The following is a 57671-nucleotide window of genomic DNA, read 5'->3' as shown; positions in this document are numbered from 1 at the left end:
GCCGTCGCAAGCTCGTCCGCCGCTTTGCGCCACTGCCAGAAGGTGATGGTGGGGGTTTTCACGTCGAATTACCGGACAATCCAGCCCGTTCGGGCGATTCGGAATGATACTCGCGCTGAAGACGACGCCTGCAACGCGGACCCACCTGTGGACGCGTCGTATCGACGGAACACGCCAGCTCTGGCGGGTGGCAGCGGAATGAACAGGATGCTCACCCTGAAGAGCTACGAGGACCGGAAGCACTGCATCACTGTGCTTTGCGGCATTCCGCTCACCCGGACCTATGTCGAACAACGTCTCGCGGCGCTTCGCGACCCTGCTGACCACAGCACGCAGAGGTTCATTGCGACCTGGGGTGAAGCCCATCTTGCACGTGTAACCGGCTGGTTCGAGCAGGCTCAGCGTGGACTGCGATACTCCTCAAACAGCCCGGTCGCCATCACTATAGTCTGATCTGGTCGACCGCATTACGAATGGCCCGGTGGCAATCGGTCATGCGCAGTCCTCATCTCAATCGAATTCGCTCTTCGGCCGGCACCCCGGCTTCTGGTTTGATGAACTTAGCTACACCTTGATCCCTTGTGGCACCTATGCGGTACCCGGACGCAGAAAACCCGCCTGGTAACAGCCAGGCTGCAGTGTGCATTGTATTTGTTGATCCGGCCAAGTGCTCCTTCGACGAACTTCAGCCCGGTTCGACCCGGAAAGCGCCCAACCCCTCCACGGCTTGCCCTGACCAAAAGAGCGCGTCAGCCTGCAAGGTCGGGCGTGACGGGCACCCGCCCGCAACGTGGGCACCGCATTCAACCAGGACCGGCGGATCCTCACCGGAAGAACCCGCATCAAGAAGTTGAGCAAAAAAAGTCGGAATTCGGCTTTTCGACTGGCCCAACTTCTGAGACGTTACGTTATAACACCACGTGGAGAATCATCATGTTGCGATCCCTGGCCGTAGCCGCGCTCGCGGCGCTCACCTTGCCTTTCGCGCAGCCAAGCGCGGCGCAGGAGGGCAGTTTGACCATCGCCTACCATTCCGGGCCGGCGAACGAGGCGCCCGACCCGCGGGCGCGGCAATACGGCTGGCTCTCCAACCAGTCTGGCGTCACCGAGACGCTGATGGGGCTCGACCGCGGCTTGCAGCTCTATCCGCGCCTGGCGGCGAGCATCGAGCAGGCGGACCCTACGACGTGGCGCGTCATACTGCGCGAAGGCATTACCTTCCATGACGGCAGCCCCGTCACGGCGCAATCGGTCATCGACAGCCTGACGCCCATCGCGGAAGAGGGGCATCCAGCACACAACCTGCGGCTCGTCGGCCTGCTCGACCTTGCCGGAATGGAGACGGACGGCGAGCTGGTCGTTGTCTTCCGGACCAACAGCCCGAATGCAGCCTTCCCCTGGACGCTGTCCGAGCCCGGCGTTGCCATTCTCGGGGAGGCCTCCGAGGACTTCCCGATCAACGCCACCGGGCCTTTCATCTTTCGAGAGGCGATCCCGGACCAGCTCTACCGGGTCGAGGCGAACCCGAACTACCGCGATGGAGCACCGGCCCTGGCAGAGGTCCGCGTCGTCAAGGCGGCCGATCCCGCCGCCGCCGCGCTGGCCTTCGAGGCGGGCGAGGTCGACCTGGTCATCAACTACCCTGAGACCGATTACGAACGCATCCTGTCCACCGGCGCCCAGGGCTTTGCCGCGCCCACGACGCGCCTGTTCTTCTATGGGCTGAACGCGTCCAACGGCCCGCTGGAGAACCCGCTTATCCGCCGCGCCGTCTCTCTGGCCATCGACCGTCAGGGCATCGTCGATGCGGCGCTTTCGGGCGTCGGAGGGGTGCCGGCCGGTGCGATCTTTCCGCAGGTGATGGGCTGGGCCGCCGATATCGCGCCCGTCTACGATCCAGCGGAGGCCGAGCGCCTTCTCGCAGAGGCGGGCGCCGTCAAGGAGGGCGGCCGCTGGATGCTGGACGGGGAGCCCCTGACCATCGACATCGTCACCTATGCCTCCCGTGCCGCCCTGCCGCCGACCGCGGAACTGACGCAGGCCTATCTCGAGGCCATCGGCGTGGCGGCCACGGTCTCGATCGGCGAGTTCGGGGCCAACAACGACGCGATCAAGAACGGCACAGCCGACATGCACCTGCAGGCCTGGGGGACGGCGCCCCAAGGGGATCCGAGCTATTTCCCGGAAACGCTGCTCGCCGGACCCGGCTTTAAGGTCGGGGGGAATGTCGGTGGATACGCCAATCCGGAGCTCGATGCACTGCTGGCCAAAGGACGCCAGACCTTCGATGAGGCCGAACGCCGCGCGACCTACGCCCGCGTGCAGGAGATCATCGCGGCAGAAGCGGCGCTGATCCCGGTTTTCCACGCCAGCGCGGTCACCGTCGGGCGCGCCGGACTCAACAACTTCGCTGTGCACCCGGCAGAGACCTACTGGATCGACACGCAGGTCAGCCTCTCGGAATGAGCCTCCGCGTCAAGGGCCTGTCCGCCGAACGGGCGGGCCGTACCATCCTTCATCAGACCGATCTGACCATCGGGGGCGGCGAGCGCATCGCGCTCGTCGGTCCGTCCGGGTCGGGCAAGTCGACTTTGGGCCATGCGCTCACGGACCGTCTCGGCGGCCAGAGCGGAGTCGTGGCCCTTGTGCCGCAAAGCCCCGACGAGGCTCTGGACCCGCTCAGAACGCTGAGCTTTCACTGGCGCGAGGCCGAACGGGCGCTCGGACTTCCCGCTGATTCGGAGCGTCAGTTGGAGCTGCTCTCGGCGCTCGGCCTTTCGAACGCCGCGTTGAAGACCAGGCCCTGGGGCTGGAGCCGCGGGATGCAACAGCGCTTCGTCATCGCCATGGCCCTCCTTGGGGCGCCGAAGCTCTTGATTCTCGATGAACCGACCTCGGCACTGGACCCGGTGATCGCCGCGGCGACCATGGAGCTTGTCGATCGCCACCTTGCGGCCAGCAGCACGGCGTTGCTGCTGATCACCCATGATCTCGGGCTGGCGGCGAAGCGGGCAGAGCGTATCTGGGTGCTGGAGGCAGGGCGCATCGTCGAGGACGCGCCGACTGCGAAGCTGATTGCCCAGCCTGCGTCGTCTGCTGCACAGGCGCTCGTCGCCCATCGCAACTGGGCGGTCTTGCCGTGTTGAGGGTCGAGGCGTTGAGCGTGGTGCGCGGTGGAAGGCGCGTTCTCGACAGCGTGGACCTGGCCCTTGCGCCCGGTCGAACGCTGGCCGTGATCGGCGAAAGCGGTGCTGGGAAGTCGACGCTCATCGGCGCGATCCTCGGCCTTCTGCGTCCTCAGTCCGGACGTGTCGCCTGGAACGGCGAGGACTTGCGCGCCGTGAATCCATCCCTCGTCATGCAGGAACCGCGCGCGGCCTTCAATCCAGCCCTGAGCCTGCGGCGGTCGGTCATGGAGCCGGTCAAGGCGCGCAGGCTCACGCTGCCCGAAGGCCGGCTTGACCGCCTCTGCACCGGACTGGAACTCGACCCCGACCTGCTCGACCGCAGGCCGCATGAGGTCTCCATCGGCCAGGCGCAGCGCCTCGGCATCCTGCGGGCGCTGATCGCCGGATCGCCGCTGGTCCTCTTCGACGAGCCACTCTCCGCGCTCGATGCCGTGACCCAGAAACACACGGCCAACCTGATCGCCGCCCTTCAGAGCGAAGAAGGCTTCGCCGGCCTCGTGGTCACCCATGATCTCGGCTATGCAGCCGCCCACGCCGATGAGGTGGTGATCCTGCGCGACGGGCGCATCGCGGAAGCGGCGTCGGCCGAGACCTTCTTCCGCGCGCCCCAGAGCGATTACGGCTGCGCGCTCTGCGAGGCCGCGCTCGCCCTTGGCGCGTTGGAGCGGGCGGCATGACGGCGTTCGCCGAGGTCGTCCTCCGTGCGGTTGTGGTACTGGCGGGGACCGCACTCGCCACCTTCGCGCTCCTGTGGCACGCCCCAGGGGATCCGGCAGCCGCGATCGCCGTGACGCGTTTCGACTCCGTCGTGTCCGAGGAGGTCGTTGCGCAGATCCGGGCCGAGGCGGGCCTCGATGCGGGCTTCTGGCCCGCTTTCGGGCACTGGATCACGCCGATCCTTGCCGGTGATCTCGGGAACTCGTCCGTCAGCGGGCGGCCGATCTGGCCCGAGCTGCGGGACGCCATCGCCCTGACCGTGCCACTGGCTCTCGCCGGCCTTGCCATCGGTCTCGCCGTGTCGGTGCCGCTTGCCATCTTCGCCACGCGCCGCCCCGGCGGCTGGCTCGACCGCGGCGCTGTCGCGGTGGCCTCGCTCGGTGCGGCAATGCCCGCCTACTGGCTGGGGCTTCTCCTGATCCTGCTCTTTGCGGTGCACCTGGGTTGGCTGCCTGCGATGGGAGCGCGGACGCCCGCGCACATGATCCTCCCCGCCCTGACGCTCGGCCTCGGCGTGGCGGCGTCGCTAACGCGCATTCTGCGCTCCGGCCTGCTCGAGGCACGGGGGCAACCCTTCCTGCCGGCGCTCGCCCGCCGCGGTGTGCCGCGAGGCCGGATCGGGCGCGACCACGTCGCCCCGCACGCCGCGATCCCCGTCGTTACGGTGCTGGGGCTGGAGTTGGCCTTCCTGCTCGAAGGCGCAGTGATCGTCGAGGTGATCTTCGCCCGGCCGGGGCTCGGGAGCTTTCTGGTGCAGGCCATCACCGCGCGGGACTTCCCGAAAATCCAGGCGGTCGTGATCCTGACCGCGCTTCTGTTCGTGACGGTCAACCTGCTAATCGATCTGGCCTATCGGCTGATCGATCCCAGGACCGGAGACCGCGATGCGTAGTGTCGTCATCCTGACCGTCATTCTGGGGCTGCTGGCGGTATTCGGGCCGGCGCTCGCGCCGCACGCCCCGAACGCCATCGACATCCCGAACCGACTTGCGCCGCCCGGCGATCCATACCCGCTCGGCACCGATGCGATGGGGCGCTGCGTGCTCTCACGCCTGCTGCATGGGGCAAGCTGGTCGCTCGGGCTGGCGTTCCTCGTCTCGGTGATCGGACTGATCGTCGGCAGCGTGATCGGGCTCGTCGCCGCGATGGGCGGGCGCCTCGTCGATTGGATCGTCATGCGGGCGACCGACAGCTTCCTTGCCTTTCCCGACCTCGTCGCTGCGGTGGTGATCGCCGGTGTTCTCGGCGCAGGCACCGGCAGCCTGGTTTTCGCGCTGACCGTCACCGGATGGATGCGCTATGCCCGCGTCGCGCGCGGCATCGGGCTGTCGCTCGGGAACCGCGGCCATGTGATCCAGGCCCGCCTGGCCGGTCTGTCGCCAGCCGCCATCGCGCGCTGGCATTACCTTCCGGCGCTGGCCCCCTCTCTCGTGGTGGTCTGGACCGGCATGTTCGCCCGCGCGATCCTCGGCATCTCGGCGCTCGGGTTCCTCGGCTTCGGGGTGCAGCCACCGACGCCGGAATGGGGCACGATGCTGCTCGACGCGCGCGTGCACATGCGGTCGACCCCGCTTCTGATGATCTGGCCGGGGCTGGCCATCGTGGCGACGGTCCTGGCCATCAACCTCACCGGCGACGCACTGCGCGACAGCCTCGCGCCTCAGGAGCGCCCGGCGTGACTCTCGCGACACCGCATCCGGCTGAACGGCCCGCACTCGGGATCGCGCTGCGCATCCTGTCGGGCCTTCTCTTCGCGGCGATGGTCGTCTGTATCAAGGCGGTCAGCCTCGACGTTCCCCTCGGGCAGGTCGTCTTCTTTCGCTCCTTTTTCGCACTCATCCCGCTCGTCATTTTCCTGTGGCTCCGGAAGGAGTTTCCGGGTGGATTGAAGACAAAAAGGCCTTTCGGTCATCTGGCTCGCTCGGGGTTCGGCGCACTCGCCATGTTCGCGTCGTTTGCTTCCATCGCGCGTCTTCCTGTGGCCGAAGCGTCGCTCATCGGCCACCTTACTCCTGTCTTCACGGCGCTCGCCGCAGCGATACTGCTGTCCGAACGCCTGACGCTCTGGCGCATCGGGGGAGTGGCCCTGGGCCTCGCCGGGGTCCTTGTCCTCGTCTGGCCCGAGCTTGGACAGGGCGAGACCGACGAGACCGACATGCGCAGGCTCGCAGGCTACGGCTATGGCCTCGCAATGGCGGTGCTGACCGCCTTCGCGCTCATCATGGTGCGGTCGCTCAACCGCACCGAAAGCCCCGGCGCCATCGCATTTTACTTCGTCGTCGTGTCCATGCTTGGCGGCATCGCCACGCTGCCCTGGGGCTGGGAGGTGCCAGACGGCACGACGCTCGCCTTGCTGGTCCTCTCGGGCCTGTTCGGCGGCATGGCGCATATCGCCATGACCCTGGCCTTCCGCAACGCCGAAGCCTCGCGCCTCGCGCCCTTTGAGTACATTGCCCTGATCTGGCCGGTCCTCGCCGACCTGCTGATTTTCCGTCTCGCCATTGCGCCCGCCTTCGTGCTGGCTCTGCCGCTGGTGCTCGCCGGGGCCGCCCTTGCGGCGATGGAGGGCTTGCCACGACGAAAGAAAGCCGCATGACGCTCCGGAACTTCGACCTGAAGGAACAGGTGCGGGCCTACTGGACGGCCCAGGTCGAAGGCTTCGACACCTCACCCGGCCACCGCATCGATGGCCTGGTTAGCTCCAGCCCCATGAGCGAATCCAAGACCTCATCTCCAGCAACCAATGAAAACCCGGCGCGGGACTGTGCTGGATTGGTTTCGTTGTCAGGATCCTCCTACGCCAGGGCTTCGGAGGACAGGATTAGACCCTTGCGCAGACTGCGCTCCGGCTGTTCGCCGGTGCTCGCCCTTCGAGCTAAAAGCGCTCCCCCGGAGCGCTTTCTTTACGCTCTCAGCCTTCAAGTTATGAGGGGGCTCATAGCCCATCGGAGATCACCGGTCCAAAACCCCATCTCCAGCAACCAACGAAAAACCCGGTGCGAGGCCGGGTGTTTTGTTGGTTGCGGGGGAGCGCAACCGTCGATATCAGCAGGGCCTTTTCCAAGCAGCGGCATAGAGAGCCAGGCTGATTCAAGAGATGCCTTCAACGGCGGCCTTCGGCTTTGGCGCAGTCGTTCGTGCGTCGCGCAGCGAATGGCCGGATAGAGCCCAAACCTACCACGTGCAGCAAATTCAGCGAATGTCGGCTTCGCCAAACACTTAGTCGGTAAGCGCATCAAAACGATCAGCCACCGGAGCAGGCCCCTAACAGGCACCACCGGTACCGCACCAGAGCGCCTTTACCTGATACCCGTATTGCAGTCATTTGCCGTGCCGATCTCTCAAATCGGCGAAGCGCACCTTGCCGTCATTGTCTGGGTGGCAGGATCGCGGTCAAAAGCTGCCGCTCATCAGGGTTTGTTTTCGGTCACCGCCGCTTCGCGTTTTCTGGCGCGGAAAGCAGCCGTCTTGGTACGGTTCTGACAGGCTGACGAGCAAAACCGTCGGGTGGCGTTTTTTGATGTGTCTGCAAAAACCCGGTCGCAGTTATCCGCCATACAGATGCCAAGACGATTCGCATTCTGCGTGCCGATCATCCGGGCAAGCCCCTCGGCACAAATCGCGGTCCACATTGGCAGAACGGCAGCATTCGCAGGATGGTGGTGGAGGTGCCAGAGCCCCTCTTCCTTTGCCAGATAGGGGGTCGCTGGATGCTCCGACAGGATATTGTTCAGCAGTTCTGCCGCCTCATCGATGTCACCTCCGTCAACACCGACGAATATCGCGCGCAGTCGTTGCGCCAACGCCACGAAACCGTCTGCGTCATTCTCCGACACGGCTGCGACAGAGGGAGGGTCTACCGCAACAACCTGCCGGACGGCTTGTAGCACATCGATCTCGGCGACCGGCTTTCCGCAGGCATAGCCGGGCGTGAGCTTGTTTGCGAATCCAACGGAAGCGAGAATACCGGCATCTATGTAACTGTCTAATTTCATTTGACCAGTAACTCGTGGCTATGTATCCTGTGTCTATCAAAGCGCATAATGACAGTAACCACTCCACAACACAACGTGGTCGAAACGACCGTGGAGGAGAACAAGACATGGAAAAGCCCCTGAGAAACAAAATTGCCTTGGTGGCAGGCGGAACACGCGGCGCAGGCAGAGGGATCGCGACAGAGTTGGGGCGTGCCGGGGCCACGGTCTATGTAACGGGACGTTCGACAACCGAAAGCCGATCCGAGATGGACCGGCCCGAAACCATCGAGGAGACCGCCGCGCTTGTCGATCAGGCTGGTGGCGTTGGCATTGCCGTCAGGGTCGATCATCTCATCCCCTCGGAGGTAAAGGTACTGGTCGGCAGGCTCCGGTCAGAGCAGGGCCAACTGGACATTCTGGTGAACGATATCTGGGGGGCGACCCGGATGGAATGGAACAAGACGCTTTGGGAGAGTGATCTCGACTATGGTTTGCGAACCCTGCGGCTGGCCGTCGATACCCACGCTATTACCGGGCATTTTGCGTTGCCGTTGCTGATCGAACGGCCGGGTGCTCTGGTTGTCGAAGTGACCGACGGAACCGACGAGTACAACGCTGCCAACTATCGCGTGTCGTTCTTCTTCGATCTTGCCAAGGCAGCAGTGAACCGCATGGCATTTTCTCTGGCCCACGAACTGAAACCCCATGGTGGGACGGCGGTTGCATTGACGCCGGGCTGGCTTCGCTCCGAAGCCATGCTGGATGCTTTCGATGTGACGGAGGCGACTTGGCGAGATGCAACTGACAAGGTGCCGCATTTTGCGATTTCCGAAAGCCCGGCGTACGTCGGTCGGGCCGTTGCAGCTTTGGCAGCCGACCCGGAGCGCGCGCGGTGGAACGGCCAGTCGCTTTCGAGCGGCGGTCTGGCGCAGATTTACGGCTTCACCGACACGGATGGCAGCCAGCCGGATGCTTGGCGATACGTCCCGGAAGTGCAGGATGCAGGCAAACCTGCCGACACGACCGGGTATCGGTAGGAGTGGCAAGGATGGCACCCGTCGGGTCGGCGATTTCCGGTCAACCAGTGAAGGGCATCGCACTCATGGCTCTTGCGATGCTTTTGATTCCAATCGTGGACGGGATCGCCAAATATCTCAGTGCCGAGTACTCGCCGCTCTTCCTTTCCTGGGCACGCTACACGGTCGCCAGCGCAATCGTTCTTCCGGCTGCCGCGATCTTGCGAGGTCGGCATTTCCTCCCGAGGGAACGCCGAAAGTCGCATGTAGCGCGAACGGTCTGTCTTGTCGCGGCGATGACGCTCTACTTTCTTTCGATAGCGCGCATTCCGCTGGCGACGACGGTCAGTGCCTACTTTGTTGGGCCGATCATTGCGGTCGCCCTTTCCGTTGTCATTTTGAAGGAACGCTTGACGCGCCGGAGATTTGTCAGCCTTGTCCTCGGCTTCGCCGGGGCGATCATCATCCTGCAACCCGGAACCGTGATCGAGCCGGGCATTCTCCTGGCACTCGGCGCCGGTCTGTTCTTTGCGCTCTATCTCGTTGCCACACGGCATGCGTCAACAGCCAGCGATCTGATCGAAACGCTGGCGTTTCAATGTGTCGTAGGGACGATATTGCTGACACCACAAGCCCTCCTGTCCTGGTCCACACCGACATGGGAAGATCTGACGTTTTTTCTTGGCCTAGGTGGACTCTCTGCGGCCAGTCACGTCCTCGCGACCGCCGCCTTTCGATTTGCCGATGTGTCATCCTTGTCGCCACTGGTCTACTTGGAACTGATTGGCGCTGTTTTTATCGGCTACTTTGTGTTCAACGAAGTGCCACAAGGATTCTCAATCGTCGGTGCCGCTTTGATTGTGTTTGCTGGGTATCTTTTGCTTAACAGTCAGACGCGAATGTGCAAAAGGCCCGAGAAACCACTGGAGCCGTTGCCCTTGGGGTCGCACACCAAACCACTTTGCGCTCCCGACTCTTTGCAAGGTACGTTACGAGGGCGAAAGCCGACCTCAGGAAACCCTGTGGCAGGCCACGAGGCTTTATTGGTTGCGGGTTCAGGATTGAACTCTTGCGCAGCCTGCGCGCGGCCTGTTTGCCGTGCTCGACCTTCGGCCTAGAAAGGCTCCTCCGGAGCGCTTTCTTTACGCTCTCAGCCTTCACGTTGTTCGCGCTCCCGTTGGTCGCAGCTCTGGCCTTCATGGGCGTAGGTTCAAAGCCGGCCACCTCATCCAGAAACCAGCACAGCCCCGTCCTGGGGACGGGGCTGTGCTGGATTGGTTACGGGGGCCCGCAACCACCGAGACCGACACTCGCTTGCGCTTGCTCTGTCGATATAGGTCTCGTCAGAGGCCCAGATGGCGTGGAGAGGAGCGACTCTGCAACAACACGATCTCTGTACGGGGCATTCGGATTCCTACGGAGCCAGCTGTTCAATGCGTTTACGTATTGCTGTGCCTTTTGAGAATGCCAAGTACCCGCGGTTGGCCTTCCCGTTGCCAACTCATTCCTGACGGCGGCAGCCGTAGTTCCATCCCCGACCCGAGATGGATTTGTGGTTCCCTTGTACAGATCATTTAAGGTATGGCTGAACTGAGGCCAGAAACGGCCGGTCCGGCTTCGTACAATTTGGCCGCTCAGACGAGGATAGCTCTGCCAAGAAATCGTCCTGGCAATCAGGTATGACAAGTGCAACGGAACTCGGAGTGAGCAATCCGTTGAATTCCTTCGGCTCAGCAGCACTCATGACTCGGACTTGGTTAACCTTCGTTGATCGAATGTCTTGCCACACCCATAGTCACCGTATCACAAAGGGATTGGCCGTCTGACCCAGTGCGTCGATCCACACAGTTTTGGTTTGCAGATAGGCATTGATCGCCTCCTGCCCACTTTCGCGGCCGACACCGCTCCGCTTGTACCCGCCGAAAGGCGCCATATAGCTGACGGCGCGGTAAGTGTTGACCCATACAGTACCTGCCTGCATAGCCTCGGACCCGCGCAGGGCGCGCCCAATGCTCTGCGTCCAGATACCAGCGGCAAGTCCATAAGGGCTGTCATTGGCCATGGCGAAAGCCTCGTCTTCCTCATCGAATGGAATGACCGCCAGAACGGGTCCGAAGACCTCCTCTCGCGCAAGCCGCATCTTATTGTCGACGCCTGTGAAAATCGTCGGCTCCACAAACCAACCGTCTCTCAACCCGGACGTGTCTGGTGTGCCACCACCTAAGACGACCTCGGCACCTTCGGCACAGGCGATCCGCAGGTAATCAAGAACCTTTGTACGTTGCTTAAGTGTGGTGACAGGACCAACCTGTGTCGTCGTTTCAGCCGGGTTCCCGATACGGGCAGTTTTGGCAAGCTCCACGAGCCCTTCAACGACACGATCATGCACGCCGCGTTGAACCAGTAGCCGTGATCCGGCGATGCAGGTTTGACCGGAGGCTGCAAAGATACCGGAGATCACGCCCTTGACGGCGTTGTCGAGATCGGCGTCATCAAACACGATGTTGGCGGACTTGCCGCCCAGTTCCAAGGTGACGGTCTTTAACTGGTCCGCTGCAGCACGATAGACAGCAAGACCGCCAGGCTCGCCACCCGTAAATGCGATTTTGGCCACGTCGGGGTGAGAAACCAAGGGCGCGCCGACTTCCATCGGCATACCGGTCACGGTGTTAACAACGCCCGGCGGAAAACCGGCCTCGTCGAAGAGCTTAACGAATTCCAAGGTCGAGGCTGCGGCATGCTCCGATGGCTTTACAACCACGGTATTCCCGGCGGCCAACAAGGGAGCAAGCTTCCAAGTCAGCAACAACAATGGAGAGTTCCACGGCACAATTGCTGCGACCACGCCCAAAGGCTCACGGCGCGTGTAGGCCAACATATTCGGTTTGTCGATCGGCAAGACCGCGCCTTCTATCTTGTCGGCCAGTCCACCGAAATAGCGATACCACTCAGCGAGGTATCCGACTTGCGCGCGCATCTCGACAATCAGCTTGCCGTTGTCCTTGGTTTCGAGATCCGCAAGCCGGTCTGCATGTTGGCCTATTAGATCGGCAAGCTTGTTCATAAGCTTGCCACGCGCCGTCGCGTTCAAGCCGCGCCACGCCCTGGAACGGAATGCCTCCTTCGCGGCCGCCACAGCGGCACCCACCTCGTCCGCTCCGTCTGCTGGAATCAACGCCCAGGGCTTGCCTGTGTAAGGATCAAAGGATTCAAATGTCGCCGTTGCTTCGACTTGCCGCCCGCCTACAGTGTTTTGAAAGCTCCTCATGCCGCTGGCCTCAACAGGGACCGAGACCCAAATGGGCCCGGAACCTGGTCTTGATATAGGTCGCATCGCGCGACGGTAGCGAGCGTGGCAGGTTCTCCGCCTCGATCTTGAGCACGAAGAGACGTGGCCCCCGCGCAGGCATCTGCAATTCAGAAGCAAGCTTCTCCGCGTCATCCAGACAGGTGATCGTACGGGTCCGTTCGAAGCCGCAGGCGGCCGCGACACTCGCAAGACAGATTCCTTTACCGGTATGACTGTCCTGCATTCCGGTTTCCCCGTAGTGCTCGTTGTCTAGCACGATGATATCGAGGTTCTTGGGCTTGGCGACGGCGATAGTGGCCAACGCGCCAAAGGCCATGAGCATCTCACCGTCACCCGTAATAACCATGACGCGTTTCTCTGGCTGCGCCTGAGCCAAGCCAAGCCCGGTCAAGGCGGCGGCGCCCATCGCTCCCCAAAGGTAGTAGTTGTCATCGGCGTCCCCATACGCGTGGACGTCATAGCTGGGCGAGCCGAGGCCGCTCACGACAAGCGCTCCGTCACGTGCCTTAAGCAGCTTCGCCACAGCAGCCCGGCGGTCCATCTTTTCTCTATTCATTTCGTTTACCACTTCTTCTTGCCCAGGAGGCGCTGACTGATCAAAATCGCGATCTGGCCGTCTGCGTCATAGGCCATGGCCGCGGCCTGTTCCGTAATCTCGACCAGATCACGACCAGTATCTGCGCGGAGAACATTCACACCGATGGCTTCAAGCGCAGCCTGCGTGGCCTGCCCCATCGGCACCTGCCATGGGTTGAACTCGTTCCACTCGCCACGCATCGTTACCAGCATAAAAAGCGGCGTACGGGTCTGGATTGGCAAAGACAGCATGTTGATGCAGTTGCCGACACCCGAGGACTGCATCAGCACGACACTACGCATGCCCCCGAGCCAGGCACCGGAGGCGATCGCGATCCCTTCTTCTTCGGTGGTTAGAACATTGGTTGTGACATCGGGGTCTGCGTTTAGAAGATTGATCAGAGTGGTATGTCCCGCGTCCGGCACATAAGACATGTGTGCCACATTTGCGGACTTCAGTGTTTCGTAGAGGGCGTCCGGCCAATCAAGGCTCAGGTCGCGCTGGGTTGCGGTATTCACGTCGCGGTTCTCCGGTGCGTGTCTCAGCCTTCACCTTAATCGCGCAACTTCTAGACAACACACATCCTTTTCTTTGATCAGCTATGCCGATATTATATAGCTATGGAACTTTCACAATTACGCACCATCATTCACGTGGCCGAGCTGGGTAGCCTATCGAAAGCTGCCGACCGGCTGCATATCGCACAGCCAGCACTTAGTCGTCAGGTCCGCATGCTCGAAGACGAACTGGGCACACGTCTATTCGAGCGGCACGGCCGCGGCATGGTAGTTACAGAGATCGGGCAAGAAGTGTTGCGTCATGCCTACAGGGTCATGGGCGAAGTTCAGGAGATCCGCGCAAGCGTGGTTGACGGTGATGTTGCTTTGCGCGGGCATGTATCCATCGGGATGCCTCCGACGGTTTCGGATATCCTGACCGTGCCACTGGTATCGGCCATTCGAGGCCGTCACCCCGAGGCAACCGTGCGGATTGTCAGTGCCTATTCCGGCTACGTGCTGGATTGGTTACATCGTGGCGAAATTGACGTCGCCATTCTGTTTGAGAGCAAAGGGGCGAAATCACTGCGCTCAACGCTTCTGCTGGAAGAGAACCTGCATCTTATTGGTTCAAAGGACGCAAAGCTGTCTCCGGACACGCCTGTGAATTTCGAGACGCTCGCAACCGAGAAATTGCTGTTGCCAAGTGCCGGTCACAGTCTTCGGGCGCTGCTAGATGAGTGCACAAGAGGTCTCGGTTTCAATCTGAATGTCCAGGTTGAAGCCGACAGCTTTTCCGTACTCAAAAACCTGGTACGCTCCAAGCACGGCATGACAATCCTGCCGCTCGCCCCGATCTACGATGAAATCTCCTCCGGGGTTCTGACCCACGCTCCACTGACCAACCCGCTCCCGAAGCGTCGGCTGATGATGTCGTTTCCCTCTGACAAGCCCGCTACCCGCCTTGCGAAATTCGCGGGCCAAGCCCTGGTGGCCACAGTGTCCGATCTGGTGGAGCGACAGATCTGGCCGGGCCGACTGGTATCTTAGCGGCCAAAGCAACGACCAATGAATCCCCTTTATATAGATATTTGGCATATCTGATCTAGAAGACTTATCGTTGTTGTATGCCACTTGTCGGCCTAACCATGCGCGTGTCCACAAGGAGAAACGCATGGCCGAAGGGCACGAAGCATACGATGACATCCGCGATGCCGTAGCAAAGCTCTGCGCACAGTTCCCCGGAGAATACTGGCGCAAGCTGGATAGGGACATGGCCTATCCCACGGACTTCGTAAACGCCCTGACCGAAGCCGGATGGCTTGCCGCGCTGGTCCCCGAAGAGTTTGGCGGCGCTGGACTTCCCTTGTCGGCGGGGGCGGCGATTCTGGAAGAAATTCAGAAATCGGGAGGCAATGCCGGAGCGTGCCATGCGCAGATGTACACAATGGGCACGCTGCTGAGACATGGCTCGGAAACGCAGAAGCAGCGGTATCTGCCAAAAATCGCAGACGGATCGTTGCGCTTACAGGCCTTTGGCGTCACCGAACCGAGTTCGGGTACGGACACAGGCGCCTTGAAGACGACGGCCAAACTTGACGGCGATCACTACATCGTTAACGGCCAGAAGGTCTGGACCAGCCGCGCGGAGCATTCCGACCTGATGATCCTGCTGGCCCGGACGACGCCGTTGAGTGCCGGCAAGAAGAAAACACAAGGCTTATCGGTGTTATTGGTCGACATGCGCGAAGCGGTTGGGAGCGGTCTGACCATCCGTCCGATCCGCACGATGATGAACCATGCGACGACAGAGGTGTTTTTTGAAGATCTGCGCGTCCCCACCGAAAACCTGATCGGCGAGGAAGGCAACGGTTTCCGCTACATTCTTTCAGGCATGAATGCCGAGCGCATCCTGATTGCAGCAGAGTGTATTGGTGATGCAAAATGGTTGATTGAGCGGTCGGTGGGTTATGCCAACGAACGCGCTGTCTTTGGCCGCCCAATAGGTCAAAACCAAGGCATCCAATTCCCTATCGCCAAAGCCTACGCCAACATGCGCGCAGCCGAGCTGATGGTGCGTGAAGCACTCCGGCTCTATGAGGCAGGAGAAAATCCTGGCGCCGAGGCGAACATGGCCAAGATGCTCGCCGCCGACGCTTCCTCCGAGGCGGCAAACGCCTGTGTACAGACACATGGCGGCTTCGGATTTGCCGAAGAATACGATGTCGAACGCAAATTTCGCGAAACTCGGCTTTACCAAGTTGCGCCGATTTCCACCAACCTGATCCTATCCTATCTTTCCGAGCATGTGCTCGGCCTGCCCAGGTCCTTTTGATGGGTGCGTTGGACGGACTTCTTGTCGTAGCCATCGAGCAGGCTGTAGCGGCGCCGATGTGCACTGTGCGCCTGGCCGATGCCGGCGCGCGCGTGATAAAGGTCGAGCGCCCTGAAGGCGAGACCGCCCGCAACTACGACAGCACTGTCAAGGGGACGTCGGCCTATTTCACGTGGCTGAACCGCGGCAAGGAAAGCGCGGTGCTGGACCTCAAGGATGCCGGAGATTTCGGCACCCTGCGCGAGATGCTTTCTAGGGCGGATGTCCTTATTCAGAATCTTGTTCCCGGCGCTTTGGACCGAATGGGGCTTAGCCGCGACGTCCTGGAATGCGAGTTCCCGAGGCTGATCACGGTGTCGATCGTCGGTTACGGCCAGGACACGCCATATGCACAAATGCGCGCCTACGACATGCTGGTTCAAGCGGAAAGTGGGCTGTGTTCGGTCACGGGCACGCCAGACAGTCCGGTCAAAGTCGGGGTGTCCGTCGCCGACGTTGTCACAGGTATGAACGCCTACGCCGCGATCCTTGAGGCGCTCATTGAACGTCGCCAGACAGCTAGGGGCAAACAGATCGAGATTTCCATGTTCGACGGTCTGGCGGACTGGATGTCCGTGCCGTTGCTCCACTACGAGCACACCGGCAAGGAGAGCGGGCGCCACGGCCTGTCACATGCCTCGATCTATCCCTACCGGCCTTTTGCGTGCGCGGACGGGACGGTGATCGTCGCGGTCCAGAACAATGCTGAATGGCTGCGCTTGTGCGAAACAGCGCTCGGCCGACCCGAGTTGGGTCAACGAAATGACTTCGCCACCAATGCTTTGCGAGTTGCCAACCGTACAGCTCTCGATGCCGAGGTCGAGCCGCTTTTCAAAACCATGACGACGGCGCATGCAATTGCGCGATTGGAGAAGGCATCCATCGCCTATGGACGTTACACGGAACTTCGGAACCTCGGCACGCATCCTGCGTTAAGACGCACCGAAGTGACGCTGCCGAATGGGCAGACTACCACGTTGCCCCGTCCACCCGGTAGAACCGAAGCGTTCCAGGCCGGTCCGATCCCCGCTCTCGGACAGCATACGAGTCCTGTCCGCGCAGAGTTCACGGCGCCGCGATGAACCCGGCACCCAGTTTTGAAAGTTGGATCGGACGCCGCGAGGCCTTTGAGCCTGACACAGTCACGCCCCGGCTTTGCCGGCAATATGCGGCGACCTTCGGCGAGCTTCTTGCTCTGGTTCCGGGGACTGCTCCGGGTTTGCATTGGTGCTTGGCGCCTGCAATCGCCAATGCGGATGAGCTCGGCCCCGATGGGCATCCAGAAAAGGGCGGCTTTCTGCCGCCAATCCCTCTTCCCCGACGCATGTGGGCAAGCGGTTCGGTAGAGTTTCTAGAACCACTGCTACCCGGTCACACGGTCCACAAGACCTCCATGATCAAGGACATTGCTTGGAAGACCGGCCGGTCAGGAAAACTGTGCTTCGTCACCGTGGCAACCGACTATACGACCGGTAAACGCACCGCGATCCGCGAGCGACAGCATATCGTTTATCGCGACGCGGCCAAGAGGGCTACCGTGACCGGCATTCCAGACACCGCCGAACTGGTATTCGACGTGGAGAAGCGAACGGACATTACATCGACCTTGTTGTTTCGATACTCAGCCCTGACTTTCAACAGCCATCGCATCCACTACGACCTGCCGTATGCGCAACAAGAGGAGGAATACCCCGATCTAGTGGTTCATGGCCCTTTGCAGGCAACGCTCCTCTTGAACCTCGCCTCCTCTATAAAGTCAGCATTGCCGAGACATTTCGAGTTCCGGGCGGTGGTGCCTGCGACTGGTCTCCAATCCTTGAAGGCCGGCGCAATTGTCGGGGGAAATCACTGTGATCTGAAGGTGGTGTCAGAAGACAACGTCGTCACCATGACCGCCTCTGCGCGATGGTAAATCTTATCCTGAACGATCCATTTGGCGATCGTTCCGTGAGGGCCGTCAACGCTACGGTTCTTTGGAAAACGAGACAAGCTGAACACAAGAACGATTTCACCAACACTGGATTAGGAGCCTAGTTCATGCCCCAAATCATCGATCTTACCCAAACATTCGAAACCGGCATGCCAGGGTTCCGCATGAGGGACAAAACTGGACAGATGACGGAATTCACGGCGAAGATACGGCCATTCCTGACCCATGAGGAGTCCAAACCGAACTATCAAGGACAAGCCTCTTTCGAGATTTCAGAGGTCAGCTTCCAAACATCAATCGGTACTTACCTCGATGCCCCTCGGCATCGCCACGAGGGCATGGGTGACATCGCATCACTTGAGATATCGACGCTGATTTCCACAGGCATCGTAGTCGACGCTCGCCACTGCACACCGAGTAAGCCGCTTTCGGCCAAAGATTTACCGAAGGCCGGGCAACTTGCGGGGCGCGCTGTCTTGATAAACTTCGGTTGGGACAAGCATTGGGGCACCGAGAAGTACCACGAGTTCCCCTATGTCGATCGGCAAGGTCTACAACACTTACTCGAAGCAAAGATTTCACTTTTCGGTGTCGATACACTCAATGCCGATTGGTCTCAAGATCTTGAGCGCCCAGCCCACACTTGGTTTCTGAAAAACAACATTCATATCGTCGAAAATCTAACTGGACTTGCGCAACTTCATCGAAAGGTTTTTCGGTTTTTTGCCATTCCTCTAAAAGTCCGTGACGCAGCGGCTTTTCCTGTTCGCGCTTTTGCAGAAATAAATTCGCCGGCAGAGGAAGTGTGAGCGTCTTTGGCAACGATCAAGGTTGCTGACAAAGTCGTCGGACGAATGGCGTGCAAACAGCCGATGAAAACCCTTGCAGGAGACCGATCTATGGCGCCCGAAGTACGACCTGAGGCACCACATTGAGTTTGTGGCCAAACTGCATGCAGCGCGCGCCTTCTTCGCAGTGAAAGGCATCGCCGGCCTGCTGAAGCCGACGGCCGTCCGAACGCTCTTTAACGTCCTCCGCGACAGCGCAGATATCACGGTCCATTTCCACACTCATGACACTTCGGGCACTGCAACTGAGACCGTGCTTGCGGCGATTAAGAACGGCGTGGGCGCGGTCGACGCAGCGATGGACGCCTTTTCCGCAAACACCTCGCAACCGTGCCTCGGATCGATTGTCGAGGCGCTGAAAGGGGTGATCGCGAGACCGGACTCGACAGGGACCGGATACGGGAGATCTCATTCTACTGGGACGCGGTGAGGAACCAGTGCGCCGCATTCGAGAGTGACCTGAAAGGGTCGGCGTCGGAGGTATATCTTCATGAGATGCCAGGTGGCCAGTTCACCGATCTCAAAGAACAGGCCCACTTGCTCGGCCCACAGGCACGCTGACACGAGGTGACCCAGACCGAAGAGTGTGGCACCTCATGTTGGTCTCTGCGTTGGTTTGCACTGCAAGCCTGCGACTGCGGCCACTCCACGCATGACTGTCAACCGTCGTTCTCTTGGCTGACGCCCCTGTTGCTGAGTGATTTTGAAAGATGCGGGCAATTTCCAGGAACCCAACCCGAGATGTGCCGCTCGACCCAAGATCCAACTGCAATCAGTTGTTCTTCATGGTTCTTCTTGCCAATGATCTGAATACCGATAGGTAGCCCTTTCGCAGACAGTCCGATCGGCAGCGCCAGCGCTGGATGCCCCGTCACGTTACAGATCATGCGAAGCGATGCCGCGGCGAGATCAGCCATGGCAGCGCTGTCTTCCAGTTCGCAAGGCGGCACTGCACTGACGGGCAATACGATGCCGTCCGCTTCCCTTAGACAGTCGTCGATAGACTTGCTTAGCTCTCTTCTTAGATGCTGCGCACTTATGTAATCGTCCACTTGCACGTGTGCGCCACACAGGAGCATTTCGCGCGTGAGCCGCCCGTATCGATCGGGATGCAATGACAGAACGTTCTTATGTATGTGGAAGGCCTCTGCAAACAAGGTGAGCCAGCCGACTGTGTTGAAAGATGTCAGCGGTACCGACCGGCGGTTGGTGACTGTGGATCCTGCAGTGATTAAATCCTGCATCGCGGCATCGAAGAGTGTCGTAATCTCCTCTGAAGGGTTGAGTTCCTCTCTCCAAAGGTGATCTAGCCGCACTAGCTTTGGAACTCTTCCCGGCCTAACTTTCGCTTCGGTTGGATTGCCCACTAAGCCATCGAAAGCGAGCCCGATATCCTCGACAGTTCTGGCGATCGGGCCTACGGTGTCCATACTCGGTGCGAGGGGGAATAACCCTCGCACTGGAAGCCTGTCGAAAGTGGGTTTCAGACCAACGACCCCGTTCATCATCGCAGGGCTACGGATCGACCCCCCCGTATCGCTTCCAAGAGCAAGCGGAGCGAATTTCGCTGCCACTGCCGCGCCGCTTCCACTCGAACTGGATCCGGGTGTGAATTTCGAGTTCCATGGATTCCGCACGGGTGGCCAAGGCGCATCGAAGTGCGGCCCACCCAAGGCGAATTCGTACAATGACGCCTTGCCCAGATATATTCCTCCGGCCTCGACTAGACGCTGTACGCAGTCCGCGCTCCTCCGCGCTGGAACACATGCATGCGCGCGCGATTGACACGTCGTGACGGATCCTTCGACATCCATGATGTCCTTCACCAGAAACGGAATGCCAAACAGGGGCAGACTGTGATCGTGCGGCCTGCTCTTCAGCGACTTGGCGCTGGCGAGTGCGCTCTCAACCGACAGCTCAAGAACCGCGTGAAACCGACTGTCGAACACCTCAATCCGGGAAATGAGAGCCTCGACATATTCGACAGGACATAAGTCGCGCTCGGCGAACATGCGTCGTGCTTCCGCCAAAGTGAGATCGGCGGGTGCAGTCATGACGCGTAGTCCGAAATCTTTTCATGAAGACCGGACAAAACCAGACAGTCTTTCAGAGCCTGTCGCAGCGCCTGCGCGCGTTCGAATGCATCAACGCAATCCCATTGGAAATCTTGATAAACCCTGCCAAGCTCGAGGTGCTTGTAGAGTTCGCTCAAGTCGCGGTTCACGCTGTCGGTCCCGCCGCACATGTCAGTACGAGGACATCTCGCCGCCAGAAAGATTGTGCCGCTCGTCGCCTTTGATCGGTGGATTGAACACGCTGATGAGGCGCATGTCGGTCCATGCGCGCAGGTAGTGAGGATCGTGTTTGTCTAGCGCGTAAAGGGTTCCCGTCGTGATCGGGTAGGTGTCGCCGCTCTCGTTTTTGATTTCGCCCTCACCCTCGATGCAGTAGCACGCCTCCAGGTGGTTGCGGTATTGGATGAAGATGTCCGTTCCTGCGAGGATCAACGTCTCGGTGAAGGCAAAGCCCATACCATCGGCCTCGAGAAGAAACCGCCGGCTTTGACCATTCCCCCAGTTCACATCGCGTTCGGTCCCGGCGATCTCACGCAGCGTTCTTACGATCATGTTTCCTCCTGCAGGTGTTCGTCTCCTGCAATTGGACGCCGGTTCGCTGGGCAGAGCAAACGATTTGATTTTTCTGAACTTTTTAGTTTATCTAAACTATGGTTCGCCGCCCCACCTTTACGGCTTTGAAAGCGCTTGAATCACTGATTCGCTGCGGCAGCCTCCAGAAGGCCGCCGATGACCTTCACGTGTCCCCTGGTGCGGTCAGTCAACAAATCCGGCTCCTGGAGACGGAATTGGGGCTGAAGCTGTTCGACAGAAGCGGCCGCGCCATGAAGCCGGTGCAGGAAGCGACAGTACTGGCCGGCGTGATTTCTGGCGCCTTCGATACGATTTACCAAGCCGTTGATCGGCTTAGCGAAACAAAACGCAAGATACAGCTCAAGATCGCGACGCTTCCCTCGATAGCGACCAGGGTCGTGCTCCCCCGATTGGACGAACTCCGAAAATGCTTGCCAGACGTTCAACTCAATTTCACTTACGTCCACCGGCTTGAGGACATTCATTTTTGGGATGCCGACGTTCTGATATGTGCCGTCGACAAGGAATTCGCCGGCAAGGGCCACGCCCATCTTCTTTTCAGTGGTGCGGTCCGGCCTTTTGCCTCCGCGGACTATCTGGAACGCAACGGTCCGTTCGCCGCGCCATCTGACATAAAGCGGGCGAAGTTGCTCCATGACTTCGATGCCAAGGCCTGGCGATCATGGTATGAGCGGGCCCGGATCAATCCGCCGTATTCGACTGACGGAGATGTATTTGAGGACTTCGAGCTCCTGATCCACGCAGCGCTTGCTCATCAAGGCATAGCCCTCTGTCCTCCCACCCTCATTTCCCAGGAGATTGAAACTCGCAGACTCCTTCCCGTCTTCGATCTGTCTGTTCTGGAAAATCGAAACTATGTCGTTGTGGTTCCGGAACGAGGCAAAGAAGAAGCAGCCGTGTTCGCCAGTTGGCTGGTCAGCTCAACAAGCGGATCAGGCTCGGAGGTGTGATCCATTTCCAATAAATCGTGGACCTTCTCTACCACATCGCCTCCCAATCTGGATCGAGCTTGATTCCCGGCGGTACCCATTTGGTACCCGGTCATTTGGCCGTGGTGTGATGGGAGAATCAAAACGCCCTTAACTCGTTGAGTTAAGCGCTTTAATTTGGTTTCGGGTTGAGGATTTGCCCCTTGCGCAGCCTGCGCGCGGCCTGTTTGCCGTGCTCGCCCTTCGAGCTAAAAGCGCTCCATCCCGATAGGGATCCAGCGCAGCTGGAGCGCTTTCTTTACGCTCTCAGCCTTCATGGTATGGGCGCTCCCGCTGGTCGCAGTTCTGGCCTTCATGGGCGCGGGCTCGGAGCCTGACCCTGCAGGCCGAAACGCAAGAAAGCCGCCCATGGGGCGGCTTCTTTGCGTTTGGTTGCGGGGGCCCGCAACCACCGAAACCGACACATTCTGTCTCTGCCGATTTAGGCACCAAGCAAGTCCGAATCCAACATACCCAATCACTCGCTTCAGCTACCGCCGGCCCTCCAGCATTAGCGATCAGTGTGCGTCGCCGCCTTGGTGTCGTTCCGGCTCCAGCGCAAAACCGCGTTTTACGTAGGACATAGTCAGCAACTTCGCAGCGAGCGCCAGGCCTTAGTCTGACCGACTGTTCTATCCACTCTGAACCCAATGCTTATGATCGTTTGGCTTGCAGACCAATATGGGCAGCGACCTCCACCAATCCAACACTCCTGAGGTAAGTTTCCGCTGTTTCATCGAATTCATCTTTGAGTGTTGGGTCAGCCCCTGCGGAAAGCAGCAGATCTGCTACCTGCACTGATTCCACGCGAAACAGAGGGGTCTGCTTGTTATCGCCCTTCGCATTGACCTTGGCGCCAGCAACCAGCAGCGCCGTCACGGCCTCGACATCATCCCAACTGCATACCAGATGCAAAGGAGAATCGCCCAAGATGTTGGTATCGTTAACCCTCAAAGGACTTTCTTGGAGGAAAAGCCCTGTATCGTGGCATTCTTCCAGAATACTCTCTGTCAATTTGTTCGACATGCCACCATACAATTCCTCTGAATGGCCTTGTTCGCATTCTCAATCGCTCGGTCGATTTGCTCGATCTGGCCGGCATGTCCCCTTCCCGGCCCCCAACGCTTTTCCCAATCGAGGCGGGCGCTCTTGCAACGTTGAAGCTTGTTGTATTGCCAAATCGCTTTCTGACAGGGATCCAAGCCGGGCGGCGGACGCTCATCGCATAATCCATGGTACCTTCTGTGCTCAAATTTTCTCCAGAAATCCGCGGCTTGCTCGAGGTCCAATCATGCTTCCAACTCTATGCTGCCAAGTCGTGGGGTGCCGGAACGCACCACCAACACCAATGCGTCCGATATCGCCTGCTATCACATTTCCAGCAGCACTTCCGAACTGAACAGCCAAAGCAGCGGTGTCGGTTTTTGTTCGAGACAATGCCTATCGACCGCGCCGGTTGACTCTCCGTATTGATAGAACGATGGTCAAAAATCCAGCAAGGATAAGAACGTACGATATGTATGTGATAATCTCTCCAAAGGATCCGTAGCGGCTTGAAAGGTCTTCACTAAAGCCTGGTGCTACCGCTGCCCAGCCGTAGTAGATCCCAATCACAAGAAGTGCGATACCAGTTAGCAACGAACCAGCACCAATCAGAATACCTTTCATCGTTTCTCCAAACTCACATCAAGCTAGGGTCGGTATGAACGGCCTAGAGGTCCATGACTTTGCAATGTGGACTCTGGGAGCTCTGGGCCAAGTTGAGGCCCGTAGCGACATTGCCCGATTACATGAGCGGTGAAATTTCTACACTGGTTGTAAGGATGCCAAGCTCCCGTTGGTCGCCCAGGTCGAATTAGTTCGTTCACGCATTCTTCGCTCACATTTTGCATCGGCTCACAGGAAGCGTTGTCTGCTGCTGCTTGACCACTGTGGTCAACTGTCTGGGTCGGGTCATATGGCTTGTCGAAGTTCCCATCTTGGGCAGGCACCCCTCCTCGCATTCCGCCCATACCAGACTCATATCTGTCTGTCTTTATCCAATAGTGATCAAAATAACTGGCCGGGAAGGGTAAGTCAGCTGGCCGTCGACAAACTAGAACCTTTAGTCCAAGAGGGTCAATGAACCTCAGCGGGTTCCCCTCAACATACCCAAAGGTGTTGAGCCCACCCCTCAGCCCGATTGGGTCAGACTGGATGTATCTTCCCAGGGCCGGGTCGTAGTCGCGGAAATAGTTGTAGTGGAGGCCGCTTTCGGTGTCAGCGATCTGGCCGGTAAAGCGTAAGGGGTTCTGGCTGAAGCCGCCCGTCGCCACGGTCTGGCCGAAGGGCGTCTGGTCGCGCCACCAGAGGAGCTGCGCCCCGGCGTCGGTCATCGCCTGGGGCGTGCCCAGGTGGTCCGTGTGCAGGAAGGCGATGTCGGCCGTCCCTGCCGGGCCGCCGACGAAGCGGATCGCATCCGCCGCCACGCTGCCGTTGTCGTTGGCAGCAAGGGTGACCGTCGGGTTCAGCAGCGGATCGAACGAGTAGCTGCCCAGGTACTGCCAGAAGCCGCCGCCCACGCGCTGGTTGCGGGTGACCTCTGCCGTGCCGCCGTCGTGGACGATGCTGTAGCGCGCGTCCGTCGCCCGGGTCTCGTCCGAGGTCCATTTCGCGTAGACCTGATAGGCCTCCGCCGCCGGCAGCACCGGCGCCCAGGTGACGGCATCGGTGAGCGGCTCTGTCTTCACGATGTAAAGGGCATCGGCCACCACCACGCCGTTGGCGTCGTCCGACAGGGTAATGCCATAGGCGAGCCCGGCCTCCATGGCGAAGACGCCCAGCTCATTCCACTGCCGGCCGCGCTGGGCCTGGCTGACCGTCACCACCGTGGGGCCGCCGGTATGCTGGATGCTGTACTTGGCATCGGTGGCGTGGTCCGGCGCCTCCGGCCAGCGCGCGAAGACCCGGTAGTCCCCGCTCTCGGCCGGCGTGTAGGCCCAGGTGGCCGTGCGGACTTGGGAGGTGTCCGGCGTCAGGCGCACGGCGTCGGCCACCACGTTGCCGTTGGCCTGGTCGGTCAGCACGACCGAGCTGGACCCGTCGCCGGGAATAAGGTAGCTGCCCAGCGACGTCCAGACCCCGAGGCCGACCTGCTGATTCATGAAGACGGTGTCGCTGCCCAGCAGATGGTTCACGGTGAAGGGAGCGTCACTGGCGTTATTCGCATGGCTGATCCAGCGGGTCTCCAAGGTATAGAACTCGTCCTCCGGCACGTTCAGCGTCCAGGTGGCGCTGTTGGGCGGTGCATCTATCTTCTCAATGGCAATAGCATCAGCAACGACGAGGCCGTCTGCCTGGGTCGTCACCTCTATCTTGTGCCCGCTGTCGGGCGCAAACTCGAAGGTTCCTATGAAGTTCCAGGTACCGCTGGTTACCTGTTGGTTCACCTCCACCGTCGTGCTTCCGCCGTCATGATGGATGGTGAAGGGTGCGTTGGTCGCATGGTTCGACCAGGCGTGCCAGGTCCCATACACGTGGTACTGTCCCGCTTCGGGAATCTGGGGCGCCCAGGTTGCCACATGGGTGGGGGGCGGCGGTGGCGCGTCGACACTGACAAACTTCAGAGCATCGGCGACAACAAGGCCGTCGGCCTGGGTCGTCACCTCTACCCTGTGCCCGCTGTTGGGTGCGAACCCGAAGGTCCCTATGAAGTTCCAGGTTCCGCTCGTTGCCTGTTGGTTCACCTCCACCGTCGTACTGCCACCGGTGTGGTGAATGGTGAAGGGGGCATTGCTCGCATGGTTCGACCAAGCGTGCCAAGTTCCATAGACGTGGTATTGACCGCTTTCCGTGATCGTCGGCACCCATGTCGCAACATGGGTCGGCGCCGGCGGCGGATCAGCGGCATTGACGAACTTCACGGCATCCGCAACGACAACACCGTTTGCATTGTTGGTCAGCACAACCCTGTGATCGCTACCCGGATCCATTTGAAAGGTGCCGATCAGGTTCCAGCCGCCACTGGTGGTTCTCTGGTTGACTTCCACGAGCGTGCTGCCCCCAGCATGATGGATAGTAAAGGGCGCGTTGGTTGCGACGTTGAAGTATGACCGCCAAGTTGCATAGATGTGGTATTGGCCGCTTGCCGGAATAGTCGGCGTCCAAGTGGCGGTGCTGGTTTCAGGGGCTTCCGGCCACTGCCAATGATAATCTGAACCGAAGTAGCCACTGCCGTCGGAGGACGTGCCCCAGGGGCCGGTGAGCGTCATCGCAGTTGAGACGTTGTCGACCACCTCACCGTCGCCGGTCACATCCTGCGGCCACTGCCAGCGGACATCAGATCCCGTAAACCCGGTGCTGTTTGAGAAGAACCCCCAGTCGCCGATCACCGAGAATCCGGGATCGACATTGTCAATCACTTCACCGTCGCCGGTGGCGTTCTGCGGCCACTGCCAACGGACATCGGATCCCGTAAACCCAGTACTGTTTGAGAAGAACCCCCAGTCGCCGATCACGGAGAATCCGGGGTCGACATTGTCTGTAATGACGCTCTCAGGGGACAGTCCGTTTTCCTCTCTCCAGAGGTAGTTGGGTCCGCTGTGGCCGCCGAGGGTGCGGCTGGCGGTATTCCAATCTCCATACACAGTGACGTCGGGGTCGAGGTTGTCGACCTCCAGCGTCGGGGCGAAGGGCCCGCTGGCGCTGCGGCTCTGGTAGTTCGTGCCCTCGAAGCCCGGCAGGGCGCTGGCTTCCGGCCAGAGGCCGGTGGTGGAGAAGTCGGGCGAAGCGTTGTCCAGCACCGTCCCGCCGGCGGGCACCGGGTCGGCGCCCGGGTGGACAAGGTAGTCGGCGCCCTCGTGGCCCGGCAGAGTTGTCTCCGCCGACCAGTTGCCGAGGGCAATGGCGTCCGGGCTGTCGTTGTCCAGGCTCTGGTCGCTCTGGGCCCCGCCTCCGCCGCCCAGCGGCTCGATCTGCGCGATGGGCAGGCCGTCGAGGTAGATGTAGCTGCGCTGGAAGGCGCCGAGTTCGTCGCTCTCGCCCAGCAGTTGGCCGCCCTGGCCATAGTGGAAGTGGGTGATGGCGTTGGTCGCCAGCAGCTCCTTGGAGACACGCTCACCGAAGGCGTTGTGGCGGTAGTCGGTCTCCGCAAACCCGGCGACCTGGAGCTGCACCAGGCGGTCGCTGTCGTCGTAGACAAAGCCCAGGTCGTCGCTCAAGCCCCGGTCGTCGCCGGTGATCTGGCCACTGGCGCTATAGCCGAAGCCCTGGGTGGTCACCCCGTCGCTCAAGGTCAGCAGCCGGTTGCTGGCGGTGTCGTAGGTATAGGTCTCGGTCAGCAGGCCGGCCATATCGTCGATGGTCCGGCTGGTCCGGTTGCCGACGGCGTCATAGCCGTAGTCGATGGTGCCGTAGAGCCCGATCGCCTGGGTCAGGCGGTAGAGGTCGTCATACTGGAAACTCTGGCTGCGGCTGGCGTCCAGCGCATCGGTGATGGCGGTGATGTTGTCGGCGTTGTCGTAGGCGAGGGTCAGATCCTGCACCGAGGTGACGCCATCGCCGGCGACGATGCCGGTCAGGCGGTAGTCTTGGTCGTAGAGGTAGTCAAGGGCGACGCCGTTGCCGAAGGTGAGCCCCGAGACCGGCCCGAAGGGCTCGTAGACGATGTCCGAGGCGACGACCACCGGCGCCGCCGCCGCGCCGGCCTGGGCCAGGACCGAAGTGGCCCGGCCCAGTGCGTCGCGCCCGTAGCTGACGATGCGGCCGTCCGGATAGACGATCCGCAGGAGATTGCCGGCGACGTCATAGTCATAGCTTGTGACATAGGCCACCCCACCAATGGTGCGGCTTTCCTCCACCAGGTGGCCGTAGTCGTCGTAGGTGAGACTGGTCGAGCCGGTGCGATCAGTGACACCCGTCAGGCGGCCGATGCCGCGGTTGCCGAGGGTGGCGTCGTCGTAGCTGTAGGTGACGTCCTCCGCCGGGGCGGCCGGATAGCTGCGGGTCAGTGGCCGGTCCAGCGCATCGTAGGTGAAGGCCGTCACCACACCGCGGGCATCGGTCTGGGAGAGCACGTTGCCGGCCGGATCGAGGGTGAAGACCGTCGTCCCGGTGTCCGGGCTCTCCAGCTGAATGACCTCGCCGAAACCGTTGTAGGTGTAGGTGGTCACCAGTCCACGCGGGTCGGTGACGGTGACCAGGTTGTCCTGGGCGTCGTAGCCGTAGCCGGTGATGCCGTTCAGCGGATCGGTCATCTGGACCAGCCGGTCCAGGGAGTCGAAGGCCTGGGTCGTCGGGCCGTTCAGCGGATCGGTGATCGATGTCAGGTTGCTGTTGAGGTCGTAGCCGAAGGTGGTCGTCTGGGTAGCGGCGCCGACCTGTTGCAGCAGGCGCCCGAGCTCATCGAAGACCCGGGTCTGGCTGCGCACGATGGCCCCGGTATCGGAGCGCAGAACCTCGCCCGTCACATTGCCCATGGCATCCAGCGTGTACTCGATGCGCTCACCCTGCGCGTTGGTGATGGCGGTCAGGCGCTGGGCGGCATCGTACTCGTAAAGGAGCTGCTGGCCGTCCGGCTGGGTGACTGAGGTCATCAGGCCAGCGGCGTCGTAGACGAAGGTGGTGACGGCATCGCCGGCCGCCCCCTTGACCCGGCTGCTCACGAGGCGCCCGCGCGGATCGTAGGCCAGTTCGGTCTCGATGCCGTTCTCATTGAGCAGGGTCAGCGGCAGGCCGCGGCCGTCCCGCGCGGTGATGCTGGAGGCATGACCCAGTGCGTTGGTGACCGTCTCCAGTTCACCCACCGCGTCGTAGGTGAAGCCGACCGTATCGACCACGTCACCGCGCGGTCCGTCGAGGGACACAAGCTGGCGCGGGAGCGGCAGTTGGGGGATATCCGCAAAGCCGAGGCTCGCGGACACGTAGTCGAAGTAAGCACGGAACCCGCGAAGCTTGACCCTCACACTTCTCGTTCCAGCCGGCAGCATCGCCGTCAGACGGCGCTCCATCCAAGTCGTTGGTGCAAGGAGTGTCGACTCGACCGGGGCGCCGATAACGTAGCCTGATGCATCAACAAACTCGAGGATCGCCTGGCCCGTGTGCGTGCCGGCGGCGGCCCCCTGCCACCAGGAGACATCAACCCAACGATCACCGCTGTCTACAGCAGCCAATTGGTCGCCTGGAACAGGCAGATCCTGATACAGGCTTCCCGAGTTACTCGCCCCGGGCCAGAAAAAGTGGTCACCCTGGGCCGGCCCGGGCGAACAAGCGCAGGCTTCGAAGTTGCCGGACTCGACTGTCCAGCCCGACAGGTCCCCGGTCTCTGCATCCCAGTTCAGAACGGACAGATTGAGCTTCGAGGGCGGGCGCGCAATCAGGTCAAGCGACAGCTCATCAAAGTACGCGTCGTTGCTGGTGCCCCCATTGCGAATGGCCCGAAGCTCGACTTGCACCGCACGGGTCGATGGCGGGGCCTCGAGCACAAGGCTCCTCGAAGCCCAAGCGGCCCCGCGGAACCGCAGGTACTCATAGCTGCTGCCGATGACCTGATCCGCGGCATCGAGAAACCGCACGACAACGGCTCCTTGGTCATTGCCGTTATAGGACCGCTGCGTCCACGTGAGCCGGATAGCCCTCTGATCGCTGTCGACCTCGCTCCAATTGCCCGAGGGAATGGCCACATCCTGGTGCATACGGCTGGCAGGCACAGCCTCGCCGCCATAGAAGTAGTAGCTGCCCTGGCTTGGCGAGGGATCTGCGGAGCGCACGGTGAACGCACCCTCCGTGACCGTCCAGCCGGTTGTATCGCCGGTCTCCGCGTCCGCGTTGACCAGCGTCAGCAGCACGTCCGGCAAGGGCGGTGGCGTGCCGGGCGCCGCACCGCCGTCGCTGTAGGTGAAATCCCAGGTCCGGGTCTGGCCATTGGTCGAGTAAGGCACGACGTGGCTCGTGGTGTCCGTCACCGTCCGTTCGGTCAGCAGGCCGTCGTTGTCGTACGTGAGATCTGTCGTCTGGCGCGGCGCGACGATCTGGGTCGGCAGCCGGAAGTCGTTGTGCCAGATCGTGGTGGTGGTCCGCTCCTCCGGCATTCCCACCGCCTCGGTCAGGCTGGTGAGCAGCCCGCGGTCATTGTGGACATAGTCCGTGACGTTGCCTTCCCAGTCCGTCGTGCTGGCAAGAAAGCCGTTGGCGTCGTAGGCGTAGTCTGCATTGGCCGCCAGGCAGTTGGCGCTGGCATGCCCCTCGACCTGGGAGACCTTCGGGCCCCCGTTGATGGTGGTGAAATGGTAGGTTGTCTGCTTGCCGAGCGGGTTGGTGACGGTCCGCGACCCATCGGGGTTGTAGGCAACATCGAAGGCATCGACGCCCCCGGCATGGACGCTGGAGATCGCCCGGCCTTCGTTGTCGTAGGCCCAGCTCGCATAGCGCTCGCCGGTTTCGTCGATCAGGCCGGTCAGCGCAACCGGAAAAGCCGGGTCCTCATAGAGGTATTGGACGCGCGGGTTGTCGTCCTCATCCAGCGGCGTGCCGTCCGGGTAGGTGACTTCTTCCAGAAGGGTCTTGGGCTGGGCGATGTAGTCGAACAGCTTCCTGTAGCGATAGACGGTCTTCCGGCCTTCACTGTCCGTCACCGACACCAGCATGCCTTGCGCGTTGTAGGCAAAGCTTAGCCGGCGCCCATGGGAATCGTGGACCAGTGAGAGCCTGCTTCCAGGCCCGAAGTGCTCCAGGGCCTGCTGGTACCCGTCTCTTTCGGTGATGCTGAGGAGACGGCCACTGCTGTCGTAGGTCTCGCTGCGGTCGCGCTTGTCCTTGAGTTCCCAGTGATCGCCCACCTGCGTGAGGGTAAAGAGGACGTCGCTGGCCGGCAGCCACTCGGAGCCGACCTTGTTGAAGGTCAGGATCTTGCCGTCCTTGGCGTGATAGACGATCTGCGCGTTGCCGATGAAGAACAGCCTCCGGTCGAAGCTGTGACGCCAGCCTGGCCCGAGCGAGGTCGTCACCTTGCTTTGGCTGTTGTAGTAGCGCGTGAACGTCAGGCTGTGGGCGCTTGCGGTCTCGAAGTCCGTGACCGCCTGGAACTTGTTGCCCGAGATTACCGATATGGGGTTGCCGGCCGACGGCAGAGCGTCGTTGGACCCATTGCTGCAGGACTGTCCAATCAGACGTTCCGGTGAACTCAGCTGACAGCCTGACCCAGTATTCCCATTGACTTCATAGCCGGGGGGGCAGCTGGGGGTCGTCAAATCCTGATAGTAGAGCAGGACGTTAGTAAACTTGATGTGGCAGTCGTACCGATAGGTGTTTCCCTGGCCGTCATACTTGGGCTCGATCATGTAAACGTAGGCATACTCAGGGCTGCGGAAATGCCGCCGGTCCTCGCAAGCTTCTTCTACGGTTGGGTACGTGTCATACCAACCCGACCAGCCCGCCGTCGCCGCTTTGCTGCCGGCGCAAAGCGCCAGGACGACAACGAAAAAAGCCGCGAGCGCAACGCCTAGCTGCCGGACTCTCCGTGTTCTGCCGTGCAGATCAAGCATTTCCAGCCCCCCAATTGAGCCCCGAAGTCCAGGCAGACGTCTCCCGTTCCGGCCCGTCAGGCCGGCGTCAGAACGCGATGATGATGATCAGGTGGAGTGTCCCGTCAGGGTCCGCGTGTACGCCGCATCGTGTTTCCCCCACTACTGCGCGTCCTCGCAGGAAAAGGAAAATCGCTTCCGACAGGCGAATACGCGCTAAGGGTATAAAGCCTACGGGTATTCCCGCAGAGGTTCAATTGGCAGATTGATTATTTACCCGCGGCCACCAGCATGAAGTGCAGGCGCCGGCACAGCGCCGGCCAGCAAACACCGTGCCTGCAACACACCAGCGGCTGCCATGCGCAGCTCCCCGGCCGCAAGAGAAGACTGCTGGTATCGAGCGCGCCGCTCCAGAACTCTTCCAGACCGGGATCGCTGCACCCGATTTGAACCTCACAATGTGCAGACGGAAGAAGGCTCATAGCACCGCTTGCCGTAAGCGCTCTACAAGGCCGGTTTTGCTGATGTCTGAGCGGTCATTCCATGTTTACTCAGACTGGCGCGAACCGGATTGACTTGGACCGAATTGGCTGTGGTTGCGGGGGCCCGCAACCACCGAGACCGACATTCGCTTGCTGCTCCGATCTAGAGCATTTTCCGGTCATTCGGGTTGATAGCCAGTAGCGGTGAAGAAGTTCCGGCATTCGTCGGGTTTGAAGACATCGACGGCTTGAGTGATCGCGGCCCAGAGATCGTCGACGGTTCGGGCGGCGATGCGCTTGAGGAAGGCCTTGAACTTGGCAAAGGCCATTTCGATGGGGTTGAAGTCTGGACTGTAGGGGGGGCAGGAAGCGCAGCTCGGCGCCAGCCTTCTCGATGGCGTTGCGGACCGCAACCGGTTTGTCGGCGGGCAGATTGTCCATGATGACGATGTCGCCGGGCTTGAGGGTCGGGACCAGATCCTGCTCCACATAGGCGAGGAAGGCCGCGCCGTGCATGGCGCCGTCGAGCACCATGGGGGCAGTCATGCCCTCGAGCTTGAGCGCGCCGACGAAGATGGTGGTCTTCCAGTGCCCGTGCGGAACCGAGGCGCGGCAGCGGCTGCCGCGCGGTGAGCGGCCGTATCGCCGCGCCATCTTGGTCGAGGCCCCGGTCTCGTCGATGAAGACCAGGCGCTCGGGGTCGAGATCGGGCTGGGCCGCAAACCAGGCCCGACGCCGGCGGGCGACGTCAGGCCGCGCTTGCTCGCTGGCGTGCGCCTTTTTTTTGAGCGTGACGGCGTGCCGCTTGAAGAAGCGCCACACCGTGCTCAGTGCCACCCGCAGCCCATGCACCCGCTCCAGATGCTCCGCAATCTCCGTCAGCGTCAGGTCCGGCTTGTCATCAACCAGCGCCAGGATCTCTTCGGCGTGGGCCTCGATCCGGTGCGAGCGTTTGTCACCGCCCTGAGGCCGCGGCTCGATATGGCCCATCCGGCGCCACTGCTGCTTCCATTTGATCGCTGTCGATGGCGCAACACCGAAACGCTCTGCCGCCGCCCGCCGCGTCATCCCGCCATCTACCGCGGCAACCAAGCGCTGCCGCAAATCATTGGAAAGAGGTCTCGTCATACAGGCTGGCCTCCCTCTCCAGCCCGTATCTTGAATCAGAACTCCCAGAAAAACGGAGTCCCCAAAGACTCTAACCGAACAGAAATTGCTCTAGTGGGCACGCACCTTGAAACCAAGAGTATTAAATAATATCAATATCTTACACTACATTACCCTGCTCATCTGAGGGGCATTGTGCGTTTGGATGTCATATAAATACGAACAGAAATCAGATTCAGGCCAGCTTCGAGAAGCGATCTCAGTTGCCCTAAGATGACGCCCAGGCGTTTTCGTAGTGGCCGCAAGTGGCCTAACACCTATCGCTCTCACACAACTGCGGGTGCAAGAGTTCGCCGCCAACTGACGCGAGGGGTCCGTTAGAAAATCAACCCTTGCGTAATCAAGCCCCTATTGGACAAAGTAGACCAAATGGCTCTTTGGGATTCGCCATGAAATCGATGTCCGCGAAGGAAGCCAAGAATGGCTTCGGTTTGCTCTTGGATACCGCCCGGGCGGAACCCGTCATGATTGAGAAGCATGGCCGGCCGGTCGTCGTGGTCCTTTCAACTGAGGAATACGAGCGGCTGTTGAGCCGGTCATTTCGCAGAAAAGAAGGTTCGATCAATAGCGCTGACGTTGACAGTGGTGGGCAAGAATCAAAACGGAACAGAATTGGAAAAGCACAGGCGAGATGACTGAGACGTTTTACGAACAGCCAATTCTGAACTCGCCCTATGCAGAACCGACGCGACATCATGCGTTGGACGAAGAAGGCCAGCCCACTGACAATCCTCCGGTTAGCGGGCGCCGCCGCTCGGAACGAATCTCTCCCGTTCCCAGGTCGAGAAAGCAACGAGCCAGGTCCGACAGAAATCAGAAGACGCTGGACCTGAATGCCGATGACGGCATTTCGACGGAGGAGCAGGAATACGGCAGGCCGATCATCAACGAAATCAGGTCTCGCGTCGCCGCCTGGCGCAGGCTGCCGAGCCAGACCGATTGGGGCGTGACGCCTGCCACAGCCCGCCTGTTGCAGCATTGGCGGCACCATGATTTTCAGGGCGTTCGCCCCTTCTTCTGCCAGGTCGAAGCGGTCGAAACGATCATATGGCTCGCGGAGGTTGCCCGGAATCAAAGGGCCCACAAGCGCTTTTGGAACCATATCCAGGGCGCGAATCAGCAAGCCAATCCTGAGTTGATCCGCCTTGCCATGAAAATGGCGACCGGCGCCGGCAAGACGACCGTGATGGCCATGCTGATGGCGTGGCAGACCGTCAATGCGGTCCGTTCGCCAACCAGCAAGCTTTTCACGCGCGGGTTCTTGATCGTGACGCCGGGGATCACGATCCGCGACCGGCTGCGTGTATTGCAGCCCAACGATCCGGACAGCTACTACAAGACCCGCGAACTCGTCCCCGCTGACATGCTGGAGGACATCAACAAAGCGAAGATCGTCATCACGAATTATCACGCCTTTCAGCTTCGCGAGCTGATGAACACCAACAAGGTCGGCAAGTCCCTGCTGCAGGGCCGCGGCGACGCACTCAAAACCCAGGAGACCGAAGGCCAGATGGTTCGCCGGGTCGCCGAAGAGCTGATGGGGCTGAAGAACATTGTCGTCATCAATGATGAGGCCCATCACTGCTACCGAGAAAAGCCGGGCAATGAAGATCTTGCCGGACTCAAAGGCGATGAGAAGAAAGAGGCCGAGGCGGAGAACAAGGCCGCCCGCCTCTGGGTCAACGGGATCGAGGCGTTCAAGCGCAAACTCGGCGTCCGCGCCGTCTACGATCTTTCCGCGACACCGTTCTTTCTTTCCGGTTCAGGCTGGGCGGAGGGAACGCTTTTTCCCTGGACCGTCAGCGACTTCTCCCTCATCGACGCCATCGAATGTGGAATCGTGAAGCTGCCGCGCGTGCCGGTCGCCGACAACATTCCCGGCGCCGACGTGCCGATTTTCCGTGATCTTTGGCAACACATCGGCAAGGACATGCCGAAAAAGGGGAAACTGACAGGCGACCCGCTCGCCATTCCCGACAAACTCAAGACCGCTCTTTACGCGCTCTACAAGCACTATGAGGAAACGTTCGAGAAGTGGGAGCGCGCGGGCATTGAAACCCCGCCCGTCTTCATCGTCGTCTGCAACAACACCTCAACATCGAAGCTTGTCTACGAGTGGATTTCGGGCTGGCAGCGGCCCAATGAGGATGGCGAAGACGTCTTCGAGCATAACGGCCACCTGAAACTGTTCCGTAATTTCGACGAACATGGCAACCGCTTTCCGCGGCCCAGTACGCTCCTGATCGACAGCCACCAGATCGAATCCGGCGGCACGATCGACAAAGCCTTCCGCGACATGGCCGCGCTCGAAATCGAGCAATTCAAGCGCGAGAAGATTCAGCGTTCCGGTGCCGGCGATAACGGCGAAATCTCCGACGCTGAACTTCTCCGTGAAGTGATGAACACGGTCGGCAAGAAGGACCGGCTCGGCGAACAGGTCCGCTGCGTCGTTTCCGTTTCCATGCTCGCGGAAGGCTGGGACGCCAATACCGTCACCCACATCCTCGGCATCCGGGCCTTCGGCACCCAGCTTCTGTGCGAGCAGGTCGTCGGGCGCGCGCTACGGCGGCTGAACTATGATCCCGTCGATCCCTCATTGCCCCCGTCCGAATGGAAGTTCGATACCGAATATGCCGATATCATGGGCATTCCGTTCGACTTTACGGCCAAGCCGCAAGTGGCGCCCGTCAAGCCGCCGAAGAAGACGACGCGCGTGCAGGCCGTCAAAGAGCGTGCGACGCTTGAAATTGTCTTCCCGCGCGTGACCGGCTACCGCGTGGATTTGCCGGAAGAGCGGCTGAGGGCGAATTTCACCGAGGACTCGAAATTCGTCCTGACCCCGGAAATGGTCGGCCCGGGCCAGACTCTGATGGAAGGGATCGTCGGCGAAGGGGTGATGATCTCGGCGGCCGAGGCGCAGGCGAAGCGGCCGAGCACCATCGCCTTCGATCTCGCCAAGCACCTTCTCTACAAGTATTTCAAGGACGAAGACGGCGAGCCCAAGCTTCATCTCTTCGGGCAGGTCAAGCGCATCGCCCGGCAGTGGATCGATGAAGGTTATCTGATCTGCAAGGGCGACACCGGAAAATGGATGCTCGAATATCTCGATATCGCCAATCAGGCTTCGGAGCGCATCTATAACGCCATCGTCAATTCCATCGGCGACAAACAAAAGGTGAAGGCCGTCCTCGATCCCTATAACCCCAAATCGTCGACGACCCATGTCGGCTTTTCGACCACCAAGGATTTGTGGACGACGGCGCCGAACAAGTGCCACATCAACTATGTGGCGCTCGACAGCGATTGGGAGGCCGAGTTCGCCCGCGTCGCCGAACAGCACCCGCGCGTCATATGCTATGTGAAGAATCAGGGCCTGGGGCTGGAGGTTCCGTATAAGGACGGCTCAACGGCTCGCACCTACATTCCCGATTTCATTGTCCGGGTCGATGACGGCCAGGGGGCCGACGATCCGCTTCATCTCGTGGTCGAGGTGAAGGGATACCGGCGTGAAAACGTGAAGCTCAAATCGGAGACCATGCGCACTCAATGGGTGCCCGGCGTCAACAATCTGGGCGTCTATGGCCGCTGGGCCTTCGAGGAGTTCAACGACATTTACGAGATCGACAGGGAGTTCAAGGCGCTGATCGACCGTGTGGTCGACGAACACGACGAAAGCGCGCTGAACGAAGCGGGGGCGGCCTGATGGCGAGAAGAACGAAAAGGGGACCCAAGCAGGTCGAGGCGCTGAAGCATGACGAGGCGAAGCGCAAGAACATTCCGACGGCGGAGTTGCAATCGGCGGCGCAGCGGGCCGAAGAGATCAGTCCGTTCGAGCCCGTCACCTATCTGCGCCAGGACCCCCTGCCCAAGGGCGAGAAACGCCCGCGCGACCCGGACCTCGACCCGCAGATCGTCTGGAAAGGCGCGACACTGCGTTTGAGTCCGGACCAGATCGCGGAACTCAGTGAAACCGGCCGACTTGAGATCGGCGATGCGCAGCTCGTCTGGCGCGGCAAGGACCAACAGGATTGGTCAGACCTCGTGGTGCAGGCGCCGCCCCTCTACATCCAGGAGAAGGTCCACCCGAAGGCGATCATCGAGGACTTGAAACACCAGACCAAGGATCGGCGGGAGGCCGAAACCGACGTACCCGACCTCTTCGCCGACTTCAATGGCATTGACCCCGAAGCCAAGACCGAATTCTACCAGCATGATCAGAACTGGCAGAACCGCATGATCCTAGGCGACAGCCTCCAGGTCATGGCCAGTCTTGCCGAGCGTGAAGGCCTGCGCGGCCAGGTCCAGTGCATCTATTTCGACCCGCCCTATGGGATCAAATTCAATTCCAATTGGCAGGTGTCAACGCGCTCGCGCGATGTGAAGGACGGCAAACTCGACCAGATCACGCGGGAGCCTGAGCAGGTCAAAGCCTTCCGCGACACCTGGAAAGACGGCATTCATTCATACCTCACCTATCTGCGTGATCGTCTGACGGCGATGCGTGATTTGCTGACGGAAAGCGGGAGCATTTTTGTCCAAATCGGGGATGAGAATGTACACCGTGTTCGGGCACTTATGGATGAAGTGTTCGGGGAGGAAAACTTTTGTTCGCTCATCACGTTTGTCAAGACTAGTGGGCAGACCGATAAGCTTATGCCTTCGGTTTCAGATTATTTGCTTTGGTTTGCTAGAGACAAATCAAAAGCAAAGTATCGACGCCCCGTCATTTTAAGAAGCCTAGTTGATGCTGCGGATGGAGCATACCGCAGGGTCGCTCTTCCAAATGGTGAGAAACGAACTCTTTCGAAAGAGGAACGGGATGACCTTACCAAGATTCCCGATGGCTCGAAGATTTATCGCCAGCAGATACTTACGAGCCAAAGCCCAGGCACACGGTACATAGTGAACTTTCAAGGCAACGCAGTTGGGCCGTCAACAGGCTATTGGAAGACACAAGAATCCTCGATGCCGCGTCTTATCAAAGCTGACCGTGTCGAAGCTGGCGGAAAGACATTGAGTTACACGCGATATGCGGATGACTACCCCGTGCTGCCGATCAACAATTTCTGGAGTGATACCGGTTGGACCCTCGGAGCTGACAAAGCTTATGTAGTCCAAACAGGCACGAAAATCGTGCAGCGATGTATTCTCATGGCTACCGATCCAGGTGACCTTGTGCTCGACCCGACCTGCGGTTCAGGCACGACGGCGACGGTTGCGGAGCAATGGGGCCGGCGCTGGATAACCATCGACACATCACGTGTTGCCCTGGCGTTGGCCCGCGCCCGACTCATGGGCGCGCGCTTTCCATATTACCTTCTTGCGGACACCGAGGACGGGAAACGCAAAGAAGCCGATCTGACAGGAAGGCCACCGTCAGATGCACCAGTGCGCGGCGATCTTCGCCAAGGTTTCGTCTATGAGCGGGCCCCTCATATCACACTCAAGTCGATCGCCAACAACGCAGAAATCGATGTCATTTGGGAGATCTACCAGCAAAAGCTCGAACCCCTTCGGGAGCGCCTGAACGCCGCTGTCGGCAAATCCTGGGAGGAGTGGGAAATCCCGCGCGAGGCCGAAGACGGCTGGTCGGCCGCAGCCAAGAAGACCCATGCGGACTGGTGGACGCTTCGCATCGCCCGGCAACAAGAAATCGACAAATCCATCGCGCAGAAGGCGGATGTAGAGCTTCTCTATGATCGTCCCTATGAAGACACGTCGAAGGTCCGCGTCAGCGGTCCCTTTACCGTCGAAAGCCTGTCGCCCCACCGGGTGGTGCCCGCTGACGAAGCCGAGCTGATCGAAGAGCTCGACGCTGCGGAGGGCAAGCGGGAGCGCGCGCATGCGCCGCTCAACGACTTCACCACCATGGTTCTCGAAAACCTCAAATCCGCCGGCGTGCACCAGGCGGCCAAGGACGACCGGATCACCTTCACGGCTCTCGAGGGTTGGCCAGGCGGGTACATCGCCGCCGAGGGACATTTCATGGAAGGCGAGCAAGAGGCGGGGAGCGCCAAAGGCGCGACAGGGACACAAGGGGAAAAACGCGCCGCCATCTTCATCGGCCCCGAATTCGGCACAGTCACGCGCGCCGATCTGACGGCGGCGGCGCGCGAGGCGCTCGACGCGCGTTTCGATGCGCTCATCGCCTGCGGGTTCAATTTCGATGCCCATACGTCGGAACTCACCAAGCTCGGCCCGCTGCCGATCCTGAAGGCCAAGATGAACCCCGACCTGCATATGTCGGAGGAACTGAAAAACACCGGCGCGGGGAATCTCTTCGTCGTCTTCGGCGAGCCTGATATTGAGTGGCGTTTCGATGACGATGGCAACATCGTCGTCGAAGTGCTGGGCGTCGACGTGTTCGATCCCAAGACCGGCGAGGTCCGCGCCAGCGGCAAGGACGATATCGCCGCCTGGTTCATCGACACCGACTATAACGAGGAAAGCTTCTTCGTCCGCCACGCCTATTTCATGGGTGCGAGCGATCCCTACAAGGCGCTCAAGACCAGCCTGAAGGCGGAGATCGATAAAGAGGCCTGGGAAACGCTCTACCGCGATACGTCGCGCCCCTTCGCGCGCCCTTCGACCGGCCGCTTCGCCGTCAAGGTCATCAACCATTTCGGCGACGAGGTGATGAAGGTTTTTGCGGTCTAAGGCGACGAGACGAATGAGGGCCTTATGCTAAGATTGGAAATAGAGGGGCGTTGGGAACCGGAAGACTTCATTGAAGTCCTGAAAGGTATTGAGTCGCTATACTATAAAGCCGCCCTCGGCCGCCGGTTCCCTTATGAACCGCCCTTTTTCTGGTTCGAGCGTTCGAGTCCTGCTTTCTCATTTGATGAGCATCTGAGTCTTTCCAACGACTGGTTGTTAGCCCAGGCGCGAACGACCGCGCAGTCTTACAGAAGGCTTCGCGTCGCCCGAATTGATTACGCATCTCCCGGTGGGATCGACCTCGTCGGCCTTGGCGAAGCTTGCAAGGCGCTGGAAGGCATCATCGATCGTCTCATCAAGTATTTTACGGAGCGCGAACTCCGGCGAGAGCGCGACAAACAGGCGAAAGTCGAAACGGCACTTAAAGAGACAGAGCTTGAGAAGGAGCAGGAGACCTTACGTGCGCTGAAACTGGAAAACGCGCGAACAATCCTGACGCTGCGTCGAGACTTTCCAGAAGTACCTGAAGACGTGCTTCTCGCTCTCATCGCTCAAGACCAGGACAAACTCATTCCTCGGATAGCTGAACGAAAGATCGTTCGAGTTAGAACAATAGATAGCGAACCACCCGAGGACGACGAGGTGGCGCAGTGAAGTTCTGCATGGCGGACAGCTTTATCAAGGCGCTGAGTAAGCTGAGCGCGCAGGAGCAGTCTGCGGTGAAGATCACTGTCTTCGACCTGCAGCAGAACCCGTCCGCGCCCGGACTGCAATTCCATCGCATCGACAAATCAAAAGACCCCAGTTTCTGGTCGATCCGCGCCAATCGCGACATCCGCGTGATTGTCCATAAGACCGCCGACAGCTTTCTGGTCTGCTACACCGACCACCATGATGATGCCTACAAATGGGCCGAACGCCGGCGCATCGAGACGCACCCGAAGACCGGCGCCGCTCAAATCGTCGAGGTGCGCGAGCGGGTCGAGGAAATCGCGGTGCCCGTCTACGCCACGCCGGAACCGCAAGTGGCGGCGGCAGCCGAGGCGCCCGTACATTTCCAAGCGCCGCTGTTCCTGAAATTGTCGAAGGACGATTTGCTCGGCGTCGGCGTGCCCAAAGACTGGGTGGACGACGTTCTCAACGCGTCCGAGGACAGCTTCTTCGACATGACCGACCACATACCGGCCGAGGCGGCGGAAGCCCTACTCGATTATGCGGCCACCGGCATATTGCAGAGGCCCGGTGCAGTCGAGCCCGGTGCAAGCCCCTTCGATCACCCCGATGCGCAGCGCCGGTTCCGCGTCCTCGACGACGTGGAGAAGCTGGAGCGCGCGCTCGCTTATCCATGGGATCAGTGGACAGTCTTCCTTCATCCCTCCCAGCGACGCGTGGTGAACCAGGAGTTTAACGGCCCGGCCCGCGTCTCCGGCTCCGCGGGGACTGGGAAAACCGTCGTCGCGCTGCACCGTACCGCCGCCGTTTTGAAGAGGGACAACCGGGCCAAAGTTCTTCTGACGACATTCTCCTCCCCTCTCGCCAATACGCTTGAGCACAAGCTCCGCATGTTGACCGGAAACAACGGGGCGAACCCGTCGAACGTGACCATCCTGCCGTTCGAGGGCGTCGCCCGAGATCTGTTCACCCTGGCTTTCGGACACGCGCCGCGCGCCGCGTCCAGGGAACAAGTGAAGAGAGCGCTCGACGCCGCCGTGAAGGAACTCGGGCTTGCCGAATTCACCTCCCGGTTTTTGCTTTCTGAGTGGACCAGTGTCGTCGATGCCTGGCAGATCGACTCGTTGGACGCCTACGCGCAAGTGCCGCGCCTAGGGCGCAAGAACCGGATGGGCTCGAAACAGAGGGAGCGCGTATGGCCTATCTTTGTACGTGCGCGAGAACTGCTGGAGTCTCAGGGTTTGAACTCCTGGTCCGGGATCTTCGCGAAGGTGACGGCGCATTACGCCGAGCGGGACCACAAACCATTCTCCCATATCATCGTGGACGAGGCGCAGGATTTGGGCGTGCCCGAACTTCGGATGCTTGCTGCCATTGCGGATCAGACTCCAGACGCGTTGTTTTTCGCCGGCGACCTTGGTCAGCGCATCTTCAAGGAACCCTTTTCGTGGAAGGCCTTGGGCGTCGATATTCGGGGGCGGTCGCACACCCTCAAGGTCAACTACCGCACCTCTCATCAAATCCGCCAAACGGTCGACAGGCTTTTGCCGCCGCTGGTGCGCGATGTGGACGGTAATGAGGAAGACAGAAGGGGGACCGTCTCAGTCTTCAACGGGCCAGACCCCGGGATTCGAGTTTTCAAGGACAGCAAGCAGGAGATCGATGGCCTCGCCCTCTGGGTTCATGAGGCCGTCGAAGACGGCATCGAACCGGGCGAGATCGGTGTTTTCGTTCGCAGCACGGAGGAACTGCCGCGGGCGCGGGCGGTCGTAAAGAACGCCGCTCAGACACCCTTGGAGCTGTCCGACCGCGCGGAGGAACGCGAGGGACGCATTTCCATCGGCACGATGCACCTCGCTAAAGGGCTTGAGTTCAAGGCCGTGGTTGTCATGGCTTGTGACGATGACGTTCTGCCTTTGCAAGACCGCATCGAAACAGTCGCCGACGAAGCCGAGCTCGACGAAGTGTACGAGACGGAGCGGCACCTGTTCTATGTGGCCTGCACGCGCGCGAGAGACCGACTCCTAGTTTCAGGCGTCGAGCCAGCGTCGGAGTTTTTCGCTGATTTGGAGAGTTCTGCTTGCTCCCAGGTAATGGCCTGAAAGGAGTATTCGAGCCAATGGTCACCAGAAAGAAAGAAGGCGCCCTAACTGCTCATGAGAAAAAGATCGTTAAGGCTCTTCTCGATAAGGGCCGCCGCAATCAGGATATTCAGGCTCTGATTAATATAGATAGGCCGGCAACAATCAATAGCGCCCGTATCACCGAGGTGAAGAAGAACAAGAAGCAGAAATCTGCGTCAGACGACGAAGTGGCGTTTTACGAGATCAAAAAACAATCCGTTGATCCAGCGACTGGTCTCAATTTTCTTGACGACGAACGGTTGATCCGCGCCCGTGAAGCGATGATTCTTGCCGTCCAAATCTTCAACAGCGCAGCCTTCCGGTTCAAGACCGAAGTGTTTTCTGTTTTGGCGAATATCGCGTGGACCTACCTCCTGCACGAGTTTTACGAGCGCAAGAAAGCCAAGATAGAACAAAAGGACGGACGCTCGCTCCTGCTGAGCCAAATGGTCGAGCGGCCTGACTGCCCGCTCTCTGCCGGCGCGAAGAACAATCTTCGCTCACTGAAGACCATCAGGGATGAAGTTGAGCACAAACTGCTCGGCAAGAGCGATGTCAAATGGCTTGGCCTGTTTCAGGCTTGCTGCCTGAACTTTGATAAAGCCATGTGCCAGCTGTTCGGTGACCAGCTCACTCTTGCCCATGAACTCTCCTTTGCGCTCCAGTTCGGTCGCATGAATGTCGAGCAGCTTTCCCTTTTGCACAAATACGAGATTCCGCCCCATATTGACGCGGTTGATGCGCGGCTTAATGAGAAGTTGAGCGAAAACGAGCTGGCTGATCTCGAGTATCAGTTCCGCGTGATCTACACGATGGACTCCGCATCAAAAAGCCGCTCTCATTTTGAATTTGTGCGACCAGAGTCGGATGAGGGAAAAGATATACGGAACGTCCTGGTCCAGCACAAAATCGCCGACCACCTCTATCCACATAAGCCGGGCGCGGTCGTTCGTCTTGTTAAGCAGAAATCTGGGAAGGCCTTTACGTCTCACAATCACACGCAGGCCTGGCGGCTGTTCAAGATCCGTCCGCGTAAATGGGCCAAGCAGCCTGAAAACACCAATAAGGAGTTCTGCATCTTCCACGCTGCCCATGGTGACTACACCTACTCGGACCAATGGGTCGATTATCTAGTTAAACAGGTGAATGACGCTGAGGAATTTGCGGCGATTAAAGCGGTGAAGGTCTGAGCACCAGTATCTTCTTCGTCAGGCGCCACACATCCTGACTATCCCGATAAACTTGGCGTCGGGTGCGTTTGTGCGGGCCATTTGGAGCAGGAATACCTGCGCTGCCACGAGGTGGTTCTGCAGATCGTGGGCGCCGACAGCGTTTGCCGGCGACTGATGACGGTACCCGGCGTCGGGCCTGTGACGGCTCTCGCATTCACCTCGGCGATCGACGATCCACGCCGTTTCAGGCGGTCGAAGGTGGTCGGTGCGGACTTCGGATTGACACCAAGACGCTATCAATCCGGCACTGTCGATTACGACGGCCGTATTTCGAAATGCGGCAACCCGGAGGCGCGGGCTCTCCTGTTCGAAGCGGCTAATTCGGTCCTCTGCCGCGTGCAGAAATGGTCGGTCTTAAAGGCCTGGGGCATGTCGCTTCAGCGCCGCGTAGGCCGCAATAGAGCCGTCGTTGCGGTGGCCCGAAAGCTTGCTGTCATCCTTCACAGAATGTGGATCGACGGTACGGATTTTCGATTCTCGCGGCCGAAAACACAACCGGCGATGGCGTGATGGCAGCGGGATTGTGATGATGGAAGGAGCAATCTGAGTACCGATTTTTAGCCGGATCCGCTACGGCGGATGCGTCCCCTGGTGGGGTCGCAGACGGGAATGAGCCCGCTATCTTGCCGGTGTCGCAGGCAAGCAATTGCCCCGAACACGACGTGAGTGCTAGGGCCTTCTCGCCTCTCTGACTGCAGCTTGTGCCGGCACCAGTCGAGCACGCAGTAGGGCATGGACCACCAGGCGGAAGCGCGAAGCAGAGCTTGATGCGAACAGAGCGAGGTGAAGCTCATGGAAAGTGCATCGAAGAAAAGGAAGCTGAGCGAAAAAAAGAAGCTCCCAATTAGTGAGGGCAAGATAAAGCGAACGCCGTTCGCCGCACCTGTTGGGCGCTAAGTGATTGTCTGCACACTGTTTTTCTAACGCCATTTTGGCACCACCCACCCCTTCCATGGCACCATGATTCTCATAGACTCCTGCATAACCTGCTGAGTTAGCTCTCCTTTCCGTCTTCGTGCGGTGGTGCGGCTTGTCTGGCAGCCGCCCGAGGCTGATATGCAAAGCCATGGCACGTGATGACGACACAGGCTTCGAGCCGCGGCTTGGCCGTTCGCGTCCTCGTGGCAGCGGCCACGGACGCAAGCCGGTCTCCTTCTTGCAGCGGGTCACACGGGAAGTTACCAGGGCCGGCGGCGATCCGCGCCGCATCGGTCTCGCCAAGGGCGCCCGATTTGGAGGAGCGAGGACAGGCCGCTTCAACGCGTGCGGCCGGGGCGCCAAAGTGGTCTCCAGCTTCCCACGCCAGAGCAGCTGGAGCCGGCCCGAGGGCGGCATGCGCTTCCGGGCGCGCCGCGTCATCGTGAAGGCGCGGGTCGTGAAACTGCGCGGCGGCAAGAGCCAGGCCGCCTATGCCCACCTCCGATACCTGCAACGCGACGGCGCGACCTTGGAAGGGGAACGCGGCCAGCTCTACTCAGCAAACCTGGACCGCGCCAATGGATCGGCCTTCCTTGGCCGAGGCCAGGACGACCTTCACCAGTTCCGTCTGATCGTCGCGCCCGAGGACGGGACCGAGCTTGGCGACCTGCGGGACTTCACCCGCCATCTCATGGAACAGATGGAGCATGATCTGGAGACCCAGCTCGATTGGGTCGCCGTCGATCACCACAACACCGGCCATCCCCACTCCCATGTCGTGATCAGAGGGGTCACCGACGATGGGAAGATCCTCAACATCGCCGGCGACTACATCGCCCACGGCATCCGCCACCGGGCGAGCGAGATCGCCACCCTTGAGCTTGGCCCGCAGAGCGAATGGGAGGTCCAGCAGAGGCTCGGCCGGGAGGTGGAACAGGACCGCTTCACCCGGCTCGACCGGGCCGTCCTCCAGGAGGTGAACGACCAGGGCCTCGTCGATCTCCGCATAGGCGAGGAGCAATCCTATCTCGGGCGGGCCAACCGCGCCCTCCTGATCGGACGCCTCAAGCGACTGGAACGGATGGGCCTCGCCCGCCAAGAAGACCCGGCGTGCTGGTCGCTGTCCGGCCGCCTGGAGCGGACGCTGCGGGAGATGGGCGAGCGCGGCGATATTATCAAGACCATGCACCGGGCGATGACCGAACAGGGTCTCGCGCGCGACCCCCGAAGCTATGTGATCCATCGCGGCGCCGACCGGCAGCCGCCGGCCGTCGGCCGGGTGATCGGCAAGGGCCTGGCGGGCGACGAGTTGACCGGGCGGCTGCACCTCGTCATCGACGGCGCGGACGGGCGGGTCCACTACGCCGAAATGAGCGAGGCGGCCGGCGATGAGATCGCGGTCGGCAGCATCGTCGAGGTCGGCCGCGTCAAGGCCCCTCCCCGTCCCGCCGACCGCAACATCGCCGAATTGGCCCGCGACAACGGTGGTCTCTACGAGCCGGCGGTCCATCTCGCCGCCGCCCGCGAAAGCCTGCGCATCCCGGACGGCAATCAAGAGGGCTACGTCGAGGCTCATGTGCGCCGGCTGGAGGCGCTGCGCCGTGCGGGTCTAGTCGAGCGCCTGGACGCCGGCCATTGGCGCGTCCCCCATGACTTCGAGGACCGGGCGCGCGGCTACGACAGCCGGCGCGGCGGGCAGCTTGGCGTAAGGATGCTGTCGCTCATCGACCTTGAGGCCCAGGTGACGGCGAACGCCGCCACATGGCTCGACCGCGAACTGGTCGCCCAAGCGCCGGCCCCTTTACGGGACAGCGGCTTCGGCCGGGAGGCGCGCGAGGCCCTCGCCCGGCGGCGGCAGTGGCTGATGGCGGAGGGGCTGGCCCGCGAGACCGACGCGGGGCTCGTCTACCAGCGCGGCATGCTGACCGCCCTGGCCCAGCGCGAGGTGCGGGAGGCCGGCGGGAAGCTCGGCAGGGAACATGGCCTGACTTTCCGCATGGTGGAGAGCGGCGAGCGTGTCAGCGGCACCTATCGTCAATCCGTTCAGCTCGTCAGTGGCAAGTACGCCTTGGTGGAGCGCTCCAAGGAGTTCACGCTCGTCCCCTGGCGGCCGGTCATCGAAAAGGCCTTGGGCCAGCAGGTCACGGGCCTTGTCCGGGGCAGCGGCATCTCCTGGGATATGGGTCGCAAGCGCGGGCTTGGCATCGGCATGTAGGGCCGCAGATCATTCAGCTTTCTGTAACCGGGCACTTACTCCGTAGAGACATCTAAAGGACGGAGTTCATTCGGCCTGTTCTTCTGTGTTTAGCGAAGATGTCAGCCGTATCGAAGGATTCGAATTGCATCTCCGTCTTTAGTTGTGCAAAAATCGTATATGCAACTTTGGGGGGAGGGTTTCATGATGCGCATAGTTATCTTAGTTCTTCTTTCCTTGTTCATTCTGCCCGAAGAGATTTTTGCAGAAACATACAGGGCAACTGTTGTCAAAGAAGGCGCTTTTCTGATCAATGAGAAGCCCGACCTTGTAATCAACGGGCGGAGAACAAGGGGACTAAAGACGTATCTGCCAATTGGGACGGTAGCAATCGTCACTGGCAAACGTGTCGCGATAAAGGACTCTAAAACCAAAATCCCCGCTTACTACGAGCCCGTAATCACCAACGCTGGCATCTCCGGATTGTTGAGAGCGGATCTTTACAAGATGTTGCCCCCAGGGAAGTGGTTGGTGGCAACATCTGAAGATCAAATTACGGTCCTACAACCACACAAACTTGAGCAGAGAAGCAATTTCACCAAACGCGTAGGCAGGTACGTGCGACTTATAGAAGATCCTGCGGTTGGCGACGAGTACTATAGAGTCAGCCTCCACTGGGCAAAGAACGCAAATGGCGAGGAAGACATTGGTCGAGTTGATGCTTCGTATGTTGAGGAAGGCAGCTTAGTCTATGTTGATACGTCAAACCTTCGCGAATTTATTGAGAAGACACCAAGTATCGAGAAGGTTTATACGCAATCAGACGCTATGGCCGGCGCCACTGATAAAATGCTTGGAGAGGCTCACGATTGGATAATCGGAAAGCTGAATAGCAAGTACAGCGGCGATGTCGACAAACTCAAGTCCTACCTGACAAACGTAACCCTTGCACCCTGCGATATCGAATTGAACGCAAAGGTCACGGTCGATGGCACGTTCTTGGGGACCGGACTTCGCCTAGAAACGCCACTCTCGCTAAAACCAAAAGGGCGCATCTACTACATGGACGCCTACCGGCCAACTAAGTTCGATAGCGACTTGGGTAAGCACTTTGTAGTCTTCCGCGAAATCAAGTGCATAGGCAACCTGCCTAATCGCATGAATTCGATGATAATCCAAGGTAGCAATGTAAGAGGACTAGATTTGATTTTGGACAACCTGCCTGAAAATCTGAGGGGCCCGTGGGATTCCAACTTTAAATCAGATAAGTTCCGAACCCGGATGGTGGTAGTGGACGGCGCGGCGCGATACAGCAACCTGTTCAACTATATCCAGAAGCAAGCAACTCCTGGCACTTGGTTAGGGGAACTCAAGAAACATGAACTGAACGCATTCACTGCTTACCTGATTTCAGTGATTGCCCATTTCGAGAAACCGTAGGGCAAGGAAACTCACCACTTCGAACGAGGTGAACGAAAGTTAGCAAGACGCTTTCTATTTGCCAGTTGTTGTCGAGTACGGAACCATAAAGCGCTCAACGGCATTTCGTCACACTTTTCAAGTATCTAAGCGCCGGGAACGGTGTGTCGCAACACGCACTGACGTCCGGTCATGCTAGCAGCGTGATCGATCGCTCAAACTCAACGGCTTGGTCGGCAAGGACCGGCGATACATCTAATAATCACCCGCGAAAGCCTGCGCATCCCGCACGGCAACTAAGAGGGCTAGGTTTGTCTATCGCACCATCACCGCCCTCTTTGAAAATACTTCGGACTTAGCGAGAGATGCTTAAGTCTTTGAAAGCGCCCAGTTGGCGTTCTAGTTGAACTCCGCCACCATCGGCGCATGATCGGACTCTGGGTACTTCGCATCCGACGCAAAGGCGATGCTTTCATCGTGCACCATCTCATTGTGGATCTCGGCGCGAGCGAGGCTCGCCATCATCCGCCGCGAAACAACCATGTGATCGAGTAGGTTGCCCTTTCCATGATGATAGAGAGTAAAGCGACGGCTATCGGCAATGGACAGGGCCACGGGATGCATCACGCGGGCATTTAGATCGGGGTTTCCGGTATCCTCCGTCATGCCGCGGATTGCCATGACAGGTACTTCGTGGGGCTCGGCATTGAAGTCGCCACAAACGACGATGTTTGCGTCGTCTTCGACATCGAAGATACCGTCGATGAAGATACGCGTTTCCAGCGCAGCTCCGACGCGTTTCATGGAGGACAGAAAGTAGCCTTCCGCCCAGCCCGAGGCCGATTTCCATCTGAACCGCTCAGGCCCCTGACCCGGAATGGGTGTGGGGTTCTTTGACTTAAAGTGAACGTTCAGGATGTGCAGCGGATCTGCATCTCCTTTGCGCAGGCGAACGTAGAGCGTTGGCCGTTCCCACCCTACCTGGATCGGCGTTTGATCGCCGGTCGCGGTGACTCGGGAATACTGAGGAGGATTCACTAATGTGTTCTGCACTTCGCGCACCTCCTCCACCGCATACTCCTGTGCAGAAGCGACGACAAGATTCCGAAACCGCTCTACATCACGCTTACCCTTAAGCGTAGTCGAGGAAAGCGTGAAGTCTGCGTAGCGAGTATGTTGCAGAAGCGTGGAAAGCGCACGGAGCGTGCGGGGACCTTGCTCGCCCTCTGGCGCATCTTGTCCGTGAACCTCTTGAAAACAGATAATGTCTGCGCGTAACCGCTCAAGCATTGGGCGCAGTATCTTTACTCTGACCTCGAACGGAGCGTCCTTTTCCGGGTTCACTTCCGCATCATCCAGATTCTCAATGTTGAATGTTGCGATCCGCATCCAATGTTCCCCAATTGCGCAGAACTGCGTGAAGTGTAGATGCGGCATATTATGGTTTTTCGACATCAGAATAAAGACACGGGCACGGACGAGTGGATCCACAGTGCCGAGGTGAAAAAGGCCGCCGGCGACGGGATCACGATCGCCTGCATTTTCAAGATCGGACGCGCCGAAGCCGCCTCCGTCTTGCCGACCGCGCAACCGCCGAACTTGCCCGGCAGCGCTGCCTCCTCTACGGGTCGGCTATCCATCTCGAAACCGTATGCACCACCATCCAGCTGCCGGCCTGGAACTAAGAAGCTTACGTCGAAGCCCATGTGCGCTGGCTGAAAGCGCTGCGTCGGGCCGCGATCGTCGGGCGTCTCGAAGATGGCAACTAGCGTAAAGCAGACACGTTTCTTGTAGTCTTCAGGCTAGCGGTTGTAGTGATTTCGGGGCGTCCCCATCCCCCCTCCAAGAAAACGGAAACAATGGTCAGCGCAGAAATGCGGAACCTCGACCCGGTCGCCACAGATTGCCAAGCCGCTCCAGCGAATACGAGACAACCCCATCGAAGTCATTCTGGCCTGCAGGTTGGGGGAGCTTGGTCGTGGTTGACACCTAACCACATATTGCTCATCCAGGAGCGCCAGGGGGCCTTCCAGCGGTTAAAAACATCATTTAGAATATCTATCTCTAGTAGCAATTTTCGAAAACACTAGCTGGGATACTGTGCCTTTCTTTATTGGCCTCAGCACAGGGATTATCTTGGGGGGGGGAACATGCGTAACTTGGTTGCAATAATCATTATTTGCCTCATCGCCGGCTGCTCGCCAACGATATCTTCCACATCTGCCGCTTTGGGCAAGTACAAGGGGACCCCTTACTCCTTGCCGAAGGGCCTTGTCCCGGTCCAGGTTTTTGTCGACCAGAACGGCATCGGCATTACGATCGAACCGCCGCAGACCGCAACCGATCCGGAAGTCGGCACCCTGGTCGCACAGCTCAGCCCCTCCCCATTCAATAATGAAAACATCAAGATCGCAGTGGATGAGAGTACCGGCTTTCTGACGACTATCTCCAGCAACTCCGATGCCCAGCTCCTCGCCATCGTCGAGGAAGCGGCGAAGTCCGCAGCGAGGCTCGCGCTGCAGAGCAGCAAGGCGGCCTTCCTGCAAGGCAAGGTCGTCGTGTTCGACGACAGCTTCGATCCACTATCGAAAGGCGACGTCGATCGGGTCAACAAGGGTCTCAAAACTGCCATCTCGAGGGCGGCAAGGGCCTTTACAGCAGCCAGCGACAATAAAGAGACGATCCAGGTCACCGATGTGACACTCACAGTGGCCTATCCCAACGGCGCTACGGCATTTCCAAAGCCATCTGACCCAAACGCGAAGCCAGTGCAGCGAGCGCCCTTGAACACGCCTATATGCAAGGTTGGGCTCTGCGTGCGCAACATGACAACACGCATCATCCGCCTTGAAGTCGACGGCGCACCCTTCGCGGGGCACCCCGTCAACATACCTGAGCGCGAGTTGGCCGTCCTTCCAGTACCCTCGACTGTTTTTGCTGACCAGGACGTCACCATCGGAATCAAGGACGGTGTTGTTAACAAGTACGAAGTGAAGCGTGGCTCCGAGGCGCTGGGGATCGTCAAGATACCCGGCTCGATCCTGAATGGCATCGTGGCAGGTATTACCCAGGGCCTGACCGACGAAAAGTCTATCATCGACAAGCGCAAGGACGTCGCGGAAAGCGAGACAGCGCTCGCTAACGCGACGAAGGCCCGCAACGAAGCCACCGAGTCGCTCGGCCTCAGCAAGTCCAACCTCCAGAACGCGCCGGCCAGTGCTGCGGCGAGAGCCGACTACACCTCAGTGTCGCTAACCGTCTATCCGTTCTCTGAGACGTTGGCGAGAGCCATCAAGGAAGCCGAAGAAGTCATGAAGGCCCTCTCGCCCAATCAATCCAATGGCTCGGCCGACCTGACGGAGCCCGCAAACTAGGCCCGGTGGACAGGCGAATATCGGGAAGCCAATTGTGGAGGCACTCTATGGTCCGCAAATCGAGGAATGCCGCAAAGGTCGACCGGAAATCGCCGGCAAAGAGAAAGTCGGCGCCAAAGGGTCGCTCGCGGAAGCAATCGAAGGCCATGCGGGGCTGGGATCGCGTCGCGATGTCCGACGCGCCCGCCTGCGCGAGCGACTCTCTCGCACGAGATGACAAGCACGACCGAATTGACTCTAGTCAGTCTCTCGTCCGCGGGAAACGCTTTCGGGGAAGCTTCATGGAAGCCACCAACGGCGGCGCGCTTTTCGAAGACATTTTGAGAACCGACCTCCGGTCTGCCCCCTGGAAAGAGCCAGATGCTGTCGGGGACGATTCTGGGACAGGCTACATAGACACTGAGCTTCAGAACGTGATCGGCGGCTCAGACGAACGCACCCTTATTAACGATACGTCGCGGATTCCCGCACGTTCTATAGGACTGTTGAAGATTATCCCTGGCGATGGCATAGCCCGCTACGGAACCGCCTGGCTCATCGGTCCACGCACCCTGGCGACCGCTGCGCACAATCTGTTCCATCCCGAAGCCGGCGAGACGCGCCGCCTGGATGTGGGCCTGGCCTATGACGGCAGATCCGCGCGCGGTGGGTGGCATCATGTCATCGACAATGCCTTCGACCAAGGCTGGCGCCGCGCGCCCTCTGAAGGCAGCCCCTTCGATTATGCGGTCATCAAGATTGCGAACCCGGAGATCGGAAACAAGCTCGGATGGTTTGGCTTCGCCGACTACGAGGACGTCAAGTTTGGCAACATGGCTGTGAACATCTTCGGATATCCAATGGACCTCCGGCGCTTTCATATGTACGGCGTGCGGGGCCGTGTGCTGGATGTGGATGGTGGGCGAATATTCTACAACTGCGATGCAGGTGGCGGGATGAGCGGCGGTCCGGTTATCGCCCGCTTTCCGGACGGCCAGCGTATAGCTGTGGGCATCCATGTTGCTGGCGGCTTGCACTCAAACGTAGGCACCCGCATCAACGATGCCGCCTTTCAGTTATTCGAAACCCACCGGGACTGGTGAGGCCACCCGAGCCTGCAACTTAGTAGGCACGGGGCCTCCGACGTTCCACGCTTCTCTTGATGGAGGCGAAACGGTACCCAGGCATTAGGAGCCCCGACGTAGATTCTTCATCCATTTTTTGGACGAGTCTTCTGCGCGCCTCTCCACCCTGAGCTCGTGGTCCGGCACTGCCCGTCTGGCACCACTGGTCAACCCATCTAACCGCCATCGAAGCCAACAATAGTCTGAAAGAGGTTTCGTCATGGAGGCTGACCTTCTTCACCAGCATGCATGTTGATCAGAAATCCAAGCAAAAGGGGACCCCTGAGACCCTCAGCGATCAGAAAATGCTCTGACTGGTTGTCATCACCGCTGGTGCACAGGGTGTGACAGTCACTTGGCAGGAGATCTCGGCCCCATAGACGCTACTCATACAGTCCCCTCACTCAGCTCACCATCGTTCGGATGGTAACCCGACTCTGCGTACATTGAATACTATGCGATCCAATTCTTGCGATCAGCTTTTCGTTTTGAGGTAGCCGTTTTCCGCTAGGTACTCGACGAGGACCTTCTCGACCAAAGAGGCAACGGTTCGACGGTCGTCATCAGCCGCCTGTTTCACAGCAGCTTTAATGTCCGGTTCAACGCGGATGGAAATTGCTTCTGTCTTAACCATCGTATGCAATCTGCATTCATTGTGTGCAAAAGAGTGTTGACCGAATCGTCCTGTGAACGCATAATACACTCAACTGCACACATGTACCAATTGACCGAATTGTGCGGTCCTAGAGCGGCACGAGAGGATGCGCCAACACCCTCCCGCGCCTGACCACAACCAGACTTTGATGGAGTCCGGTCATGGCTACCCCTACCCTTAGCACAGGACTTTCGCGCCGGGCCATGCTGGCCGGTGGCGCAGCGATCGCCATTCCCACCGCCGCACCCCTCGCCGCGCTCGCTGCACGCGTCGATGGCGACACCCGGGTCGCGATGTTGGCCGAACGGTACCGGCAGGCCACGGATGCTCTGGTCGGCTGGATCGCCGAGGCCGAGCGGCGGGACGGCCCTTTCGCCTACAACGAGCCGGAGTACAGCGCCCGCTACCGGGAGCTCGTCGCGCTCGGCAACCGCTGTACCCTGGCTCTGGCTGAGGCCCGGCCTTCGAGCATCCGCGGGCTCGTCCTCAAACTGCGGCCCGCCTTTTATTGCGACACCCTCCGCAAGGCTCAGGCGGACTGCGACACCACCATACTGCTGCCGGCATTGCATGACCTGGAGCGGCTTGCCGAGGAGGCCGGGACCGCAAAATCGACACTGTGATGCCCCTCACCCGCGAAGTGGGTCTGTTGATCCGCGCCCTGCGGCGGCGGCGCGGCCTGACCCAGGCTCGACTGGCTGAGATGATCGGCCGCTCGGAGGTGGCGCTGCGATCGATCGAGCGCGGCGCTTCGGCCCCCAGCTTCGAGACCTTGGAGCGGCTGGTGCAGGCGCTGGAAGTGCCGCCGGCGGGTTTCTTCCCGGTCGTACGGTCGGGCAGCAACGTGCAGACCGGAGAGCCCGAACGCCGGGCCCGCAAGATCGCCGCCGTCACGGCCCAGGCCCGCACCTTCAACGATGCCGACCTCGCCTTGGCCGAGGCGCTCATCGCCGCTGTCGCCGCGGCCGAACGCGGCCGCCACGGACCCGAACGATGAGCCAATGCAGCGACAACTCCGTCCACGAAAAACGACCTGTCTTTGGGCTTGCCGGCAAGCCTGCCGGGCCGCGCCGGGCTGTCAAGGGTCTGACGACCGCCGGAGGCGGCGGCCTGATTGCCGCCCTTGACAGCCCGCCTTCTTCGGCCCGGCCAGACTGCGGGCAAGATCCAAAGAAAAATCTCTCCTGGATGGGGGTGGATGACGCTGGACGGTGCTTCCCCGGCCTGGACCACGCCCGCGGCAGATTGACGTAACTGCAGAGAAAGATTGAGGTTTTCCCGTTGACCTGTTGCACAACCACGCCTAGGTCTGACTTCTCGCCCGGTTTGTCTTGGGAGCGAGTCGATGACCAACGAGGAGCAGGATCGCCGGCTTGGGAGCCCCCTTGCGGCGAACGACGACGGAGCGGCGGCAAGGCGGCTGGAGACGGCCGTGCTGACCCTGGCGCGGCTCATCGGCCGGCAGATCGCCCGCGAGAGCTTCGCGGAGGGCAAGGCAGCCAACGACAACCGGGAACCCCGCTGATATGACCCGCGCCGCGCTCTATGCCCGCTACTCCTCCGATGCCCAGAACGCGTCTTCGATCGCCGATCAGTTCCGGCTCTGCCGCGAGCAGGCCGAGCGGGAAGGCTGGATCGTTGGGGGGACCTATCACGACGCGGCCATCTCCGGGGCGAGCGTGACCCTCAGACCCGGCGTGCAGGCGCTGCTGCAGGACGCGCAGAAGGGCGCCTTCGATGTGGTGATGGCCGAGGCCCTGGACCGGATCAGCCGCGACCAGGCCGACGTGGCGACACTCTTCAAGCACCTTCGGTTTGCCGGCGTCGAGATCGTCACCCTGGCCGAGGGCGCGGTCTGCGAACTGCACGTCGGGCTAAAGGGCACCATGAACGCCCTCTTCCTGAAAGACCTCGCAGCAAAGACCCACCGGGGCCTGCGCGGCCGGGTCGAGCAGGGCCGCTCCGGCGGCGGGCTTTGCTATGGCTACGATGTGATCGTGGACGATCAGGGCCCAGGCAAGCGCCGGATCAACACGGCGGAGGCGGAGATCGTCCGGCGGGTCTTCCGAGACTTCGCCGCCGGCATCTCGCCGCGCGCCCTGGCGCGGCAGCTCAACGACGAGGGCGTGCCGGGCCCCGGCGGCAAGCTGTGGATCGACTCCACCCTACGCGGCCACGCCAAGCGCGGCACCGGGATCATCAACAACGAGCTCTACATCGGGCGCATCGTATGGAACCGCCTGCGCTACATGAAAGACCCGGAGAGCGGCAAGCGGGTCTCGCGGCTCAATCCGCCGGAACAATGGATCGTCAAGGAGGTGCCCGAACTGCGCATCGTCGACGACGCGCTCTGGCAGGCTGCCAAGGACCAGCAAGCCGCGCTGACGGTGAGATACGCCAAAGTCATCGCGGCGACCCGGGCCGGACGGGCGCGGATGCTGAACGAGACCCACCGGCCCCGCACCCTGCTCTCCGGGCTCGTCTTCTGCGGCTGTTGCGGCGGGCGCTACTCCCTGCGCGGCCAGGGCCGCTATGCCTGTTCCAACCATGTGATGAACGCCAGCTGCGAGAACAGCCGGACCATCAAACGCACGGACCTGGAGGCGCGGGTGCTGGCCGGCCTCAAGGACCGGCTCATGGCCCCGGAAGTGGCCGCCCAGGCCATGCGGGCCTATGTCGAGGAGACCAACCGGCTACGGCGCGAACGCCGCGCCACGGCCGCGGCCGACCGCCGGGCGCTGGCCGAGATGGAAAAGCGCATCGCGGAGATCGTCACCGTCATCGAGGAGGGCGGCTACACCCGCGCCCTGATGGCGCGCCTGCAGAAGCTCGAGGCCGAACAGGTGGACCTCAAGATGCGGTTGGAGAGCGCGGCGGAGGACCTGCCCGATACGCTGCCCACCATTGCCGGCCTCTACCGGGCCAAGGTGGAACGCCTTGCAGAGGCCCTCCAGTGTCCGGAGGAGCGCGCTGAGGCGACGCAGGCCATCCGGGATATCGTCGAGCGCATTACGCTGACACCGGGCCCCGGGCGCGGCGAGATCGACGCCACGCTGCACGGGGACCTCGGGACGATCCTCGATTGGGCGGCGGAGAAACGCGAGAAACTGGCGGAAAACCGGGCCTTAAAGCACCAAACCGACACATCCCTTTCGGGAGTGTCGGTTTCGGTGGTTGCGGGGGCAGGATTTGAACCTGCGACCTTCAGGTTATGAGCCTGACGAGCTACCGGGCTGCTCCACCCCGCGTTTGTCGGGTGGGTGTTGTTTGGATTGCCTGGTTTTGGCGTGATGATGTCCGACGGATCCTTTTGGGGATCCTGTCGTTTCGGATTTTTGTGTTGGGTTTGGTGCCTGGTGTTTTGCGTGCCTGGTGTTTTGCGTTCTTGGCCTTTTGCGTGCTTGGAAGACTTGGCGGCGACCTACTCTCCCACGCCTTAAGACGCAGTACCATCGGCGCTGAGGGTTTTCACGTCCGAGTTCGGGATGGGATCGGGTGTTTGACCCCTCGCCATGGCCACCAAGTCGTCGAAGCACGCAAAGGATTGGTGAGGGGGCCGGGTGTCTGGTTTGGCGTTGTGTCCGACTGTTCCCGTGAGGGAACATGTCGTTGTCTGCATCTACTCGACACAATCCCTTGCGGGATTGGTCGGGCATCGGAGATGGACATCTTCGCTGGCGCGAAGAGTCCGGAGATTTATCACTGGTCGTGACGGGGTTTCTCTCCATTTGCTTATCGCAAACGGAGGCTCCATTTGTTTTCACAAACGGAGGAGGATCAAGCCGATCGAGCGATTAGTAAGGCTCAGCTTCATGCATTGCTGCACTTCCACATGCCTCCTATCGACGTGGTGGTCTTCCACGGCTCTTAGGCGAGGCCTGGTTTTGAGGGGGGTTTCCCGCTTAGATGCTTTCAGCGGTTATCCCGTCCGCACTTAGCTACCCGGCTGTGCCGCTGGCGCGACAACCGGTCCACCAGAGGTGCGTCCATCCCGGTCCTCTCGTACTAGGGACAGATCCTCTCAAGTCTCGAACACCCACGGCAGATAGGGACCGAACTGTCTCACGACGTTCTAAACCCAGCTCACGTACCACTTTAATCGGCGAA

At 60.2% G+C, this 57671-nt stretch carries 44 protein-coding genes, 1 tRNA gene, 2 rRNA genes and 2 pseudogenes (2 of these 49 cut by a window edge); 32 read left to right on the top strand and 17 right to left on the bottom strand.

From position 1 onward, the window contains the following. From ACO06P_RS23505 to ACO06P_RS23470, 8 genes are all read left to right on the top strand, one after another. A protein-coding gene (locus tag ACO06P_RS23505; RefSeq protein WP_420347644.1) for a hypothetical protein crosses the window boundary here: on the top strand, positions 1–107 show its 3' end. The gene continues 235 nt to the left of window position 1, outside the view; the window shows 107 of its 342 coding nt (coding positions 236–342); its start codon lies beyond the left edge, outside the window; the stop codon is at positions 105–107. Positions 108–207: 100 nt separating this feature from the next. Continuing rightward, positions 208–453, top strand: a complete 246-nt coding sequence (locus ACO06P_RS23500) for a hypothetical protein (RefSeq protein ID WP_420347643.1) — start codon at positions 208–210, stop codon at positions 451–453. Between the two features lie 480 nt (positions 454–933). Next, the gene (locus ACO06P_RS23495) at positions 934–2466 is read left to right on the top strand and encodes an ABC transporter substrate-binding protein (protein ID WP_420347642.1); all 1533 of its coding nucleotides are present in this window, start codon (positions 934–936) and stop codon (positions 2464–2466) included. After that, entirely contained in the window at positions 2463–3146 is a 684-nt protein-coding gene (locus ACO06P_RS23490) for an ATP-binding cassette domain-containing protein (protein WP_420347641.1), read from the top strand. Before ACO06P_RS23495 ends, ACO06P_RS23490 begins: the two co-directional genes overlap by 4 nt. Next, positions 3140–3865: an ABC transporter ATP-binding protein gene (locus tag ACO06P_RS23485; RefSeq protein ID WP_420347640.1), complete on the top strand. Its 726-nt coding sequence runs from the start codon at positions 3140–3142 to the stop codon at positions 3863–3865. The genes ACO06P_RS23490 and ACO06P_RS23485 overlap by 7 nt, the downstream gene beginning before the upstream one ends. Beyond that, positions 3862–4797: an ABC transporter permease gene (locus tag ACO06P_RS23480; RefSeq protein ID WP_420347639.1), complete on the top strand. Its 936-nt coding sequence runs from the start codon at positions 3862–3864 to the stop codon at positions 4795–4797. Before ACO06P_RS23485 ends, ACO06P_RS23480 begins: the two co-directional genes overlap by 4 nt. After that, positions 4790–5584 carry an ABC transporter permease gene (locus ACO06P_RS23475; RefSeq protein ID WP_420347638.1) on the top strand — a complete coding sequence of 265 codons (795 nt, stop codon included), beginning with the start codon at positions 4790–4792 and terminating at the stop codon, positions 5582–5584. The genes ACO06P_RS23480 and ACO06P_RS23475 overlap by 8 nt, the downstream gene beginning before the upstream one ends. Next, entirely contained in the window at positions 5581–6501 is a 921-nt protein-coding gene (locus tag ACO06P_RS23470; protein WP_420347637.1) for a DMT family transporter, read from the top strand. The genes ACO06P_RS23475 and ACO06P_RS23470 overlap by 4 nt, the downstream gene beginning before the upstream one ends. Before the next feature lie 814 nt (positions 6502–7315). Here ACO06P_RS23470 and ACO06P_RS23465 read toward each other — a convergent pair. Next, positions 7316–7900 carry a CGNR zinc finger domain-containing protein gene (locus ACO06P_RS23465; RefSeq protein ID WP_420347636.1) on the bottom strand — a complete coding sequence of 195 codons (585 nt, stop codon included), beginning with the start codon at positions 7898–7900 and terminating at the stop codon, positions 7316–7318. A 107-nt stretch (positions 7901–8007) separates the two neighbouring features. On the opposite strand from ACO06P_RS23465, the gene ACO06P_RS23460 reads away from it, so the two are divergent. Next, positions 8008–8919, top strand: coding sequence for an SDR family oxidoreductase (locus tag ACO06P_RS23460; RefSeq protein WP_420347635.1), 912 nt, complete (start codon positions 8008–8010; stop codon positions 8917–8919). An 11-nt stretch (positions 8920–8930) separates the two neighbouring features. Further along, positions 8931–10016 carry a DMT family transporter gene (locus ACO06P_RS23455; protein ID WP_420347634.1) on the top strand — a complete coding sequence of 362 codons (1086 nt, stop codon included), beginning with the start codon at positions 8931–8933 and terminating at the stop codon, positions 10014–10016. 677 nt (positions 10017–10693) lie between these two features. On the opposite strand, the gene ACO06P_RS23450 is transcribed toward ACO06P_RS23455, so the two are convergent. The 3 genes from ACO06P_RS23450 to ACO06P_RS23440 are packed head-to-tail and all read right to left on the bottom strand — an operon-like array spanning position 10694 to position 13303. Next, complete coding sequence (locus ACO06P_RS23450; protein ID WP_420347633.1) at positions 10694–12166, bottom strand: aldehyde dehydrogenase; 1473 nt, start codon at positions 12164–12166, stop codon at positions 10694–10696. Positions 12167–12176: 10 nt separating this feature from the next. Next, entirely contained in the window at positions 12177–12764 is a 588-nt protein-coding gene (locus ACO06P_RS23445; RefSeq protein WP_420347632.1) for a thiamine pyrophosphate-dependent enzyme, read from the bottom strand. Positions 12765–12769: 5 nt separating this feature from the next. Further along, positions 12770–13303 (bottom strand): phosphonopyruvate decarboxylase, encoded by a 534-nt coding sequence (locus ACO06P_RS23440; protein WP_420347631.1) that lies wholly within the window; start codon positions 13301–13303, stop codon positions 12770–12772. A 102-nt stretch (positions 13304–13405) separates the two neighbouring features. On the opposite strand from ACO06P_RS23440, the gene ACO06P_RS23435 reads away from it, so the two are divergent. The 6 genes from ACO06P_RS23435 (at position 13406) to ACO06P_RS23410 (ending at position 18864) form a co-directional block, all read left to right on the top strand. Next, positions 13406–14332, top strand: coding sequence for a LysR substrate-binding domain-containing protein (locus ACO06P_RS23435; RefSeq protein ID WP_420347630.1), 927 nt, complete (start codon positions 13406–13408; stop codon positions 14330–14332). Positions 14333–14456: 124 nt separating this feature from the next. Beyond that, positions 14457–15617: an acyl-CoA dehydrogenase family protein gene (locus tag ACO06P_RS23430; protein ID WP_420347629.1), complete on the top strand. Its 1161-nt coding sequence runs from the start codon at positions 14457–14459 to the stop codon at positions 15615–15617. Continuing rightward, complete coding sequence (locus tag ACO06P_RS23425) at positions 15617–16738, top strand: CaiB/BaiF CoA transferase family protein (protein ID WP_420347628.1); 1122 nt, start codon at positions 15617–15619, stop codon at positions 16736–16738. The genes ACO06P_RS23430 and ACO06P_RS23425 overlap by 1 nt, the downstream gene beginning before the upstream one ends. Beyond that, positions 16735–17568, top strand: a complete 834-nt coding sequence (locus tag ACO06P_RS23420) for an FAS1-like dehydratase domain-containing protein (protein WP_420347627.1) — start codon at positions 16735–16737, stop codon at positions 17566–17568. The genes ACO06P_RS23425 and ACO06P_RS23420 overlap by 4 nt, the downstream gene beginning before the upstream one ends. A gap of 125 nt (positions 17569–17693) precedes the next feature. Further along, on the top strand, positions 17694–18395 hold the full coding sequence (locus ACO06P_RS23415) for a cyclase family protein (protein WP_420347626.1): 702 nt from the start codon (positions 17694–17696) through the stop codon (positions 18393–18395). A gap of 73 nt (positions 18396–18468) precedes the next feature. Further along, entirely contained in the window at positions 18469–18864 is a 396-nt protein-coding gene (locus tag ACO06P_RS23410) for a hypothetical protein (protein WP_420347625.1), read from the top strand. A 229-nt stretch (positions 18865–19093) separates the two neighbouring features. Here ACO06P_RS23410 and ACO06P_RS23405 read toward each other — a convergent pair whose 3' ends face one another. Genes ACO06P_RS23405 through ACO06P_RS23395 form a run of 3 tightly spaced genes read right to left on the bottom strand, consistent with a single transcriptional unit; the run spans position 19094 to position 21061 of the window. Then, positions 19094–20488 carry an amidase gene (locus tag ACO06P_RS23405; RefSeq protein WP_420347624.1) on the bottom strand — a complete coding sequence of 465 codons (1395 nt, stop codon included), beginning with the start codon at positions 20486–20488 and terminating at the stop codon, positions 19094–19096. Then, a complete protein-coding gene (locus tag ACO06P_RS23400) occupies positions 20485–20646 on the bottom strand; it encodes a hypothetical protein (protein WP_420347623.1) in 162 nt (53 codons plus the stop codon). The genes ACO06P_RS23405 and ACO06P_RS23400 overlap by 4 nt, the downstream gene beginning before the upstream one ends. 34 nt (positions 20647–20680) lie before the next feature. Further along, positions 20681–21061: an ectoine synthase gene (locus ACO06P_RS23395; RefSeq protein WP_420347622.1), complete on the bottom strand. Its 381-nt coding sequence runs from the start codon at positions 21059–21061 to the stop codon at positions 20681–20683. Between the two features lie 98 nt (positions 21062–21159). On the opposite strand from ACO06P_RS23395, the gene ACO06P_RS23390 reads away from it, so the two are divergent. Further along, the gene (locus ACO06P_RS23390; protein ID WP_420347621.1) at positions 21160–22053 is read left to right on the top strand and encodes a LysR family transcriptional regulator; all 894 of its coding nucleotides are present in this window, start codon (positions 21160–21162) and stop codon (positions 22051–22053) included. 672 nt (positions 22054–22725) lie between these two features. Here ACO06P_RS23390 and ACO06P_RS23385 read toward each other — a convergent pair. The 3 genes from ACO06P_RS23385 to ACO06P_RS23375 all read right to left on the bottom strand — a co-directional run bounded on the left by ACO06P_RS23385 (position 22726) and on the right by ACO06P_RS23375 (position 33178). Continuing rightward, positions 22726–23097, bottom strand: coding sequence for an ankyrin repeat domain-containing protein (locus ACO06P_RS23385; RefSeq protein ID WP_420347620.1), 372 nt, complete (start codon positions 23095–23097; stop codon positions 22726–22728). A gap of 665 nt (positions 23098–23762) precedes the next feature. Then, positions 23763–31385: an RHS repeat-associated core domain-containing protein gene (locus tag ACO06P_RS23380; RefSeq protein WP_420347619.1), complete on the bottom strand. Its 7623-nt coding sequence runs from the start codon at positions 31383–31385 to the stop codon at positions 23763–23765. Positions 31386–32229: 844 nt separating this feature from the next. Next, positions 32230–33178 (bottom strand): IS630 family transposase gene (locus ACO06P_RS23375; RefSeq protein ID WP_420347618.1). Its coding sequence is split into 2 segments (ribosomal slippage): positions 32230–32412 and positions 32414–33178, totalling 948 coding nucleotides; the frame shifts between segments, so codons are not numbered across the junction. A gap of 428 nt (positions 33179–33606) precedes the next feature. Between ACO06P_RS23375 and ACO06P_RS23370 the strand changes: the two genes are divergently transcribed. From ACO06P_RS23370 to ACO06P_RS23330, 9 genes and pseudogenes are all read left to right on the top strand, one after another. Then, entirely contained in the window at positions 33607–33852 is a 246-nt protein-coding gene (locus ACO06P_RS23370; protein WP_420347617.1) for a type II toxin-antitoxin system Phd/YefM family antitoxin, read from the top strand. Further along, complete coding sequence (locus ACO06P_RS23365) at positions 33849–36920, top strand: BPTD_3080 family restriction endonuclease (RefSeq protein WP_420347616.1); 3072 nt, start codon at positions 33849–33851, stop codon at positions 36918–36920. Before ACO06P_RS23370 ends, ACO06P_RS23365 begins: the two co-directional genes overlap by 4 nt. Continuing rightward, a complete protein-coding gene (locus ACO06P_RS23360; protein ID WP_420347615.1) occupies positions 36920–39874 on the top strand; it encodes a site-specific DNA-methyltransferase in 2955 nt (984 codons plus the stop codon). Before ACO06P_RS23365 ends, ACO06P_RS23360 begins: the two co-directional genes overlap by 1 nt. A gap of 24 nt (positions 39875–39898) precedes the next feature. Further along, on the top strand, positions 39899–40528 hold the full coding sequence (locus ACO06P_RS23355) for a hypothetical protein (RefSeq protein ID WP_420347614.1): 630 nt from the start codon (positions 39899–39901) through the stop codon (positions 40526–40528). 8 nt (positions 40529–40536) lie between these two features. Next, positions 40537–42648 carry a 3'-5' exonuclease gene (locus tag ACO06P_RS23350; protein WP_420347613.1) on the top strand — a complete coding sequence of 704 codons (2112 nt, stop codon included), beginning with the start codon at positions 40537–40539 and terminating at the stop codon, positions 42646–42648. 17 nt (positions 42649–42665) lie between these two features. Then, on the top strand, positions 42666–43859 hold the full coding sequence (locus ACO06P_RS23345; protein WP_420347612.1) for a DUF3644 domain-containing protein: 1194 nt from the start codon (positions 42666–42668) through the stop codon (positions 43857–43859). 114 nt (positions 43860–43973) lie between these two features. After that, positions 43974–44411: pseudogene (locus ACO06P_RS23340) on the top strand (transposase); the annotation flags it as partial. Positions 44412–45183: 772 nt separating this feature from the next. Beyond that, a complete protein-coding gene (locus ACO06P_RS23335) occupies positions 45184–47034 on the top strand; it encodes a DUF3363 domain-containing protein (protein ID WP_420347611.1) in 1851 nt (616 codons plus the stop codon). Between the two features lie 183 nt (positions 47035–47217). After that, positions 47218–48453, top strand: coding sequence for a hypothetical protein (locus tag ACO06P_RS23330; protein WP_420347610.1), 1236 nt, complete (start codon positions 47218–47220; stop codon positions 48451–48453). Between the two features lie 378 nt (positions 48454–48831). Here ACO06P_RS23330 and ACO06P_RS23325 read toward each other — a convergent pair whose 3' ends face one another. Continuing rightward, positions 48832–49821: an endonuclease/exonuclease/phosphatase family protein gene (locus ACO06P_RS23325; protein ID WP_420347609.1), complete on the bottom strand. Its 990-nt coding sequence runs from the start codon at positions 49819–49821 to the stop codon at positions 48832–48834. Positions 49822–49886: 65 nt separating this feature from the next. Beyond that, entirely contained in the window at positions 49887–50138 is a 252-nt protein-coding gene (locus tag ACO06P_RS23320; RefSeq protein WP_420347608.1) for a hypothetical protein, read from the bottom strand. 444 nt (positions 50139–50582) lie between these two features. Between ACO06P_RS23320 and ACO06P_RS23315 the strand changes: the two genes are divergently transcribed. Beyond that, a complete protein-coding gene (locus ACO06P_RS23315) occupies positions 50583–51806 on the top strand; it encodes a hypothetical protein (RefSeq protein WP_420347607.1) in 1224 nt (407 codons plus the stop codon). Positions 51807–52087: 281 nt separating this feature from the next. Beyond that, entirely contained in the window at positions 52088–52888 is an 801-nt protein-coding gene (locus tag ACO06P_RS23310) for a trypsin-like serine peptidase (RefSeq protein ID WP_420347606.1), read from the top strand. A 496-nt stretch (positions 52889–53384) separates the two neighbouring features. Here the strand turns inward: ACO06P_RS23310 and ACO06P_RS23305 are convergent, their stop codons facing one another. Beyond that, positions 53385–53543, bottom strand: coding sequence for a hypothetical protein (locus tag ACO06P_RS23305; protein WP_420347605.1), 159 nt, complete (start codon positions 53541–53543; stop codon positions 53385–53387). A 182-nt stretch (positions 53544–53725) separates the two neighbouring features. Here ACO06P_RS23305 and ACO06P_RS23300 point away from each other — a divergent pair, with 182 nt between their 5' ends. The 4 genes and pseudogenes from ACO06P_RS23300 to ACO06P_RS23285 all read left to right on the top strand — a co-directional run. Further along, the gene (locus ACO06P_RS23300; RefSeq protein ID WP_420347604.1) at positions 53726–54187 is read left to right on the top strand and encodes a hypothetical protein; all 462 of its coding nucleotides are present in this window, start codon (positions 53726–53728) and stop codon (positions 54185–54187) included. Further along, complete coding sequence (locus ACO06P_RS23295) at positions 54187–54561, top strand: helix-turn-helix domain-containing protein (protein WP_420347603.1); 375 nt, start codon at positions 54187–54189, stop codon at positions 54559–54561. The genes ACO06P_RS23300 and ACO06P_RS23295 overlap by 1 nt, the downstream gene beginning before the upstream one ends. 348 nt (positions 54562–54909) lie before the next feature. Further along, on the top strand, positions 54910–55089 hold the full coding sequence (locus ACO06P_RS23290) for a hypothetical protein (RefSeq protein ID WP_420347602.1): 180 nt from the start codon (positions 54910–54912) through the stop codon (positions 55087–55089). 1 nt (position 55090) lies between these two features. Then, positions 55091–56176, top strand: a pseudogene (locus ACO06P_RS23285) (recombinase family protein); the annotation flags it as partial. Between the two features lie 81 nt (positions 56177–56257). Here the strand turns inward: ACO06P_RS23285 and ACO06P_RS23280 are convergent. The 4 genes from ACO06P_RS23280 to ACO06P_RS23265 all read right to left on the bottom strand — a co-directional run. Next, positions 56258–56623 carry a hypothetical protein gene (locus ACO06P_RS23280; RefSeq protein WP_420347601.1) on the bottom strand — a complete coding sequence of 122 codons (366 nt, stop codon included), beginning with the start codon at positions 56621–56623 and terminating at the stop codon, positions 56258–56260. A 112-nt stretch (positions 56624–56735) separates the two neighbouring features. Further along, positions 56736–56812: transfer RNA gene (locus ACO06P_RS23275), tRNA-Met, on the bottom strand. Positions 56813–56972: 160 nt separating this feature from the next. Continuing rightward, positions 56973–57088, bottom strand: a 5S ribosomal RNA gene (gene rrf / locus ACO06P_RS23270). A gap of 249 nt (positions 57089–57337) precedes the next feature. Beyond that, positions 57338–57671 (bottom strand): 23S ribosomal RNA (locus ACO06P_RS23265); it runs 2415 nt beyond the window's last position.

Origin of the sequence: Pelagibius sp., assembly GCF_965227505.1 — a bacterium.
Lineage (GTDB): Bacteria > Pseudomonadota > Alphaproteobacteria > Kiloniellales > Kiloniellaceae > Pelagibius.
This window is presented reverse-complemented; position numbering and strand designations above follow the sequence as displayed.

Excerpts from the sequence above, each read along its gene's own strand:
- ACO06P_RS23500 (WP_420347643.1), top strand. The coding sequence starts at position 208 with ATGCTCACCCTGAAGAGCTACGAGGACCGGAAGCACTGCATCACTGTG.
- ACO06P_RS23495 (WP_420347642.1), top strand. The coding sequence starts at position 934 with ATGTTGCGATCCCTGGCCGTAGCCGCGCTCGCGGCGCTCACCTTGCCT.
- ACO06P_RS23490 (WP_420347641.1), top strand. The coding sequence starts at position 2,463 with ATGAGCCTCCGCGTCAAGGGCCTGTCCGCCGAACGGGCGGGCCGTACC.
- ACO06P_RS23480 (WP_420347639.1), top strand. The coding sequence starts at position 3,862 with ATGACGGCGTTCGCCGAGGTCGTCCTCCGTGCGGTTGTGGTACTGGCG.
- ACO06P_RS23475 (WP_420347638.1), top strand. The coding sequence starts at position 4,790 with ATGCGTAGTGTCGTCATCCTGACCGTCATTCTGGGGCTGCTGGCGGTA.
- ACO06P_RS23465 (WP_420347636.1), bottom strand. The coding sequence starts at position 7,900 with ATGAAATTAGACAGTTACATAGATGCCGGTATTCTCGCTTCCGTTGGA.
- ACO06P_RS23460 (WP_420347635.1), top strand. The coding sequence starts at position 8,008 with ATGGAAAAGCCCCTGAGAAACAAAATTGCCTTGGTGGCAGGCGGAACA.
- ACO06P_RS23455 (WP_420347634.1), top strand. The coding sequence starts at position 8,931 with ATGGCACCCGTCGGGTCGGCGATTTCCGGTCAACCAGTGAAGGGCATC.
- ACO06P_RS23450 (WP_420347633.1), bottom strand. The coding sequence starts at position 12,166 with ATGAGGAGCTTTCAAAACACTGTAGGCGGGCGGCAAGTCGAAGCAACG.
- ACO06P_RS23445 (WP_420347632.1), bottom strand. The coding sequence starts at position 12,764 with ATGAATAGAGAAAAGATGGACCGCCGGGCTGCTGTGGCGAAGCTGCTT.
- ACO06P_RS23435 (WP_420347630.1), top strand. The coding sequence starts at position 13,406 with ATGGAACTTTCACAATTACGCACCATCATTCACGTGGCCGAGCTGGGT.
- ACO06P_RS23430 (WP_420347629.1), top strand. The coding sequence starts at position 14,457 with ATGGCCGAAGGGCACGAAGCATACGATGACATCCGCGATGCCGTAGCA.
- ACO06P_RS23425 (WP_420347628.1), top strand. The coding sequence starts at position 15,617 with ATGGGTGCGTTGGACGGACTTCTTGTCGTAGCCATCGAGCAGGCTGTA.
- ACO06P_RS23420 (WP_420347627.1), top strand. The coding sequence starts at position 16,735 with ATGAACCCGGCACCCAGTTTTGAAAGTTGGATCGGACGCCGCGAGGCC.
- ACO06P_RS23415 (WP_420347626.1), top strand. The coding sequence starts at position 17,694 with ATGCCCCAAATCATCGATCTTACCCAAACATTCGAAACCGGCATGCCA.
- ACO06P_RS23405 (WP_420347624.1), bottom strand. The coding sequence starts at position 20,488 with ATGACTGCACCCGCCGATCTCACTTTGGCGGAAGCACGACGCATGTTC.
- ACO06P_RS23395 (WP_420347622.1), bottom strand. The coding sequence starts at position 21,061 with ATGATCGTAAGAACGCTGCGTGAGATCGCCGGGACCGAACGCGATGTG.
- ACO06P_RS23390 (WP_420347621.1), top strand. The coding sequence starts at position 21,160 with ATGGTTCGCCGCCCCACCTTTACGGCTTTGAAAGCGCTTGAATCACTG.
- ACO06P_RS23385 (WP_420347620.1), bottom strand. The coding sequence starts at position 23,097 with ATGTCGAACAAATTGACAGAGAGTATTCTGGAAGAATGCCACGATACA.
- ACO06P_RS23380 (WP_420347619.1), bottom strand. The coding sequence starts at position 31,385 with ATGATCGAGCCCAAGTATGACGGCCAGGGAAACACCTATCGGTACGAC.
- ACO06P_RS23370 (WP_420347617.1), top strand. The coding sequence starts at position 33,607 with ATGAAATCGATGTCCGCGAAGGAAGCCAAGAATGGCTTCGGTTTGCTC.
- ACO06P_RS23365 (WP_420347616.1), top strand. The coding sequence starts at position 33,849 with ATGACTGAGACGTTTTACGAACAGCCAATTCTGAACTCGCCCTATGCA.
- ACO06P_RS23360 (WP_420347615.1), top strand. The coding sequence starts at position 36,920 with ATGGCGAGAAGAACGAAAAGGGGACCCAAGCAGGTCGAGGCGCTGAAG.
- ACO06P_RS23355 (WP_420347614.1), top strand. The coding sequence starts at position 39,899 with ATGCTAAGATTGGAAATAGAGGGGCGTTGGGAACCGGAAGACTTCATT.
- ACO06P_RS23350 (WP_420347613.1), top strand. The coding sequence starts at position 40,537 with ATGGCGGACAGCTTTATCAAGGCGCTGAGTAAGCTGAGCGCGCAGGAG.
- ACO06P_RS23345 (WP_420347612.1), top strand. The coding sequence starts at position 42,666 with ATGGTCACCAGAAAGAAAGAAGGCGCCCTAACTGCTCATGAGAAAAAG.
- ACO06P_RS23330 (WP_420347610.1), top strand. The coding sequence starts at position 47,218 with ATGATGCGCATAGTTATCTTAGTTCTTCTTTCCTTGTTCATTCTGCCC.
- ACO06P_RS23325 (WP_420347609.1), bottom strand. The coding sequence starts at position 49,821 with ATGCGGATCGCAACATTCAACATTGAGAATCTGGATGATGCGGAAGTG.
- ACO06P_RS23320 (WP_420347608.1), bottom strand. The coding sequence starts at position 50,138 with ATGGGCTTCGACGTAAGCTTCTTAGTTCCAGGCCGGCAGCTGGATGGT.
- ACO06P_RS23315 (WP_420347607.1), top strand. The coding sequence starts at position 50,583 with ATGCGTAACTTGGTTGCAATAATCATTATTTGCCTCATCGCCGGCTGC.
- ACO06P_RS23310 (WP_420347606.1), top strand. The coding sequence starts at position 52,088 with ATGGAAGCCACCAACGGCGGCGCGCTTTTCGAAGACATTTTGAGAACC.
- ACO06P_RS23305 (WP_420347605.1), bottom strand. The coding sequence starts at position 53,543 with ATGGTTAAGACAGAAGCAATTTCCATCCGCGTTGAACCGGACATTAAA.
- ACO06P_RS23300 (WP_420347604.1), top strand. The coding sequence starts at position 53,726 with ATGGCTACCCCTACCCTTAGCACAGGACTTTCGCGCCGGGCCATGCTG.
- ACO06P_RS23295 (WP_420347603.1), top strand. The coding sequence starts at position 54,187 with ATGCCCCTCACCCGCGAAGTGGGTCTGTTGATCCGCGCCCTGCGGCGG.
- ACO06P_RS23290 (WP_420347602.1), top strand. The coding sequence starts at position 54,910 with ATGACCAACGAGGAGCAGGATCGCCGGCTTGGGAGCCCCCTTGCGGCG.